The organism is Bacillus sp. FSL W8-0640 (assembly GCF_038007725.1).
Taxonomy (GTDB): Bacteria; Bacillota; Bacilli; order Bacillales; family Bacillaceae_G; genus Bacillus_A; species Bacillus_A cereus.
Window position 1 is genome coordinate 1475268 of record NZ_JBBOXT010000001.1, and the last position, 57671, is coordinate 1532938.

Sequence of the window (57671 nt, forward strand, 5' to 3'; positions counted from 1 at the left end):
TTGGAATGGTTGTACTCGGATACGATTCAACAGTACCTGTAACAGTAGAGGATATGATTCATCATACGAAAGCTGTACGCCGCGGAGCGAAAGAGACGTTTATTGTAACTGATATGCCATTTATGTCGTATCACGTATCATTACAAGAAACGATGGTGAATGCACGCCGCATCGTTCAAGAGAGCGGGGCACACGCACTGAAGGTAGAAGGTGCTGGAGAAGTTATATCGACGATTCAATATTTGACGAACGCAGGAATTCCTGTTGTAGCGCATTTAGGTTTAACCCCTCAATCTGTAGGAGTGTTGGGTGGATATAAAGTGCAAGGAAAAGATGCGGAGAGTGCAAAAAAATTAATAGAAGATGCAAAGAAATGTGAAGAAGCTGGTGCAATAGCGCTTGTGTTAGAATGTGTACCAATGCAGTTAGCAGAACTTATTTCAGAGCAACTAACAATACCGACAATTGGGATTGGCGCAGGACAAAAAGTAGATGGGCAAGTGCTTGTTTATCATGATCTTATCTCATACGGCGTAAATCGTGTTCCGAAATTTGTGAAGCAATATACGTCTGTTCAAGAGGAGATTGTGCGTGGGATTTCACAATATGTTACTGAAGTAAAGACAAGGCAATTTCCTGAAGAAAAACATTCGTTCACAATGAAAGAGGAAGAATGCTTAGCGTTATATGGAGGAAAACAATAATGAAAATCGTAACTACAGTGCAAGAGATGCAGCAAATTACGAGCGAACTTCGTGCAAGTGGAAAGAGTATTGGTTTTGTTCCAACAATGGGTTATTTACATGAAGGCCATGCTACTTTATTACGTAAGGCAAGAGAAGAAAATGAAACTGTAGTTTTAAGTGTATTTGTAAACCCACTACAATTTGGCCCAAATGAAGATTTAGATCGATATCCTCGTGATATTGATAGAGATGAAAATGTAGCAAAAGAAAACGGTGTAGATTATTTATTTTATCCGAGTGTAGAAGAAATGTATCCAGCAGAACAAACAACAACGGTAGAAGTTGTGAAGCGCACGGACGTATTATGCGGTCAACAAAGACCTGGTCATTTTGCTGGTGTTGCAACTGTACTAATGAAACTATTTAATATTACGCTGCCAAAGCGTGCTTATTTCGGTATGAAAGATGCTCAACAAGTTGCAGTAATTGAAGGGTTTGTAACTGATTTCAATATTCCAGTTACAATCGTACCAGTTGATATTGTAAGAGAAGAAGATGGTTTAGCGAAAAGTTCTCGTAACGTGTACCTATCACAAGATGAACGTGAAGAAGCTCTTCATTTATACCGCAGCCTATGTATAGCGAAAGAAAGAATTGAGGCAGGTGAACGTAATCCCGAAATCATTACAAATCTTGTGAAAGAGTATATTGAGACGCATACGAAAGGCACTGTAGATTATGCAGATTTATATGCATATCCGTCATTAACAATGGTAGAGAAAGTCAAAGGAAGAATCATTTTAGCTATTGCAGTTAAGTTTGAAAATGTAAGATTAATTGACAATATAACATTAACAGTTAAATAAGGGGGAGCATCTATGTTTCGCACAATGATGAGAGCAAAGTTACATCGTGCAACTGTAACGGAGGCAAATTTAAATTATGTAGGTAGTATTACAATTGATGAAGACTTAATGGATGCAGTAAATATTGTAGAAAACGAAAAAGTCCAAATTGTAAATAATAATAATGGTGCTCGCTTAGAGACATACGTTATTAAAGGGGAACGCGGTAGTGGTGTTGTTTGTTTAAACGGTGCTGCGGCAAGGCTTGTACAACCAGGGGACAAAGTAATTATTATTTGTTATGGGCTAGTTACGGAAGAAGAGATTCATAAACAAGAACCAAAAATTGCAGTATTAGACGATAATAATCAAATTATTGAAATGTTAGGTGCTGAAAAAGCGGGTACGATATTATAAGTAGAAAGGCTATCTCCATTGCGGAGATAGCTTTTTTGTGCATCTTTTCATTAAGATGAGATAAAACGTGGTATAGTAACATTATATAAATTATTGTTGTTTGAAAGGTAAGAAATTGAGGTGTTACATATATGAGTAAGCGTTATGTCGTTGTTGATTTAGAGACGACAGGGAACTCCTGGAAAGATGGGAAGGATAAAATTACCCAAATTGCAGCTGTTGTAGTAGAAGATGGAGAGATATTGGAGATTTTTTCGTCTTTTGTTAACCCAAAGAGAGAGATCCCACCATTTATTACAGAATTAACAGGGATTGATGAAAGTCTTGTAAAACAAGCCCCGTTATTTCAAGATGTAGCCCCGATGATTGTTGAGCTATTACAAGGTGCGGCTTTCGTTGCGCATAATGTTCACTTTGATTGGAATTTTTTAAATGAAGAATTAAGGCAAGCTGGATATACAGAAATACATTGTCCGAAAATCGACACGGTTGAATTGGCTCAAATTCTTTTGCCGACAGCCGATAGTTATAAATTACGTGATTTAGCTAAGAAGCATGAACTAGAGCACGATCAACCACATCGTGCGGATAGTGATGCTCTTGCAACAGCGGAATTATTTTTACAATTTTTAAATGAAATTGAAAAGTTACCACTTGTCACGTTGCAATCGCTTTATGAATTAAGTGATGTGTTCCAAAGCGATATAGCTGATGTGCTTTCTGAAAATATTTTAAAGAAAGTAATGCACGGTAAAGAAGATATAGCGGAGTATGAAATACATCGAAATATTGCGCTGAAAAAGCGGAACTATTCCTTAAACCTTGGAGAAACGTGTTCATCAAAGTTTGATGCTTTCTTGAATAAAACGATGGATAAATTGGAATCACATATGCCAAAGTTTGAAAGAAGAGAAAGTCAACAACTGATGATGAAAGAGATATATACGGCGTTAAGAGATTCTCGTTTTTCACTAATTGAAGCGGGTACAGGAACAGGAAAGACTCTTGCTTATTTGCTTCCTAGTCTTTATTTTGCAAAGAGAAAAGAAGAACCTGTCATTATAAGTACACAAACGGTACAACTCCAACAACAAATATTAGAAAAAGAAATTCCGTTATTACAAAAAATAATGCCATTTTCATTTGAGGCAGCTCTTCTAAAAGGAAGAAAGCATTATTTATGCTTACATAAATTTGAGTATGCTTTGCAAGAGGAAGAAAAAAATTATGATATGGCACTTACGAAGGCGAAGATTTTAGTTTGGCTATTGCAAACTGAAACAGGTGATCGAGACGAATTAAATATTCCTGAGGGCGGAAAGTTACTTTGGAATCGTATTTGTAGCGATGCGTATAGTCCAGGCGGTATGCAAAGTAATTGGTTTAGTCGTTGTTTTTATCAGCGAGCGAAGAATAAAGCTTTATTTGCAGATATCGTTATTACAAATCATGCGTTATTATTTCAAGATTTTTCAAGTGAAGAACCGTTGTTTGCTTCATGCGAACATATTATTTTTGATGAAGCTCACCATATTGAAGAAGCTGCGAGTAGAACATTGGGTGAACAGTTCTCTTGTATGTATTTTCAATTGGTTATATCTCGTCTTGGGACGCTAGAAACAGAAGATGTACTCTCCAAAGTATATAAAATGATGAAAAAATCAGAGCAAGCATCTCGTTCAACTTTCCGTATGATAAGTTATAGTTTGAAGGAACTTAAGTTTGATGCGGATGAACTCTTCCAAATGTTACGTACTTTTATATTTAAACAAACAAAGCAAGAGCAAGGAACGAATAATATGCCGCTCATCTATAGGTATAACGCAGAACTAGAAAAAGGTAAGTTGTGGGATAGTATCGTCGAATTAACAAATCGTTTTATATATGAATTAAGAAGGGTAGTAACTGCTCTTGAGAAGCAAGTGGATATATTGCAAAGTAAGTTAGAATGGGAGATGCATGTTGTAACAGGTGAATTTATGCATTTAATTGAGTTGCTGAGAAAGATGGCAGAATCATTACAGTTACTCGTATTAGAAAAGAATTCGTATGTAACTTGGATGGAGACTGAAACGAAAGGGACGATTCATTCAACAGTTCTATACGCACAGCCTGTCCATATTGGTGAAAGATTTGCTGATGAATTTTTAACAGAAAAAAAGAGTGTTATTTTTACATCCGCAACACTAACAGTTAACGATACGTTTGATTATATAAAAGAGGAACTTGGTTTACATGATTTCGCTCCAAATACTTTAAAGGTTCCGTCACCATTTCGTTATGATGAACAGATGAAATTAATGGTTTCAACGGATGTACCTTTTATTAAGCAAGTAAGTAATGAGCGATATATTGAATCTGTATCGGAACATATTGCAAAGATAGCAAAAGCCACAAAAGGCAGAATGCTCGTTTTATTCACTTCGTATGAAATGTTAAAAGAAGCGTATGCGAATTTAAAAAATAATGATGAATTAGAGGGTTATTTATTACTCACCCAAAGTGTGAATAATAGAAGTCGAAGCCGCTTAATTCGAAAGTTTCAAGAGTTCGACAAATCAATTTTATTAGGGACGAGCAGTTTCTGGGAAGGAATAGATATTCCTGGAGATGCCTTAAGTTGTCTTGTTATAGTCCGTCTACCATTTACACCTCCTCATCAGCCGATGATGGAAGCGAAAGGTGAGTGGCTAAAAAATCAAGGTGAAGATGTATTCGCTAAATTAGCGCTCCCACAAGCAATATTACGTTTCAAACAAGGATTCGGCCGCTTAATTCGAACGAATACAGATACAGGAACGGTAGTAGTGTTAGATCGTCGTTTGACGAGTTCTTCCTATGGAAAACGATTTCTACAATCGATTCCTAACGTACCTCTTTATGAAGGACCATTAGAAGAATTGTTAGTACAATTAGAAGAACCATCAAATGAATAAAAATGGAAGAAAAATACGCCTGAAGTACTTATAAACTTCAGGCGTAAAAAATGTGGGTAGGAGGAATTTTATTTTTCTTACTTCTTGTATACAAAATGTGTTGGTTTTCGACTTGAAACCTTTTTTTGCTGTACATGTCCTGCTATAATAGATGGGTGATGAAGCAGGGGTTGTAAAGAATGTACTCTTATTGTAACCGCATTGCGTTCTTCTATAATTAGAAATTTTTGTGTAACGGAGGAGTTTTTTCATGGATAAGAAAATCGAAGTACTATCAACGACGCGTATTAAATATTCGTCGGATTTGTATAAAATTGTTGATAGTTTAAATCGTACGTTAAAAGAGCAGGACCTCATGTTCGGACTAGCATTAGACGAAAAAGATAAAGAAACAGCTGTATTTACGATTTACAGAACGTAGTGATACAATGAAAAAGTGGATCTTTGCAATCATTATTGTTATCGTTGCTAGCGGAATATATGGGGCGTATGTTTATAATAAAGCGATGGGAAAGAAAATTCCAAAAGAGTCGAAATTTGTAGAAATTGCTAAAGAAAAAGCAAAGCTTACAAAGGTGAAATCTGTTGATTATTACAACGGAAAATCTGCATATATAGTCGTGCAAGGTACAGATGAAAAGGGAGAACAACTTATCGTTTGGGTGCCTGAGAAAAAAGGGGATACTGTAGTAAGGAAAAAGAGCGAAGGTATTTCTGAAAAAGAGGCTATACAAAGAACAATAGAGCAAGTCGGCAATGAAAGTAAGGAATCAAAAAGTAAGCCGAAAGAGATTATGAAAGTGAAATTAGGCTTTGAAAATGATGTACCACTATGGGAAGTTACATATATTGATGATGACAATCGTTATAGTTATTACTATCTTGAATTTAAAGATGGAAAATTTTTAAGACGATATAGCATTGAAAAATAGATGTAGGGGGAACTACAAATGAAATTAGCAAAGCGAGTAGCTGCTTTAACACCGTCTTCAACTTTAGAAATTACAGCAAAGGCACAAGCATTAAAAGCAGAGGGTCATGATGTAATTGGATTAGGGGCAGGGGAACCTGACTTTAATACACCAGAGCATATTATGGATGCTGCACATAAAGCGATGTTAGAAGGGCATACGAAGTATACACCAACAGGTGGATTACAATCGTTAAAACAAGAAATTGTGAAGAAATTTACTCGCGATCAAGGTATTGCGTATGATCCATCTGAAATTATTGTATGTAATGGTGCAAAGCATGCATTATATACATTATTCCAAGTATTACTTGATGAGGGAGATGAAGTTATCATCCCAACTCCTTACTGGGTAAGCTATCCAGAGCAAGTAAAGCTTGCTGGCGGTAAGCCGGTTTATGTAGAAGGTTTAGAAGACAATGAGTACAAAATTACAGCAAAGCAGCTGCGTGAGGCAATTACAGAGAAAACGAAAGCAGTTATTATTAATTCACCGAGCAATCCAACAGGAATGATTTATAGCAAAGAAGAATTACAACAGCTTGGAGAAGTATGTTTAGAACATGATATTTTAATCGTTTCTGATGAAATTTATGAAAAATTAATTTATGGTGGCGTAGAATATACTTCAATTGCCCAGCTTTCTAATGCATTAAAAGAACAAACACTTATTATTAATGGTGTATCTAAATCTCATTCTATGACAGGATGGCGTATTGGATATGCTGCAGGAAATAAGCAGCTTATTAAAGCAATGACGAATTTAGCGAGTCATAGTACGTCAAACCCTACTTCAATCGCTCAATACGGCGCAATTGCGGCATATGCAGGCTCACAAGAACCTGTGGAAACAATGCGTCAAGCCTTTGAAGAGAGATTAAACATCATTTATGATAAATTAATTCAAATCCCTGGCTTTACTTGTATTAAACCGCAAGGGGCATTTTACTTATTCCCTAACGTAAAAGAAGCTGTAGCTTTATCAGGATATGCAACAGTTGATGATTGGGCAAAAGCTCTATTAGAAGAGGAAAAAGTGGCTCTTGTACCAGGTACAGGATTTGGTGCTCCAAATAATGTTCGTTTATCATATGCGACATCTCTTGAACAAGTAGAGAAAGCATTAGAGCGCATCCATACATTTATGAAAAGTAAAGTGCAAGCTTAATTTTATATTTCATTCATGTAATATAAAAAACCTCCCTATTAATGGGGAGGTTTTTTTGACGGATTGTGGCAAAAAGAAATAGCTAAAGGTGTGTTATACTAGAGAGCGAGGTGTTTGGTGATGAAAAAGAAAATGATGTTACAGTGGTTTGAGCAGGGAAGCATTGCAATTCCAAAATTGCTTATGATGCATTATAAAAAATTAGGTTTAAATGAGACGGAATTTATGGTTGTACTTCATGTACACACATTTTTAGAATCAGGTAATTCGTTTCCGACTCCTTCAGAGATTTCTGAACGGATGACGATAACGGAAATGAAATGTATGGAAGTAATTCAGACGTTGATTCAAAAAGGTTTTTTATCACTAGAAGGTGGACAAAGATCAGAAGCGATGATGTGCGAAAGTTATTCTTTACAACCGTTATGGGAAAAAATATTACATTTCTTAATGGATGAATCAATAGAGGAAGAGCAAAAAGAAAAAAAACAGCTACAAGTAAATTTATATACAGTATTTGAAAAAGAATTTGGAAGACCACTTTCGCCGTTCGAATGTGAAACGTTAGGGATGTGGGAGGACCAAGATCAACATCATCCAAATTTAATTCAAGCGGCTCTTAGAGAAGCTGTAATGAGTGGAAAACTAAATTTCCGATATATTGATCGTATTTTATTTGAGTGGAAAAAGAATGGAATTAAAACGGTAGATCAGGCTCAAAATCAAGGTCAAAAATTTAGAGCGAATCAACAAAGGGCACAACAAATGACAAAACAAGAGACGAAATTTACTGGAAAAGTGCCTTTTTATAATTGGTTGGAGCAGTAATATAGGAGGAAAAATATGCTTAACAAAACGCAAATCCGTTATTGTTTAGACACAATGGCGGATATGTATCCAGAAGCACATTGTGAATTGGTTCATGATAATCCATTTGAACTTGTAATCGCGGTGGCGTTATCTGCACAATGTACGGATGTACTTGTAAATAAAGTGACAAGAAATTTATTTCAAAAATATAAAACACCAGAAGATTATTTAAGTGTTTCTCTAGAAGAATTACAACAAGATATACGCTCTATCGGATTGTATAGAAATAAAGCAAAAAACATTCAAAAATTATGCCGAATGTTATTAGATGACTATAATGGAGAAGTACCGAACGATCGAGATGAACTTACGAAATTACCAGGTGTAGGAAGGAAAACAGCGAATGTTGTAGTTTCCGTAGCGTTTGGAATTCCGGCAATTGCTGTTGATACACATGTGGAGCGAGTGAGTAAACGATTAGCTATGTGTAGATGGAAAGACTCTGTGTTAGAAGTAGAAAAAACATTAATGAAGAAAGTACCAATGGATGAGTGGGGAGTTACACATCATCGTATGATTTTCTTTGGACGTTATCATTGTAAAGCACAACGACCGCAATGTGAGGAATGCAGACTGTTAGAAGTATGTCGTGAAGGAAAGAAGCGAATGAAGGTGAAATAAAGGATGGAACGAGTTATAGAAATACCGAAAGAATTTCACTGTTTACCATTTTTTAAAGAAAGTGTAAATTTAATTAAGTATCATACAGACAATTCTTTTGAAGAGATAATACAAAATACTTACTTTATATTTGATATTGAAAGACAGTATGAGCCATGGAAGGAAATTGAAAACAGCATTCCAGTGATGTTGAATGTATGGAAAAATAAGCATGAAGACATTGCTATACTGTTTCGAAATAGAAATAAGCAAGAGGCTGAGGGACCAATGATTCTTTTTTCAGCTCACTTGTTATCGGTTGTCTATTGGCTAAATGAACAACCTGTTCATAGTTTGAATGAAATGCAAATAAATACGAATAAATTAAAAGTGCAACCTGTTAATTTTATGGAAAGATATTCATTCATTATAAAGAAACCGAGTAATTATCATTCTTATATTCAATTAGCGCAGTTGTATATCGAAATAGAAAAGCTGTATGTAAAGAAAATGATAACAAAAAAGAAGTCCGCTTCTCGTTAAGAGAAACGGACTTCTTTTTTTGTATATTAGGACTCTGTTGTAACAACAGCACCGTCTGCGTGAGGTGTATCTCCTCCGGGATTTTGGTGTTGCTGTTCTTGTTGTTTCTTAGCCTCTTCTTCAGCTTTTTTCTTGGCCTCTTCTTCAGCTTTCTTCTTAGCTTCTTCTTCAGCTTTTTTCTTAGCTTCTTCTTCAGCTTTCCTTCTAGCTTCCTCATCAGCTTTCTTTTGAGCTTCTTCTTGCTGTTTACGTTGTTGTTCTTGCTGTTGCTGTTCTTGTTGTTTCTTAGCCTCTTCTTCAGCCTTTTTCTTAGCTTCGTCTTGTTTTACTTTATCTTCATTAGCCTTTTTCTGGGCTTCCTCATCAGCTTTTTTCTTAGCTTCTTCATCGGCCTTTTTCTTAGCCTCTTCTTCAGCTTTTTTTGCATCTGGAGTTCCGCCAGGCGCAGTGAAGGATGCACCAACTGCTGGGCTTGTGCCAGTACCTTTTTTCGCTACTACAGAGAAGCTGTAAGTAACACCTGGTTTAATACCACCAAGAGTAGCTGTCGTACCACTTATTGATAGGCTACCACTTGAACCGTCAGTTGCTTTATAGCTGGCTGCATATGCATCAACTTCTGCTGGTCCAGACCAGTTTAGTGTAACTGTGCTAGCGCCATCAAAAGTGACATTCAGACCACTAGGGGCATCTACTTTAATTTGTTTAATTGCATCTTTTTTCGCACCTTTTACGTATAACTCTCCGTTTATTTCTTGTACAGAAGAAGGACGTTCAAAGCGTGATTTATCTGTAGCGAATTTGCTCATCATTACTTGGAACATTTGCTGTGCAATTCTAGTGGAGCGATCGCTAACATAATTTTTTGGACCATCTTTTTCGTAACCGGTCCAAACAGCCATTGTGTATTGTGGCGTATATCCAGCAAACCAGCTATCTCTGTTTGCATCAGCTGGGATGTCATATTTTTGAAGAACTGATTCATCAAAGTTTTGTGTTCCTGTTTTACCTGCTACGTCAACACCTGAAACGTATGCTGTTGGACCTGTACCACCAGAACCAGGTTTTACTACGTCACGAAGAACGTCAGTAACCATATAAGCTGTATAGTCTTGCATTGCGCGATGTTCTTTCGGTTTAAAGCTTTTCTTTTTCCCGTCCGGGAAGGTTACTTCTTTTACGAAGTGTGGTTTATTATAGTTACCACTATTACCAAAGGTTGCATATGCACCTGCTACTTCTAATGGAGAACTATCGTTACTACCGATTGCTGTTGATTCGTAGACTTTTCCTTCTTTAAAGGTCATGCCTAAACCTTCAGCAAATTCTTTTGACTTATTAAGACCAACTGTTTGTGCTGTCTTTAAAGCTGGAATGTTTAATGACTTTTTCAAAGCTTCACGTAGTGAAACGTCACCTTTGTAACTCTTTGTTGCATTTTGTATTTTCTTACCATTGGAATACGTATACTCTGAGTCGTTTAATTGATGGTATGTAGACCATTGTAAATTTTCAATTGCCGGACCGTAGTCGAAAATTGGTTTCATTGTTGAACCAACTTGGCGTTTTAAATCAGTTGCCATATTATGACCTTTGAAAGTAGACTTACTTTCTTTACGTCCAGCACCAATTGCTCGAACTTCTCCAGACTGTGTATCCATAAATACGAATGACCCTTGGAATTGATCGTCCGGATACTTAATAAGATTGCCATCCATAATTTTGTCGGCGTAATCTTGAGCATCTTGATCAAGTGTTGTATGAATCGTTAAACCATCTGAACCGATATTTACATCAGGATATTCTTTTTCAACTTCTTTTACAACCGCATCTAAAAATGCTTGATACTTCATCTCAGTTACTTCTGAAGACGGTTGAAGGCCCTCAGTTACTGGAATCTTAACGGCGTTATTCATTTCTTCTTTTGTTATATAACCATGTCGATTCATTAATGATAATACGACATTACGACGATTTGTTGCTCGTTCAACATTTTCCTTTTTTGTTGGATCATAAATGTTTGGACCTTGGGGTAAACCAGCGAGCATAGCAGCTTCATGTAATTGCAAGTCTTTTAAATCTTTACCATAATATTTTTGCGCTGCTGTCGCAATACCGTATGAACGGTTACCTAAATTAATCTTATTTAAGTACATTTCTAAAATCTCATGTTTAGAGTATTGTTGCTCTAATTTGTAAGATAAGTACCATTCTTGCACTTTTCTTTTAGCAGTTTTGTCCATCGTTAGAAAGTAGTTTTTAACGACTTGCTGTGTAATCGTACTACCACCTTGGGAACCGAAACCACCAGTGACATTTTCCATAACTGCTTTTGTAGTTCGTTTAAAATCAATTCCATTATGATCATAGAAACGCGAATCCTCAGTTGCAAGAAATGCATTTTCAACTACTTTTGGAATTTGATCATAAGTAACATGTGTTCGTTTTTCAGCACCGTATTCATAGAAGAAATTTCCGTTTTTATCGAGAAACTTTGTTGATAAAGGATTAACAAGTTTGGATTTGTCTAATTTTGGAGCGTCCTTTACCATAACAAAGAAAGCGGAAACGCCGGCTACAAGACCAACGATACCAAGAAGTAGACAACCTATAAGGAATTTCTTGAAAAAGGAGCCTTTTTTCTTTGGTTTTTCTTCTTTATGTGTTTTTTTCTCTTGATTTTTCACATGATTTCGTTCTGTACGAGAACGATAATTATCTGACATTATACTTTCTCCTACCTTTCATTCTCTCCCCCAAAAGTCGAAAAAAGAGCCTTAGTGATGACTCTATCACGAAAAATAAACCATGTCTAGTACACGGATATAGTCAATCCGAGGGTGATAACCGCATGATAATAAGGATCCATGCTCTTCTATTTCTTCTTTCGTAATCGACTTGCGTCCACCAGTATTTTGACGATTCCAAAATGCAATAATATGTTTTGCATCTAGTAAATAAAATTCATCAAAAAGTGTAAATTTAATAATAACAAATGCAATTCCATTATGAGCAACGACTTGCTTCATATGTTCAATTTGATGAAGGTGGAAGTTTTGAAGTGGGAAACTAGTTTTATTTTTGGTTTCCTTTGCTTCAAAATCGATGTATTTCCCTTTGTATACACCGTTGTAATCTGTTGTAGAAGGTTGTTTAAAATACGCTTCTTTTACCACTGCAGCACTTCGAGCGGGGTAATCTACTTTTACAATTTGAAGAGGTGTAGGCTTTTTATGTACACATGCAATATTATGGGTTAAGTAATATTGATTTGTTTCATTCAATTCCTCTTCAAGGGACATACCTCTATTACTATAAGTATGTGTTTTTATAGGTGTTTTTTGAGGTTGTGAAGCTTGATTATACCTTTTTCCATTTGGGTAACGAATGGTCATAGTGTGTCCACCCCCAACTTGCTAAGAATTACTTACAAAGGTGATTATATCAAAAAATGAAAAAAGATGTGACCTTTTTGATGAAAGGTATGATGACTTATTTATGTTTACATGGAATGATTATATGAAAATTAAACAAAATCGAGAAAAAAATTTTTGTACAGAGGAAGAAAAAGCAATCATTCACAATATTAAAAAGAAAACAGAAATAGCTAATGTGGACAATATTTCTCGGACACAATCTTATCAAGAATATTATTTGAGAAATAGTGAAATCAGGTGGGCCTTTTTAGCGAGTATGGTTTCGAGAAATGCGGGCTGGAATATGACTGATTTAGAAGGGAGATATTATGCTACTGTTTTACCTAGAACGGTAAAAAAACATTTATTTCTTCTGTACGAACAGGCTAATTGGATTATTTTTTTAGATGCATTTCCTCAGCTATTATTGTATGAGGAAAGTAAGAAGAGACATGCACCTCTCTTTCATTTGTTGCAATACTTCAACGTATCAATTTTTATGGAAAAAGAATGGTTACTTTTCTGGGAAAGAAGAGATATGAATAGACTTATGACAGCGCTTATTATAAATGAACAAAATAAAATTCAAAAACCAGTCATTGAGAACACATATTTTAAAAAACATGTATTCCATACTGCACTTTTTAAAGTACAAGAAAGACTTCATATTAGTGCAGTTATCTTCCCAACAATTGAAGGGAGAATGTATGGGTTTTCGGTTTATCAATTTGAAACGTTACAACAGCGTATAGAACTAGGAAAAAAATTAGCATGGTTATTGTTTCATCCAATTTATAATGGTTCGTTTTATAAGTTTGCACTGCAAACTACACATACTGGGTCTAGAGAAGATTATGAAGTTTACGCAAAGGAAACTCGAAAGTCTTATACGCCAACACTTAGAGATATTTATCCTGTTATTTTACATGAAGAAATAAAAATGAGAGATTGGTTTTGTGCAAATATGAAAATGAATGTGCTATTTGTACTTGAAGAACCTAAAGGGGAAGTTAATATAACAGAATGGTATAGAAGAAAGAGAGAACAAATCTATAGGCTATCTATCGTAAACCGTTTTGCTAAAAGGATCGATGAGTTCATGATATAATAAAAAAGAAGTCCCGTCTTCCATTTTGAAGACGGGACTTCTTAATTTGAAAAAATTCTGCTATGCGTGCTACAACTTTAATTTCAAAACGTAATGCTAGTAGGAGATTAAGGATGATTTGAAATTTAAATGTTCGTAATAAAGTCTCGCTTTATGTAGCAGGGAAGTTTGGACCATCTAGCTTTGGATTGCCAGTCTCGGGTTTATTTTGTTGTTTGTTTTGGTTTTTCTTTTTTTCATTTTTGTTCTTTGCCATTGTAATACACCTCCTTTTTGTATTGTTACCATTTCTATAAATGACATACGAAATGATTTCTTTGACGAATAACAACTAGTTTTGTCATGTGGGCAGGAGTGGTGAATCATCCGGCGAAATTACATGACAAAGGAAAAGCAAAGAAGGAGGCGTTTTGTATATGGCGATGGTTCAGAAGGAAGATGTAATGAAAAAAATGGATCAAATGTTAAGTTCTCTCGATTTGCTGGAAATGAATATAGGGATTAGAATGAATCATGCATTAAAGGATGCGAGTGAAAAAATATGTAATAAGATAGAAATAACAGAAATGCATATTGAACATATGGAAAATAAATTAGTGCATCACGAAGAAAAAGGGAATTGGGTGAAGACATTTCAAAACGTCGTAGTGAGTGCATAATAAGGTGGGAAAGAAATGAAGAATGAAGCATTAATACAGTCTTCAGAAAAACTCATGCAGTATAATAATGAAGCGAATGTAAAAAAAAGAGAACTAACTGAATACGACTTTTATAAGGATATGAAACCGTTTGTAGATATGGTAGATGAGGAATTAAAGAAGTGGAAAGAACTAGCTTATACGTGGATTAAAGAAGAAAAGCCAAAGTATATACATGTACAGCAAATTGATCAAGTATACGATAATTTACAAACGAATGTGTTGCAATGCTTTGTAAATAAAGGTAAAGGTAAACGATTCTTTGAAACACACCAAGCCATTTCGTATACTTTGCAAAATATAGTTGAGCAATGTAAATAACAAGAGGGAGAGCCCTCTTGTTATTTTTATGCTTCTGTCATTGTTGTAGGTTTTGTTGCGCCGTTTATTTCTAATTCTTTTATTAATGTTCGATAATCTGATATGCATATTTTTCCTTCGAGATACCAATGTCTCGCAAAGTCTAATAATTCATTTGCATTCTCTGTGCAATACCCCTTTTTTTGAGAAAACGCTTGTTTTAAATCCCCTAATACCATGTTGATTCCTCCCCCATGAGAATCTTCTTCTTAATTATCATAGCATGGAAGGGTTTTCTTTTTTAATTTTTTAAAAATTTAAACTTCCGACAAAAATAGACATATATTCCATCACACATATTATTTTATAGGTACATATTATATATGTAGAAACTTATGTGAAGGAGGAGAGAATGCATGTTTCAACAACCTAACGTATATCAGCAAACGAATCCATATGCACAGCAAAATATGTACCAATATAATACGGATACATATTTACGGTATAATATGTATCCTTTCGAGCCTTATTATGGAAATCAAAATTATTATCAACCGTTTGAAGTGTCCTTTATGAATCAAGCTCAACAACCACAACAGCAGCAACCTTATGTGAATCAAGCTCAACAATCACAAGCTCAGCAACCATACATGAATCAACCACAGCAGCAGCCTTATATGAATTCGCAATATTATATGCCACCACCATCGCCGTATGCTAATCAACAAGCGATGTTTTATCCACCAAAACAACCGTACCCGACGCAGGGTAAGCAAAAGCAACAACAGCCAAGCCAGTTTTCTAGTTTTGTTTCTCAATTTAAAACATCAGATGGTAACTATGATGTAAATAAAATGATGAATACAGCTGGACAAATGATGAATGCGATGAATCAAGTGACAGGTATTGTAAAGCAAGTTGGAGGCTTTTTTGGTAAGTGATGTTGAAGGATTGTCTATAAAAACAATGTAAATGAAATAAAGGACTAGACAAATTTCCTTGTAATAAATGGGTATATATAACAAACGGCTTTCTCTCTTTTCTCATACTGTAAAGTGTAATCAGATTTTTTTAACGAGAGAGGAGAGAAAAAACTATGCATCATTGTCATCCTTGCTTTGGAGGGCATAAGCCTACAGGACCTATTTGTACGACTGCTCCTGTCATTCATCCGACGAAACAATGCGTAACACACTCTTTTTCAACAACGGTGGTGCCACACATTTTTCCAACACATACAACACATGTACATCATCAACAAATTAAAAACCAAAACTTCTTCCCACAAACAAATTCAAATGTAAATGTTGTGGACCCAATCGACCCAGGATTCGGTGGCGGATGTGGACCGTGTGGTCATGGACATCATGGACATCATGGACATCACGTATCACCATTTGGTCCAGGACCAAATGTATCTCCGTTTGGACCAAACGTATCACCATTCGGACCGAATATTGGACCAAACGTATCACCATTCGGTCCAAATATCGGACCAAACGTTGGTGGAATGTTTAAAAAGTAAATGATATGTTAGAACTAGCGAAATGCTAGTTCTTTTTTTGTAATTGGAGTGTTGATATGAAAGTTATTGCAGTAACAGGATATAAGCCATTTGAACTTGGAATATTTAAAAATGATCATCCAGGGGTGGAGTGTATAAAGAAAGCGTTACACCGTAAATTAACCAATTTTGTAGAAGATGGTTTAGAGTGGGTTATAATAAGTGGCCAATTAGGTGTAGAATTATGGGCTGCTGAAGTTGTTTTTGAAATTCAAGTAGAATATCCAGATTTAAAATTAGCGGTATTCACTCCGTTTTTAGAACAAGAAGAAAATTGGAAAGAAGATAATCGTGAATATTACGAATTTATCCTTTCTCAAGCAGACCATGTTGATAGTATCACGAAACGGAAGTATGAAAGTCCAGAGCAATTTAAATTAAAAAATCAATTTTTTATTGAAAAAAGTGATGCGCTTTTAGCGGTATACGATGAAGAAAAACCAGGAAGTCCCAAATATATTGTAGAAGCAGCAAAGAAAAAAGGAGAAATAGAAAATTATCACAGTTATTTCATTCTTTTTTCTGATTTACAAGATATAATAGAAGAGGAACAGTGGAATAATGCAGAGTAAATATGTAATATAGTACTCGTATATATGATTGACAAAAAGCATTGTTTCTGAAAAAATTTAGTTAATGAAAGTTTTGGTAAAAATTTGAGGTGAAGAAAATGATTTCGGATAAAATTAAATTAACAGCGAAAGATATTTTAGAAAAAGAATTTAAAACAGGTATGAGAGGTTATCAGCAAGAAGAAGTAGACAAGTTTCTTGATATGATCATTAAAGACTATGAAGCTTTCCACAAAGAGTTTGAGCAATTAAAGCAACAAAATGCTCGTTTAAAGCGTGAATTAGAGGAACAAAAACTAGCAGTAACGCAAGTTCCACAACAACCTGTACAAACACCAGTTGCACAACCAGTTTATAACAACACGAATACGGATATTTTAAAACGCTTATCTAACTTAGAAAAAGCTGTATTTGGAAGTAAGTTATACGAATGATGTAAGGTGGGAAAAGGTTTAAGCATTTTACATAGAAAAAAACGTTGCAAAATCTTTTTGTTTCCACTATACTAATGGATGTCATAACGTTTGGGTAATCGCTGCAACGCCAACGTTGTAGAGGAAAGTCCATGCTCGCACGGCCTGAGATGGCTGTAGTGTTCGTGCCTAGCCAATTCATAAGCTAGGGTATTCTGGCTGTAAGGCTGGTTTAACGGCAGGGAAAAAACCTAAGTCCTTTCGGATATGGTTTGACTACCTTTAAAGTGCCACAGTGACGAAGTCCTTGAAGAAATGATAGGAGTGGAACGAGGTAAACCCCACGAGCGAGAAACCCAAATAATGGTAGGGGAATCTTTTCCAAGGAAATGAACGACGGGAAAGGACAGGTTTTATAACCTGTAGATAGATGATTGCCACCGGAGTACGAGGCGTGGGCCGTTTGTAGTACAAAGGAACAGAACATGGCTTACAGAACGTTATGAACCAACTATGAAATAACTCAGCTCTCCTTTGTTAGAGGAGGGCTTTTTATTTGTATGAAGTTATAAAGTATGAGTTAAAATGGTTAATGAGAAAATTTTTCGTAAAATGTAATGATTAATAGGACCAATTGCTATTAATTATTGTTTGAATATACATAAGAGGTGAATGCAAATGGGAAAAGTTACTTTAATTGCAACAGCGGCAATGGGTATTGAAGCGTTAGTTGCCCGAGAAGTTCGCGATCTTGGTTATGAATGTCAAGTAGAAAACAGCAAAGTAACATTTGAAGCAGATGAAAAGGCGATTTGTCGTACGAATTTATGGTTACGTACTGCGGACCGTGTAAAAATTAAAGTTGGCGAATTTAAAGCAACAACATTTGATGAGCTATTTGAAAAAACGAAAGCATTAAACTGGGGAGATTATATTCCAGAGAATGGTGAATTCCCTGTTATCGGAAAATCTTTAAAATCTGAATTATTCAGTGTTTCGGATTGCCAACGTATCGTTAAAAAAGCTGTCGTTGAAAAATTAAAAACAACATATAAACGGACAACTTGGTTTGAAGAAGATGGCCCGTTATTCCGTATCGAGATTGCAATGCTAAAGGATATTGCGACATTAACAATTGATGCGAGCGGTGTTGGACTTCATAAACGTGGATACCGTATGGATCAAGGGGAAGCTCCGTTAAAAGAAACATTAGCTGCGTCTTTAATTAAATTAACAAACTGGAAGCCGGATCGTCCATTTGTTGATCCATTCTGTGGATCAGGTACAATTCCGATTGAAGCAGCATTAATTGGACAAAACATTGCACCAGGATTTAACCGTGGTTTCGCATCTGACGAGTGGGGCTGGGTAGGTAAACAAAACTGGCGTGAAGCTCGTCAAGAAGCTGAAGATTTAGCGAACTATGATCAACAATTACAAATCATTGGATCCGATATTGATCATCGTATGATTCGAGTTGCTCAAGATAACGCAGAAGAAGTAGGCTTGGGCGATTTAATTACATTTAAACAAATGCAAGTAAAAGATTTCACAACAAAAGAGGATTATGGCTACGTTGTAACGAATCCTCCATACGGAGAACGTTTAAGTGAAAAAGCACTCGTTGAACAACTGTACAAAGAAATGGGACAAGTATTCCGCCCATTAGATACATGGTCAGCATATGTATTAACAAGCTATGAAGCATTTGAGAAGTGTTACGGAAAAGATGCGTCGAAGAAGCGTAAACTGTTTAACGGATTTATCCGTACAGATTACTACCAATACTTCGGAAAACGTCCACCGCGCAATTCATAGTATAAAACTCCTCCAGCGCGCATATACTGGCTATTATGTAATGCGTAAAGGAGGAAGTGATATGGATAATTTCCAATTATCAATGATTCAAAAAGCTATTCACCGTACGTATGATGAGCTCGGAAAAGAAGTGGATAGTCAAGATGCGATTGTAGATGAAATACAAAAAGCACAAGAAGAATATTTGTCAGCTCTTTCACATGAAACAGCGATTGATAAAAGGTATTTAAAGTCATTAATATAGAAGAAAATTTTCCTTTTTCGAAAGGGAAATTTTTTTTCGTGTATTTATATGTATGGCAACAGGGGAAAGTAGCTGCACACATATAAGTAGCGGTTACTATATCTTTTTATAGAAAAACTTTTTGGTTGGAGGCTAAGGATGTTTACTGAGAAGAGATTACCATTTGAAGTAGGAAAACAAGACAATTTTTATGATAAGTTGAATGAGTGGATTGGAGATGTGTTTTACGACATCCTTCCGGAAAAAGGTTTTGAAGAGCGTGATGAACAAATTTTTATGGCGTTTCAATTAGAGCGTGCTTTCCAAGAAAAGAAAGTTATGTTCGCAGAAGCGGGTGTAGGAACAGGGAAAACTATTGTATATCTTCTATATGCAATTTGCTATGCGCGTTATACTGGAAAACCAGCTATAATTGCTTGTGCAGATGAAACGTTAATTGAGCAGCTTGTGAAAGAAGAAGGAGACATTGCGAAATTATCTGAAGCGTTAGGCTTATCTGTAGATGTAAGACTTGCGAAATCAATGGATAATTATTTATGTTTACGTAAGCTTGAAGATGTTATGAGTGGACGAGCTCCAGAAGTAATTGAAGACGTATATTATGAATTACCACAATTCGTATTTGATCATGGTACGATGCAAAACTTTACTCACTATGGTGACCGAAAAGAATTTCCACTATTAAATGACGAAGAATGGTCAAAAGTAAATTGGGATTACTTCCAAGATTGCTTCACTTGTGATTCTCGTCATCGTTGCGGTCAAACTCTTTCACGTGAACATTATCGTAAAGCAGCAGATTTAATTATTTGTTCTCAAGATTTTTATATGGATCATATTTGGACGTACGATGCTCGAAAGCGTGAAGGACAAATTCCATTATTACCAGAAAGTAGTTGTGTTGTATTCGATGAAGGACATCTTGTAGAATATGCAGCTCAAAAAGCTTTAACATATCGTTTAAAGCAAACGATGATGGAGCAACTTTTAACGAGATTATTACAAAACGATATTCGTGAAGAGTTTGCACATTTAGTAGAAGAAACAATTTGGCAAACAGAGCGATTCTTTGATGTGTTACAAGAAAACAAAAAAGAAATTGCCGGTTCTGATCGTTTAGAAATTACTGTGACAGAAAAAGTAACAGCTGAAGCAAAACGACTTTATGCGAAAATTGGTGAAGTCGGTGATGCGTTAGTATTTGAAAGTGAAATGCATACAGTAAATACGTATGATTTAAATATCGTTGATGAACATTTAGATGTATTAGAACATTCACTTCGTCTATTCATGCATGAGAAAAATGTAATTACATGGGGTGAAGAAGGTGATGGAGCCTTCACGTTAGTAATTATGCCACGTGCAGTTGAAGAAGTATTACAAGAGAAAGTATTCTCGAAGAAAATCCCGTATATCTTCTCATCTGCTACATTATCTAATAACGATTCATTCGCATTTACAGCAAATAGCCTAGGGGTAAAAGATTACTTATCATTCTCAGTTGCCTCACCATTTGATTATGAAGAGCAAATGGCAGTAAACTTACTATCACATACGAAAGAAAATGAGTGGGAAAGAAAGTGTCAATATACACTTGAAAATATACAGAAAACAAACGGACGTACACTTGTATTATTCCGTACAACGCAAGAACTTGCAGCGTTTAAAGAATATGTAAGTAAAGAACAAATGTCAGTTCCGTTCTTATATGAAGGGGATCAAGAAATTAGTCAGCTCGTTTCTCGTTTCCAAAATGAAGAAGAGACTGTACTTTGTGCCGTTCATTTATGGGAAGGTTTAGATATTCCTGGTTCATCATTATCACATGTTATCATTTGGTCATTACCATTCCCTCCAAACGATCCTGTGTTTGAGGCGAAGCGTAAACATGTAAATGATCCATTCTGGGATGTAGATGTACCGTATATGATTTTACGTCTTCGTCAAGGGATTGGCCGTTTAATTCGTACGAGCGACGATAAAGGTGCTATATCAATCTTCTTATCTGATACAGAAGATGAGAAAGTGATAGAAGCGGTGAAAAACGTACTACCAGTAGAAGGTAAAGAATTATAAGGAGAAAGCTTGGCGCTTGCCAAGCTTTTTTTCTATTATAAAAGGAAATTAGATTTTCATGTCGAATTAAGTTTGAGGTAGAAAAAGGAGGTTTTTATACAATGACAGTAGCTACATATGAAGTAGAAAAACAATTTTTAACATACGTGAAGAAGATACAAAATTACGGAGAAGCATTAAGCTTAATGTTTTGGGACTTGAGAACAGGGGCGCCTAAAAAAGGTGTAGACCAGCGTTCAGAAGTAATTGGCATGCTTTCATCAGAAGTATTTGCCATGTCGACTTCAGATGAGATGGGGAACTATTTAACAGAGCTTGAAGCTTTAATACGTGAAGATAAACTTTCTGAAACGTCGAAGAAAATGGTTGAAGAGTGTCGGAAAGAATATGATAGAAATAAGAAAATTCCACAAGCGGAATACGAAGCGTATGTGAAATTAGAAGCGAAAGCAGAGAGTGTGTGGGAAGAAGCTCGTGAAAAATCTGATTTCGAAATGTTCCGCCCGTACTTAGAAAAAATTGTTGAATTTAAAAAGAAATTTATTACATATTGGGGTTACGAAACATATAAATACAATACATTATTAGACATGTATGAGCCAGGTATTACAGTAGAAGTTTTAGATCACGTATTTGGTCAACTTCGTGAGCGCATCGTGCCGCTTGTAAAAGAAATCTCTGAGTCTAAAAAAGGATTAAAAACAAGTGCTTTATCGGAAAAATTTTCAAAAGAAAAACAAAAGAACTTTACATTAGAACTATTAAAGCAATTGAATTATGACTTTGAAGCAGGCCGTCTTGATGAAACAGTACATCCATTCGAGATTACATTAAATAGAGGGGATGTTCGTATTACGACACGCTATGACGAAAAGGATTTCCGCATGGCTGTGTTTGGAACAATTCATGAATGTGGTCATGCTGTATATGAACAAAATATTGCAGAGAAATTTGAAGGTACACCGTTATGTAGTGGAACATCTATGGGTATTCATGAGTCACAATCGTTATTCTTTGAGAACTTTATCGGCCGTAATAAATCATTCTGGAAGAAAAATTATGATTTATTAAAAGAGTATAGCAATGGTCAATTTGATGATATGTCAGTCGATGAATTTTATGATGCAATTAACGAATCGAAGCCGTCATTCATTCGTATAGAAGCAGATGAGCTTACATACCCGCTTCATGTTATGGTGCGTTATGAATTAGAGAAAGAATTATTTGATGGTACATTACAAGTGAAGGACTTACCAGCAGCTTGGAATGATAAGATGGAAGCATATTTAGGAATTCGTCCGGAAAATGATGCGCAAGGTGTATTGCAAGATGTTCACTGGGCTGGTGGCTCATTTGGATACTTCCCATCTTATGCGCTTGGTTACATGTATGCAGCGCAATTTAAGCAAAGAATGTTAAAAGACATTCCGAACTTTGATGCATTATTAGAAGAAGGAAACGTAACACCAATTCGTGAATGGTTAACAGAACATATTCACCAATATGGTAAAACGAAAAAGCCACTTGAAATTTTAGAAGATGTAACAGGCGAAGGCTTAAATGCAAACTACTTAGCCGATTATTTAGAAACGAAATATAAAGAGATTTATGAGTTGTAAAAAAAGAGCTGCTTAATTGCAGCTCTTTTTATTAAAGGGGATGAGAGAATGGGGTATACATATACAGTAATGAAGCAAGAAGAAGCGGAGGAAATCGCGTATAACTGGCATTATGAAGGGGAATATTCTTTTTACGATATAGAGGCAGATGAAGAAGATTTAGATGAGTTTTTACATGATGAGAGTAGAGGGAATCATACATTTTCTGTGAAGGAAAATGGCATTCTCATTGGTTTTTTTACTGTTTGTAAAATGAATGATAGAACGGTTGAGATAGGACTTGGAATGAGGCCTGATATAACTGGAAATGGATTTGGTTTACAGTTCGTGAATGCTGGACTAGCTTTTAGTGAAGAAAAATACGGGTGCAATTATATAACACTATCAGTAGCGACATTTAATGAGAGAGCGATAAAAGTGTATAAAAGGGTGGGGTTTGAAGCGATTGGAACGTTTATACAGAAAACAAATGGTAGTTATTTTGAGTTTTTGAAAATGAACTATATATGTAAACGTGATTAAGAAACAGAGGATCTTCTGTTTTTTTATTTTGATTTAGAAATATATGATACATATTTTTTTACTTGTTGTAATTGAGGGTTTTGAAATTTTGGTAGAGGGTGTGTATGATAGAAGTTTAGTAGCAAATAGTAGGTTTAGCAAGGAAAGGTAGAGGTAGTATGATTACAATTAAAACGAAAAATGAAATAGATTTGATGCATGAATCTGGAAAATTACTTGCTTCATGTCATAAAGAAATTGCGAAAATGATAAAGCCAGGTATAACGACACAAGAGATTGATACGTTTGTTGAAATGTATTTAAAAAAGCATGGTGCCACATCTGAACAGAAAGGTTACAACGGGTATCCATATGCGATATGTGCATCTGTAAACGATGAAATGTGTCATGCGTTTCCGGCCGATGTTCCTTTAACTGAGGGTAATATTGTAACAATTGACACGGTAGTAAACTTAAATGGGGGGCTTTCAGATTCTGCTTGGACGTATAGAGTTGGAAAAGTTTCTGATGAAGCAGAAAAGTTGTTGTTAGTAGCTGAGAATGCTTTGTATAAAGGGATTGATCAGGCGGTAATTGGTAATCATGTAGGAGACATTGGCTATGCAATTGAAAGTTATGTAACAAATGAAGGTTTTTCTGTCGCAAGAGACTTTACGGGACATGGGATTGGTAAAGAGATTCATGAAGAACCAGCAATTTTTCATTTTGGGAAACAAGGACAAGGACCTCAGTTACAAGAAGGAATGGTAATTACAATTGAACCGATTGTAAATATAGGTATGCGATATTCTAAAGTAGATTTAAATGGGTGGACTGCACGAACGATGGACGGGAAATTATCAGCTCAATATGAGCATACAATTGCGATTACAAAAGATGGGCCAATCATTTTAACGAAGGTGTAATTGGGAATGAAAGAGTTTGCAAAACTCGAACAAAGATAGTGGTTTTTAAAAATTTGTACGTGTTTTTTTGATAAATGCTTTTCAAAGCATAAAAAGTACGTTATAATCCTTCTATAAAATAAATAGTTAGCTACACTCATATAATCGCGGGGATATGGCCTGCAAGTTTCTACCGAAGTACCGTAAATACTTTGACTATGAGTGAGGACGAATATAATTGCTTGTTTAGCATTCTTTTTTTGCGAAACTCCAAAAGCGCGTCTCTCACTTGTAACGAGTGGTGGCGGCTTTTGGAGTTTTTTTATTGCATAAGAGGGGGAACAAACATGAAAGTATTACAAGAAAAGATTTTGAACGAAGGAAAGGTTTTATCTGGTGACGTATTAAAGGTAGATGCTTTTTTAAATCATCAAATTGATCCAGTACTTATGCAAGAAATCGGAAAAGAATTTGCTAAACGTTTTAAAGAAGAGAACATTACAAAAATCGTGACGATTGAATCTTCAGGCATTGCACCAGCAGTTATGGCTGCATTAGAGCTTGGTGTAAAAGTAATTTTTGCACGAAAACGTAAATCGTTAACGTTACAAGATAATATGTACGTTGCAAACGTATATTCATTTACAAAACAAGAAACAAATGAAATTTCATTATCTCGAAATCATATCGATGAAAATGATCGTGTATTAATCATCGATGACTTTTTAGCAAATGGTCAGGCTGCTTTAGGTTTAATGAGTTTAGTAGAGCAAGCCGGAGCGAGTATTGCAGGAATTGGAATTGTTATTGAAAAAGCATTTCAAGATGGAGGAAAGAAGCTTCGTGAACAAGGCGTTCGTGTTGAATCACTAGCAGAAATTGCATCACTTGATAACGGCACAGTTACATTTGTACAGCAAGAAACTGCGGAGGTGAAATAAACGATGAAGCAGCATCCATTTAAAATTGCATCGCTTGGTATGCAGCATATGCTTGCAATGTATGCTGGAGCAATTATCGTTCCGCTTATTGTGGGCGGTGGACTTGGTTTAAATCAAAAAGAGTTAACATATTTAGTCTCAATTGATTTATTAATGTGCGGCGTTGCGACAATTTTACAAGCATTATCAAATCGCTTTTTCGGTATAGGACTTCCCGTTGTACTTGGTTGTACATTTACAGCCGTTGGACCGATGATTGCGATTGGAAAACAATACGGTGTGTCTTCAATTTATGGAGCAATTATTGCAGCTGGGTTATTCGTTGTTATTTTTGCGAAATTATTTGGAAAACTTGTAAAACTATTTCCACCTGTTGTAACAGGATCTGTCGTTACAGTAATTGGAGTTACACTTGTTCCAGCTGCTATTAATGATATGGCTGGCGGAGTAGGAAGCAAAGATTTCGGAAGTCTTGAAAACTTAGCGTTAGCATTTGGAGTGTTATTATTTATCATCATTATGTATCGTTTCTTTGATGGATTTATCCGTTCCATTTCTATTCTATTAGGTTTGTTGTTCGGTACTATCGTTGCAGCGTTTATGGGGAAAGTAAGCTTGCAAGCAGTTGGAGAAGCAGATTGGTTCCATGGTATTCAGCCATTTTACTTCGGTACACCAACATTTGAATTGACGCCAATTATTACGATGATTTTAGTTGCTTGCGTAGGGATTGTAGAAGCAACGGGTGTATACTTTGCATTATCTGATATTTGCAATAAAAAAATCGGTGAAAAAGAATTAACAAAAGGCTATCGCGCAGAAGGATTAGCGATGGTGTTAGGTGGCATTTTCAACGCGTTCCCATATACAACATACTCTCAAAACGTAGGACTTGTTCAATTAACTGGAGTAAGAAATCGCGTTATTATTTATACTTGCGGTGGTATGTTAATCGTTCTTGGATTTATTCCAAAAATTGCAGCTATTACAACAATCATTCCGAAATCAGTACTGGGCGGTGCGATGTTAGCAATGTTCGGTATGGTAATGGCATATGGTATTAAAATGTTAAGTAGCGTTGATTTTGGTAAACAAGAAAACTTATTAATCGTTGCATGTTCTGTCGGAATTGGGCTTGGCGTAACAGTCGTTCCTACATTATTTTCACAACTTCCAGAAAGCATTCGTATTTTAACAGATAACGGAATTGTACTTGGAAGTGCGTCAGCAGTACTTTTAAATATCGTATTTAATATGGTGCCACAGCGCAAAGTGAAAGTAGAAGAAGAGCCAGTATCTATGCAAAGTGCAGTAAGAGAAGCGTGAAAAAGCAAGGTCTCGTTATGAGACCTTGCTTTTCTTTTTAAGTGGCATTATTTTCCCGTACGTACCAAGACGCCAAATGTACTCAAGTGGCCCGTATTGGTAATGTGAAAGCCACCAGCGGCTAATAAAGATTTGTAACGTGTAGAAACTAATGCAGAATATTGGTCCAACCCATAATGGAGCAGGATAATAATTTTTAAGGAATAGACCAAATACAAGTAATGTAACAATTGTATGCGAGATGTAATTTGTTAATGCCATTCGTCCAACGTATTGGAATGGACGTAATAACGTTTGCCATTTTTCTTTTTGTAATAAACGCATTAGCGTGAAAATGTAGAATATGAATAACGTTTTTCCGCTAAACATTGTAAAGACCTGCATATAAATTGGTTCATAAAATGGTTTTGATAAGAAGTAACGGACCATGAAGAACCACATTGGTAATGTTAAAAGGAACATAATAATTTGCCATTTTTTAAGTTTTAGATCTAACTCTTTCGTGCGGCGGAAAATATCCTTTTTGCCGGCGTATAAACCAAGCAAAAATAGCCCAACTGTTTCTGGAAGCATAAGTAAATTTAATCCAATTCCATCAGCGTAAAATGCATGGAAACGATTTTGTATTTGTGACAGCCAATCTTCTAATGGCATGATAGGTAAGGAAAAACCTAGCTCTTCCTTTGGTACCAATGCAACTGTAATACCAGCCATTAGCATAATGAATTGAAAAATACTCAATAAAACGATAGCCCATATTAAAATAGTCCGAGGTTCTCTCTTATAAAATAAAAATAAGAAAAATCCAGCAATCGCATAAGTATGTAAAATGTCTCCGTCCCATAAAAGAACGTAATGTAAGAAACCGAATAATAATAAAATAAGTAAGCGGCGAACAAATAAAATTTTCGGATGATCTGTTTTCGCTTCAGCACGACTCATAAAAATATAAAAACCTAATCCGAATAAAAACGAAAAAATTGTATAAAATTTCGTTTGAATAAACATATCGTAAAATAGGCGAATGTAGCTGTCTATCCCTTCATAAATTCCTGAAACATCACGTGAGTCAACTCCGGCGATAACAGGCCAATTCACAAGAAAAATACCTAGTACAGCTATTCCTCTAATAATGTCAATGGAGTGTATCCTCTCGCCTTGTGTGAGATTTTGTGTCATTTTTTTCCTCCTTGTTAAGTAATTCCCTTTTATTATACAAAATGTAAGATGGAGGGGATAGGGGATATTTCCATTTTTTTAAACTGTTAAGTTATGTAGGATGAGATATAATAAGAGTGCACAACAAGTTTTAACCTTTTTCAAAACAGGCAGTAAAGCTCCTTCTTATAAGGGGCTTTCTTTATGAAAAGTGTTGATAATGATTCTCTTTAATGATAAAATGTATTTAAAAGTGATAATCATTATCAAAAAAAGGTTGGTGCATCAGTATGGTATATGCATTAGTAGCAGGTACAGTCGCTGTATATGCAGTTATTGCGAAGTATGTTTTAAATGGAGTAGGAACAGCAAAATGAGTGATATGACATAAAATCCCTTTCATTTGTAAAAAGAATGAAAGGGATTTTTTATTTTTAATGAGAATATGCTGAAAATTTAGTATGATAGTAAAGTGAAACTGTAATCAATGGGTAGGTGTAACTCTCACTGGTTATGAGCTCGCAATTAGCGGGAAAAAGTATATACATCTTGGATAAAGGGGAACAAGGGGATGACAAACATAGTACAGACAAACGGTATGAAAAAACTTGTTTGTTTTTATGAAGAGTGGCAAAAACACGGCGATGCAGAGAATAGTTTAAAGTTGTTTGAGGTGATTCAAAAATATAAACAAGAACAGCTTATGATAGCGTTCTGTGGTCACTTCTCTGCAGGGAAATCAACGATGATGAATCATCTATATAAAGCGCAGCTGTTACCAACAAGTCCAATTCCGACAAGCGCTAACGTTGTCAAAATTGAAAAAGGAATGGATCGTGTTGTTGTAACGGTTAAATCTGGAGAACAGTACGAGTATGACGGTGCATATTCAGCTGAAGAATTAAAACAAATTTGTAAAGATGGTGATGAGGTAATTGGTGTTCACATTTATCGGAATGATGCGCCAATTCCTGAAGGTGTTATGTTAGTAGATACACCAGGGATTGACTCAACAGATGATGCCCATCAATTAGCGACAGAATCAACGCTACATCTAGCAGACGTAATTTTTTATATGATGGATTATAATCACGTCCAATCGGAAGTGAATTTGCAATTTGTTAAAGAATTGAAACAACGTAATAAAACGGTTTATCTCGTTGTCAATCAAATAGATAAACATAAAGAAAATGAATTGTCGTTTGAGAATTATAAAGATAGTGTAAAGCAATCGTTCTCTAACTGGGATATTGAAGTAGATGGAGTATATTATACGTCATTACGAATGATGAACCATCCACATAATGAAATTGGAAGCTTAGAAACGTTAATTACATCTATCATGAAAGAAAAAGAGCGGTATGTAAGAGAGGGAATGGAGAGAGAAACAGAATATTTAATGGGGGAACATTTCTCGTTTATTCTTTCTGAAAATGAAAAAGCTCTTTTGAAATATGAGAAAGAGTTAGCATCACCGCTTTCTATTTCAGAGATAGTTGAAAAGAAAGCGGAGCTAATGGAAACGAAACGTCGCGAGGCTAGTAAAGAGTCTCATGTGAGAAATGAATTTATAAAAGGCCTACAAGCTATATTAGATAACGCGTATTTAATGCCATTTGAAATGAGAGAATTGGCAAATGCGTACTTAGAAACGAAATTAACAAAGTTTAAAGTCGGTTTGCTATTTGCGAAAGGAAAGACGGAGCAAGAAAAACAAAGGCGTGTAGAGGCGTTTTATTCTGCCCTTCAAAAGACTGTTGAAACGCAGCTTGATTTTCATGTGAAGGAATTTATTGTAGCCTTCTTAAAAGAAGAAGGATTGTTCACGGAGGAAATTGGGAAAGACATATATGGGTTAGAAATTGCTTTCGGACCAGAAATGTTGGCTGAGGTAATTAAACAAGGCGCAGGTTTCACAGGTGATTACTTACTTCTTTATACAGCGGATGTAGCGAATGAACTAAAGAAGCGTTATTTTATAAAAGCACAGCAAATTTTTGATAAAAGTGCGGTCGTTTTAAAGCAAAAGGTGAGGGAAGCAGTTGCTCGTATTGAAGAAGAGATTGAAACATATACGATGTTGCAAACGGCGAAAGAAACACAATTACAATACAATAACAATTTGGCGGCATATGAAGACTATTTACGAAATGTTTGGCACGATCATGTTGCTACGCCTGAAGGTTTGCAAATAGATGAGATATTGCAAAGGGAAAAGCAAATTGTTAGTGAGAAATTTACACTACAAGAGCAGGAAATCGTAAACGATAACGTAGCGATTCATGAAGAAGAGCTGAAAGGAACGGCGGCTTTAAATATTCAGCGGATATTAGAGAAAGTGAAAAAAGCTGAAACGATATTAGAGCCATTGCCAGCGCTGAAACATGTACAGCAAGAGGTAATAGAGAAAAGAAGACGTGTAGAAACAAAACAATTTACAGTAGCGTTATTCGGGGCATTTAGTGCTGGAAAATCATCATTTGCCAATGCCTTACTCGGTGAGAAAGTACTTCCTGTATCACCAAACCCGACGACGGCAACGATTAATCAAATTTTGCCGGTTACAGAGGAAAAACCACATGGAACAGTAATTGTTCAGTTTAAATCAAAGCAAGCGTTATTAGAAGATATGAAAGCTGTTTATAAGCTGTTTCATTATGAGATTGCTACGTTAGATGAAGCGTTAGCACAAATTGATAAAGTTATGAAATATCCTTCACCAACTGGGAAGCAAAAAACAACATTTAGCTTTTTACGAGCGGTACAAAAAGGGTATGATGCAGTTTCTACTTATTTAGGAGAACAAGTACAAGTTACATTAGAAGAGTTCTCTGATTATGTAGCGAATGAAGAGAAATCATGCTTCGTTGAGTATATGGAACTTTATTATGATTGTGCTTTAACAAGGCAGGGAGTAGCGCTTGTAGACACACCTGGAGCGGATTCTATCAATGCTCGCCATACGGATGTTGCATTTCAGTATATTAAAAACGCAGATGCTATTTTATTTGTAACATATTATAACCATGTATTCTCTCGTGCTGACCGTGAATTTTTAATTCAGCTTGGTCGTGTAAAGGATACTTTTGCCCTTGATAAAATGTTCTTCTTAATTAATGCTGCGGATTTAGCAGAGTCTGAAGAAGAACTTGAAATGGTAAAAGGTTATATCGCAGATCAGCTACTGCAATACGGTATTAGAAATCCGCGTTTATTTGCAATTTCAAGTTTATGTGCGCTTGAAGAGAAACAAGGAAAGAATGTTGAAAAAGAGAAGTATGGTATTTTACAAAACTCTGGGATTACTAAGTTTGAGGAATCATTTACGTCCTTTATGATGAGAGATTTAATGCTTGTTTCTGTGCATGCTCTATATGGTGCGTTGCAAGGGGCAGATCAGCTTTTAGTAAACATGATAAAGGGTGCAAAGCAGGGGAATGAAGAGAAAGAGAAGCAAACGAAAAAATATGAAGCAGAGCGTGATCAACTACTTCATATCATTTCTTCATATAGTGTACTTGCTGAAGAACAGGCGATGCAAAATGAAGTGAAAGAGTTGCTTTATTACGTGCAACAGCGTCTATTCCTCCGCTATAATGATGTGTTTACTGAATTTATTAATCCGGCATCACTTCGAACGGATGGAAATGTGAAAACACAATTGCAACAGTGTGTTATGGAATTAGTAGCATTTATTCAGCATGATTTATTACAAGAAATGCGTGCGACATCATTACGCCTTGAAAAATGGATAGACGAAGCGATGAAGCGTGCAAAGGATGAAATTGTAGTGAACTGTAAAGTAGAAAATGAATCAATTTCTATGAATGGAACAGTGGAGTATGAATACAAAGATATTACACATAAAGAACCGTTCCCTTCAGTTGAAATAAAAGATTTCAAAAAAGCACTGGCACATTTTAAAAATGAGAAAAGCTTTTTTGAAAAGAATGACAAAGCTTTTATGCAAGAAGACGCTAAATCTGTATTAGAACCGCTCGTATCAAACTATGTAGCTGATGAAAAACATTTATTTGTTCATCATTATAAGCAAGAGTGGGATATGAAGTGGAATTTATTCCAAAAAGTGATGCAGCAAGATGTGATGAACTATTATGAAAGTATATTGTTTGCATTGGCTGAAACGATCGATGTATCTCTATATGAACAAAGTAAAGAACAATTGCAAAAGCAGTTAGTAGAGATTGAAAAAGAAATTTATGTTATATAGTCGTTATGAGAAAAAGATTCGTTCAATTTTCTTTTGAAGTACAGTATCTAAAGATTTTACAAATCCAGCAAATTCATCGGTAGAAATCATATGAGTAAGAACGAGTCGTCTGCCATCTGGTGTTTCACCGCATAAGACGAATGAAGAAAATTCATATGTTTTGTTTTCAACTACTAATTTTGGATAGGAATACGTGTCGCTTTTCTTCTTCTTTCCATCAATAGAGATGACGTTGCATTTTTTCTCATTGTTGTCCATGGTGAATCCCTCCTTTCTATTATTTATGGTAGACAAGGAGGGTTTAGAACAATAGAGAAGGGGGAATTTTTTATGTCTGTTGTAATAGAACGTATTCCAAAAGAGGCTATACCGAAGGCTTTATTGTTACTTGCGGATCCAAGTGAACGGCAAATAGCTACGTATGTACAAAGAGGATTAACATACGTAGCTAAGCAGGGGGGAGCGTTATCGGTGTATATGTTCTTTTGGAAACAAGGCCAAAGACGATGGAAATCATGAATATTGCGGTTGCAGAGCATTTGCAAGGAAAAGGGATTGGGAAGAAGCTATTAAGGCATGCTGTAGAAACTGCTAAAGGATATGGTATGTCAAAACTTGAAGTTGGTACAGGCAATTCTAGTGTTTCACAACTTGCTTTATATCAAAAATGTGGATTTCGTATTTTTTCTATTGATTTTGATTACTTTTCGAAGCATTATGAAGAAGAGATTATTGAAAATGGGATTGTATGTCGTGATATGATCCGGCTTGCAATGGAATTGAATAAAAACGTATAACTATTTAGGGGGAAGAGAAGATGGAAGTACATAAAGCAATTACAGCACATTCTCGTAAACAAAATGAAAGTGTAAAAGCATGTTTACAATTAGATGCACAGCGTGAAGCAGCTATTGAAGCTGCCGTATCTCTTGCGTCAAATGGGAAAGAATTTTCGGTTGATGTCATTAATGTTGTAACGAAGCAGATTAATGATCTTGCAAAAAATGGTGTTACCTTGCAGCGTAAATATGTTACAGAAGAAATGGTTATGGAGTATGTAAGTCGTTTGAAAGAGAAAGAAGGTCGTTAAAGATGATAGTTACAGTCGAATGGTTACGTGAGCATATAGAAGATGAGAATGTCCGTATAATCGATTGTCGTTTTGATTTAGCGAATCCTAATTGGGGTAGAGAAAAGTATGAAGAAGGACATATTCCTCATGCGTTATATTTTGATTTGAATTTAGATTTATCAAGTCCTATAGCAGAACATGGTGGCCGCCATCCTTTACCAAATATTGAGGAGTTTGCAGACAAGCTTTCGAAGGCTGGTATTGATGAACATACGACAGTAATTGCGTATGACAGTCAAGCCTGTGCAAATGCTGCTCGTTTATGGTGGTTATGTAACTATGTAGGACATGAGAAAGTATATATATTAGATGGTGGTTTCCAGGCTTGGAAAGAGAATGGACTACCGACAACAGCGGAAATTCCTATTGCTATACGAAAAACATTCAAAGCTAATATACAAGATCATATGCTTGTAACGATGGAAACGGTCAGAGAGAATATCCGTGCAGGTGCGGATGTTACATTAATTGATTCAAGAGAGCCCAAACGTTATGCTGGTGTAGAGGAACTTGTCGATCATAAAGCAGGACATATTCCAACAGCGGTAAACCATTTTTGGAAGGATGGAATGTTGCAATCAGGACAATTTAAGAATAAAGCTGGGCAACAAGAACGATTCCAAAATCTGTCGAAAGATAAGGAAACCATTGTATATTGTGGTTCTGGTGTTACGGCATGTCCAAATATCGTCGCATTAAAATTGGCTGGATTCCAAAATGTTAAATTGTATGCAGGTAGCTGGAGTGATTGGATCTCTTATCCAGAAAATCAAATTGCAAAAGAAGAAGATTAATCACTTGCATGCAAAAATAATTTGTATTAAAATAAGGTCACAAGCAAGAGATTGCTCGAAAAACTTTGTATTTTACACATTGGAAACAATGTGATAATATAACGACAAGTAAATAATACATCCTGCGGTGTGCGTAACTTATTTATGTCTAAAACCGATGTTAGTTATACGGAAGCTCAATATTTAGCGACCATCATCAAGCCTTCCTTGTGGAGGAAGATGTACGGTAACTGTGAGGGCATCCACCTGCGAGTAGCGGGTTTTTGGACATTTACGAGGAGCGGCACGTGCGGGGGTCTTATTTCAACTAACCTTATATAAAATTCCTACGGTGTACGTAGCTTATGCATGTCTTAAACCAATAAGTTTAATATGGAAGTTCAATATTTAAATGTAGCTAACATGCCATCTTTTTAAGAAGGAAGTTACAAACATTTGTGAGGGCATCCACCTGTGAGAGCAGGTTTATGGACATCTAGAGAGAACGGCATATGTGGGGCTATATAAAAACCTTACGTTTTATACGTAAGGTTTTTTTGTTGCATAGATATATTAATATTATCTTGATTCACCTGTGAAGTTTCCGTAATAAATGTAGCACTTTCTGTCTTCATCAATCTCTCTTGAATCCAAGGAGAATTCCATAGAAATGCCGTCTCGCTGAATATATATAATATCTGAATGAAGAGATGGTAAAATTTCTTCGTAGTTCCATACATCTTGACTATCTACTAAGCTTGAACTTGTTTCACTTAGTTCTCTAATTTCAAAACCGATGTGGGAGTATGTAGGGTCTGAAGGGTCATTGGCGAAAACTTCTTTTTGAATATAAATAACTGCTGTTCCGTCTGGGTCAACCGAAGTTGCAGTAACAACATAAGTATTTTTCTCTTTAATAAAATATTCACAAGTCATGCGTGCGATAATTTCAGAATTAGAAATATTGGCGTAGTTCCATAAAGCAGGATACCCTTTCGTTTCATCATTAAGTCGATATTCTAAGCGCATTTTATACCTCTTCTTCCTTTTTCTTCTACTTTATCATGCCATCCTATATAATAGGAATAGAATTTAAAAAGGGGAGTGCGAAGGTGACAAAAACGAAATGGCTAGTAGGTGGTGTCGTAACGTCTTTAATGACTGGCACTTTATTTGGTTGCGCACAAGATCTTCCCCCAAAACCGAATGATAATAGTTGTTCTGATTGGGATTGGGATGATGAACTTGGGGTATGGCAGTGTGATGATAGTAGTTCAGGTTATCGTGGGCATTATTTCTATGGTGGGCGATACTATCAAAATAAATCCACTTTTAAAAATTCATCGGCGTTTAAATCGTATCAATCGTCTACTGAATTTAAAGGTGGAATTGGAAGCGGTTCAAAGGGAGGATTTGGGGGCTAAAATATGTCGCAATACATAACGGATCGAAAAGAATTTTATTTAAAATATCCGAATTTTTGGTCGGATTTATATGAATGTGAGTATAGTTTGTTTCATGTTTTTTCTATAACAAATCAGACTTTGGACCAATTACACTTAGCGACTGAACGAATGGGCAAAATATTTTTTAAGACTGCTAGACTGCTACGTAATCTAAGTGACGAACAGCTTCTAGATCTTGGCTTTCCATCCCCGAGTTTATCATTCATTAGAATGAAAGGGCTTTATCCTGAATCTGTAATTTCGCGATTTGATTTTGCTGTAACAGAGGATAACAAAATCAAAATGCTTGAGTTTAATAGTGATACACCAACTTTTATTGTGGAATGTTTTCAAATGAATGGGAAAGTATGTGAAAATCTAGGCTATGATGATCCAAACTCGGATCAAGAACGATTGCTATCTTCTGGTGTAACGAAAGCAGTAATGGAAGCGACAAAGGGATTAGATAATCCAAATGTTGTTTTTACAGCACATCATGAACATATCGAGGATTGGAATACCACTATGTATTTAAGTCAGCTATGCCATGTTGAAAATAAAGTAGTGCCAATGTCAGAACTTAGAATTACAAAAGATGCTCTAGTTGATAAAGATGGGGCGAAGATTGATGTTTTATATCGCCAAACATATCCGATAGAAGATTTAATTGAGGATCAAGATCCTGAAACAGGAGATTTGGTAGGTGTGGAACTGCTGCAACTTGTAAAAGCCGGAAAGCTTTTTATAATAAATCCTTTTTCAGCATTTTTACTTCAGCCAAAATCAATTCAGTGTCTTATTTGGGGGTTAGCAGAAGAAGAGGTCTTTTATACAAACGAGGAACAACAGTGGATTAAAGAATATATGTTACCTACATATTTAGAACCAGATTTATTTTTAGGAAAAGGTTCTTTCGTTCAAAAACCTTCATTTGGTAGAGAAGGAGATACAATTACGATTCGCGATAAGGATGAAAATATTATGCTTCAAAATGCACATCAAACGTATAAAACTGCACTGCCGATATTTCAAAAGTATACAGAACTGCCAGTCGTATCCTTGGAAACAGAAAAAGGGATGGAGAAACTGTCCTATGTGTTTGGTTCTTTTTTAATTGCTGGAAAAGCGAGTAGTATCGGTATTCGCGCGGGAGAAAAGATTACAGGAAATGAATCGTACTATTTACCGCTAGGTATAAAAAGGAGGGGGAAAAATGATTAATTTTTTATTATATTTAGCAGTAACACTTGGACTTTTATGTATTGGTCTGTTCTTGATGGAAGTGACAACGAAAGTTAAGGAATTTAAGTTAATGGCTCAAGGTAATAAGGCGGTAAGCTATGTGCTTGGAGGGCGATTACTTGGGTTAGCTATCGTTTTATATTCGACAGCAGCTAATTCAATTTCACTTCTTGATATGATTTCGTGGGGAGCAGTTGGGATTTTGGCTCAAATTATCGTCTTTTATTTAGCTGAGTGGCTTACACCACGCTTTAATATAAACAAAAGTCTCGAAGAAGATAATCAAGCAGTCGGTCTTTTTCTTATGTTTTTATCGCTTTCAATTGGGATTGTAATCGCTGGTTGTATAACTTATTAAAAACTTTACGTTTAAACGTAAAGTTTTTTATTTTATCCCGCTATTTGCCGGGCAGCCCGATTGGTGAGGGCTAATAATCAGTGGCGGATGAACAAAACCCCCACTGATTAAAGTTTCACTTTATATACGTTAGTTTGCCATACCATTTGAAAAAATTGTAGGCTACGGTTGACATCTATTTTAAATAAGAGTAACATTTTCAATGTAATGAAAATAAGTCTCTGTTAGGTGAGGCTCCTGTATAGAGAAATGCTACTGCCCAAAAATGTCGAGAGACGCCAATGGGTCAACAGGAATGATCGAATTAAGGTTTTTCTTAACGTAGCTGGTAATGTACCTATGCTATACAGTGCTAAAACTCGGTGAGGGAGAGGTCCGTAGATTTCTAATTATATTAGAAATCGTTTATTTGTGTATGTAATGGCCGCTACTCTCTTAAGGGTAGGGGTCTTTTTTGTTACCAAGCTATGAGTAATTTCATATTATAAACTATAAAATTAAACGAGGAGGTGAGGAGCATGTCAAATTCTGACTCGGTTCCGTTACCCATATACTTCAAATCAAAAATATATGATGTAGGCAGGAAACGATTTGTTCCTCCCTCTATATTTATCACAATATAGCGTTTATAAAGCGCGAGACACTTTCACAGTAAAGTGGATAAATTGAGAAACAAAGCGTTTCTTCCTATGTTGTAAAGGAGGAGACGATAATATGTTATATGCAAACAAAACTGTGGGTAACACGTCATATAAACTAAGTAAAAAATCAATAAAAGAACAAACAATGCTCCAAAAAAATAAAGATTTATTAATTGAAATTGCAACAAGAGATGTAAAATCTGTATTTGCATATTTTAAAACAACAAGAGACGGACTATCAATGAAAGAGGCACAAAAACGTATTCAAGTATATGGCCGAAATGAACTAACTTCAAAAAGAGCACTTCTTGCAGAAGTAATGATGAAGCTAGGTGGCATGATTCCAGGTTTTTCAAAACAACGTGTGTGTGATGAATTACAACGTGAAACGATTACTGTATCTAGAGTAGAATGTTCTAGTAGTACAGGGCTAAATAGTGAACTGAAAATGATGGAGATACCTGTGCAAGAACTTGTACCTGGAGATATGATTTTTCTTTCGGCTGGAGATGCTGTGCCAGCTGATGTACGTATTATTTATGCAGATGATTTATTAGTGAATGAGTCTGTATTAACGGGAAACGAAGCGAATATAGAGAAGTTTGAGAGCTGCTATCACCTTGAACGTAAACGGTTTATTCCATTAAAACGGATGAAAGATTATAATCCACTTGAGCTTGAAAATGTATGTTTTAAAGGTTCGCATATCGTTAGTGGAAATGCAAAAGCTATCGTTGTTTCTACTGGAAAAAATACGTATTCAGGCATCTTGCATACTTGTTGTAGTAGAACGTCTTAATGTGTTAATGATGCTAAATATACAAAAACAATGTATAATAGACAAAGTTGAGCAAAAACGTAGAATGGTAATCTATTTATATAACCTTACGTGATAACGTAAGGTTATTATTTTTTTAATAGGAGAGGAATTATGAAAAAAGTATTATTAGTTGATGGTATGGCACTATTATTTCGTGCTTTTTACGCAACAAGTGTCTACGGACAATTTATGAAAAGACAAGATGGAACCCCTACGAACGGGATTCATGGTTATATGAAACACTTATTAACAGCTACGCAAGCGATCGAACCAACACATATCGTTACATGCTGGGATATGGGAAGTACGACATTTAGAACAGAATCGTTCTCGAATTATAAAGCAAATCGTGCAGCGCCACCAGAAGAATTAATTCCTCAATTTGATTTAGTGCAAGAAATGACTGCAAAATTATCCATTCCAGTTATCGGTATGAAAGGCTACGAAGCCGATGATTGTATCGGTACGCTTGCAAAACAATATTGCAATGAAGCTGAAGTTTATATTTTAACAGGTGATACGGATTTACTTCAACTTGTTGATAAGAGCGTTACAGTCATGCTTCTGCGTAAAGGAATTGGAAATTACGAATATTACACACCGGAGAAAATCATGGAAGAAAAAGGTGTAGAGCCGTGGCAAATCGTCCATGCAAAAGCTTTCATGGGAGATACAAGTGATAATTATCCAGGGGTAAAAGGTATCGGTGAAAAAACAGCGTATAAGCTTATTCAAGAGCACGGAACAGTATCCGCTGTACTAGAAAATGTAGAATCATTAACAAAAGCGCAGCGTACGAAGATTGAAAGTGATTTAGAGAACTTAAATATTTCGTTACAATTAGCCCAAATTCACTGTGAAGTTCCAATTTCATGTTCACTAGAAGAAGGATTACACACAATGGATGAAGAAAAACTTAGATTTGTTTGTGAAGAAATGAATTGGGGAAGACCTGAAATATTAATAAATATGCTATAAATAGTTTGGGAAGAGGGATGTTGCATAAGTCGAACTTTGACTTGGTGACACCTTCTTTTTGTTTTTGTAAACAGTATTATAATAAATAAAATTATGTCGAACTCAATTTTAAATATATAAATATTTCGACAAGATATAATGATAAAAGTTGATGAAAATAATAACTTTTATCATGAAGTGAATTAATTTCAACATAGTTTTAGATAATCATTTTTTCGTGTTCACAAAGTTGTCAGAAAATAAACGAGATTTTCATATGAAGTTCAAATAGAATTCACAACAATCAATTATTATAAGAACACACAGATAATTCTTTATCTTTTATATAAACCATCCCCCAAGGAGGACAATGAAAATGAGAAAAAAGTGAGAAAATCTTTTAAACAATTATTAATTGAAAATAAACAATCACTATTAAATAATAAAGAAAATATGAAAGAAATTGAAGAGAGAATTGAGAAACGACATGTAGCATATAGTGGTGCCAGTAATTAAATAAAATAAAAAAGATAGCCTATGTAGGCTATCTTTTTTATTTTATATTGAAAAAACGCTATTCAGCTCTTTAATTTTGTAAATATGCAAGATATTTTTATAGCGTTTTTCTATCAATATTACTCATTTTTCGAGGTTGAAATTGGTATATACCAATTTTTGAGATTTTCTATTCAAAATATTACAAAAAATGTTACAATACACTCAAATTTATACTATAAAATCATTTTAATATGAAAAATTGGAATGAAAAGAAAGGAGAGGAATATGAATAAAGATGTCGCTTTGAAATGATTATTATCATTTCATTAGGAGTTGATGTAAAAAGATGAAAAGATACGAAGAATTGGACTCTATAAGAGGGATTTCTTCATTAGTAGTAATGATTGGTCATCATTTAATGATTTTTTCAGCATTTCAAAATTACAGTTATGAAGATAATAAACCATTTGTTGTGTATCTATTAAAAGAAACGCCTGCTCGTCTAATTTTTAGTAGTGGTAACGAATCAGTTATTATCTTTTTTGTTTTGAGCGGATTTGTTTTGTATGAATCTATTCAAAAAAACTATAGTAGCTATGGGTCATACCTTTTAAAACGTATATGCAGAATATATATTCCTTATATTGTGGCAATAATTATAGCTATTGTATGCCAGATTACAATTAGTGAATATGGTATTTCTTATTTAAGTGAATGGTTTAATCGCTCATGGACGATTGAAAGTTCTTCAAGCTTAATCGCACAACATATTTTATTGGTTGGGAAATATAATACAGATGCATATAACGGTGTGATTTGGTCACTTGTCCATGAAATGCGAATATCAATAATTTTCCCGTTAATTTTGATGATTTGCTTACGAAAAACGTTAAGGTGTTCATTACTATTATTGTTTAGTTTTAGTATATGTTCTGTCGTAATATTATTTTTGTTTCGCTCGGGCTTAACATTAACAAGCTATGCATTAACATTGCATTACACAGTACTGTTTTTACTAGGAGCACTAGTTGCGAAGTATAAAAATAATTTAATAGTTTTTTATAGTAATTGTACTAAAAACACGAAAATTGCATGGTTTTTATTTGCGATTTTACTTTTTATGTATGAAGGGCTTATAGGAGAAATTAAAGTGCTCAATAATTTTATATTTCGAGACTACGTAGTGGCGATAAGTGCATGTTTATTTGTCATATTAAGTTTGTCAATATCAACTTTGTCGTCCTTGCTACATAATAAATATTTGTTATATTTGGGGAAGATTTCTTACAGTCTTTATTTATACCATATTATATCGTTGTTTTCCCTTATATACATGCTCCATGAAATATTCCCGTTGCCTATTATTTTAATTTTTTCACTTGTTTTTTCGTTTATACTTGCAATGCTTTCGTATGTATATGTAGAAAAATTTGCATTCGGAGTCGGAAAGTATGTAACAAAACAAGTGGATAGAAGAGAGAAAGGGTTATCTGTAAAGAGTGAATTGCAGGATGTTATTCAGAAAAGGGCGGTGAAATAATTGAAGCAAGAAATGAGTATAAAAGATTTTCGACAATTACTGAAAAGAAGATTCGTAACGATTATTTTAACGATGTGTTGTTTAACCGCTTCTTTAGTTCTTATCTCTATGTATGTTTTAAAGCCGTCATATCAATATTCAACGCAAATTCTTGTTGGGAATTTAGATGAGTTTAATAAGGAAAATTCAACAAATAAAACACAAGAAAATAAGCAACTAGTAACATCGTATGTTGATATTTTAAAAAGCCCATTAATTATTTCAACAGTCAAAAAAACTTTGAAATTAGAGCAATCAAGTTATGAATTAGCACAAAAAATCTCGGTTGTGAATACGGACAACTCACAAATTGTAACTGTTACAGTAAAAGATTCCAATCCGAAAATCGTGAAAGACATTGTAAAGACATTGGCAGAGCAATCACAAAAAAGCTTTCAACAGTACACAAATGTACAAGGGGTGAAAGTATTAACTGATCCTGAGTTACAGGAACAGGCTGAAAAATTGTTTCCGAAATTTCAACTGATCATTCCTATTTCTTTAATTGTTAGTTTTTTTGTTGGGATAGGTTTAGCTGTATTTCGAGATTATTTTGATGAACGTATATACACGGAACAGGATTTAGAGAAAATAACAACAGTCTCTGTTATTGGTCACATAAATATGGAACCAAATAGAAAAAAGAAACCTACAGAGGTTGATAAAAAATCATCTATATATCGAGGTGAACATGTCGATGTTTAGGACAAATAAGCAGCTGCCATTCAATTTGCATGATGATCTGATGAAAGAGCAGTTTTATACGGTGTATCACGAGCTGAAAAAATCCGGAAAACAACTGTTCACAGTTAGTTCAACGAAGGACAGAGGTGTTGTTGCCTCGCTTATAGTAAATATGGGTCTAGTGTTTGCGGAAATGAAAAAAAGGTGTTACTTATTGATGTGAATTTTTCTGACCCTAAACTACATGTATTATTACAAAGTGATCACATGATAACAGTAAACGATATAATAAGCTCTTCCTCCTGCAATTATGAATCTTTTTCTAGTAATTTGTCTAATTACTTATATTGTATTCCTGCAAAAAAAACAGTACATACAGGGACGCCTTTAGTTGCTATGGATGAATTTGATAATGCGATTGCTAAGTGGAAAGAAGATTTTGATTACATTTTCGTTTATTCTTCTGAAGTATTTGAACTTCCTGCTACGCACATTATTGCAGGGAAATGCGATGGAGTGGTTTTAGCAGTTAAAAAGCAAAAAGATTCATTACGTACAGTGCAAAAAGTAATAGCGGATATAAATAGGAAAGAATGTGAATTAATAGGTATAATTTTATATTCTTGAATGTGGGGGTAACGATCCATGATTCGTGAAACAAATCAAGCCAAGTTGTATACGATTCCGGCTCAAGAAAAGCCTAGCATATTGAATCGAAGTGTAAAACGCTTGTTTGATATTATATTTTCAATCATATTGTTACTATTAACAATACCAATTATGTTGTTCTTTTGTATTATGATTACCTTAGAAACATCAGGGGCTCCAATATACTTTCAAGAACGTTTAGGTATAAACGGGAAGAAGTTTAATGTATTTAAATTAAGGTCGATGGTAAAGGATGCTGAAATGAACGGACCACAATGGGCAAAAGAAAATGATCAAAGAATTACAAAAGTTGGATTGTTTATAAGAAAAACGAGAATTGATGAATTACCGCAACTTTTAAACATTTTAAGAGGAGATATGTCTTTTGTAGGCCCTAGACCAGAGAGAGAGTTTTTTTATAATGAGTTTGATGCGTATATTCCAGAATTTAAGGAACGTTTAATAGTAAAACCAGGCTTAACAGGATGGGCACAAATAAATGGAGGGTATAATCTTGATCCAAAGGAAAAGTTGAGGCTGGACATGGAGTATATTGAAATGAAAACATTTCGGATGGACATCCGTATTTTATGTAAAACCGTTTTAATTGTATTGAACGGTAATGGTGCAAGATAAATATATATGTAAACAAACAACATATGTAAGTAGGTTACTTGCAAAGGAGAACTTGTATGGGTAGATCTATTCTAAGCAATATTATCCATCTATTTTATAGTACGATTTTAGCTAACCTTCTTCAGGCCGTCAGTTTAATTGTTTTAGCAAACTTTTTTAACGCACAACATTATGGGATGTTTAGTGTTGCCATAGCAGTGACGTTTGTTATGTTATTTTTTACAGACTTAGGACTTAGTAATACGTTTCTTCGAGAAGGGGCAAAGGATGGAGCAGATTTAGAGCAGATTTTATCATCGTATATAAAAATAAGGATGATTCTACTTATTTTTATTTCTATCATCGGTTATATTGCTATTCATTATATGTATGCGGATAAAAATTTAATTTATATGATGATAAACGTAATGTTTTTCATGTTAATAGGATTAACTTGGCAAAACATAGGGATTGCCTATTTTCAACTGACGGAACGTATGAAGTATATAGCGCTCATAAAAGTTGTATCAGCATCAGTTGTCATTATAATTACATGTTTTTGTATTTTCGGAGAGTTACCGGTGTATGTAACAGCTCGCTTATATGCTTTTGGGTATATGATTGGTGGTTTATTCAGTATATATATCATGAGAAGAAAGACGAAAATGAATATGAAAGTCGTAATTCATAAAGCGTTATTTTGGCAATTAACTCCCTTTATTATTAGCGGTTTTTTAATAATGAGTACGCCACAATTAGCGCCTATCTTGCTTAACTATACATTGCCATTAAGTATGGTAGGTGTTTTTGCAGTGGCGTACCGGATGCCGGCAGCTTTATATCAAGTACCAGGGGTAATTGCAGGTGCATTTTTTCCGGTGCTCTTTAAGCATTATAACCAGAATAATATAGAAGAGCATACGAAATTAAATTTACTTCAAATTAAATCAATGGCGATTGTAGGAATATGTATGACGATCGGTTTATATCATTTAGCACCATACTTTATTTCTATATTTTTTCATGAAGAATGGAGGAATGCAGTAGAACCACTCCAAATATTATCATTTCTTATTGTGCTACAAAGTTTAAATATTGCCATTGCTGACGGTTTAACGACGAGTGGTTGTCAAAATAAGAGGACTGTTGTGCAGTGTGTAGCATTGGTGATAGGTGGGGTTATGCTTTATAGCTTTAGTAGTCTTGGTGGAGTGATAGGAGCGGCATACGCTATGGTTTTATTTGAAATAGTCGCTTTAGTGGGATATATAGCGGTAAGTGTAGTGAAGAAAAAATTGTATTCCAAATTGTAATACCGTATACAATTTATTTTGGTGTAACCTTTATTGGAGTGCAATATATATTGCATACATATCATTTAATTGCGCTTGTTCTTAATATACTAATTGTAGTAGCTGCCATATTCCTATATGATTATGAGCTAAAAAAACTTCTTCTTTCTTTTATAAGAAAAATACGCAAAAAGGATTATATTACGAAACAGGGGATATAGCCTATGGAAAATAATATGAAAGTATCAATGGGATGGATTATTCTTCTAATATTATTTGTCATGTTAAGTAAATACAATTTATATATTGGATTTTCATTGAAGATATATATGATTTTTTTAGTCATATATTTTTGTTTAACAATTAAAGGCTTTCATATTCAAAAGTTATATTTTCATGAAGTTATATTTTTACTGTTTTATTTCATTTATTGTTTAAGCGGAATTCTTTCTATGTATTTAAATGCTAGTATTCGTATGATTTTTGGCGTGCTACTCGTTTTAGGATGCTATTTTATAATGAGAAATTTATTGGGGAATACTGAAATAGTGGTACTTGAATCATCTATTGCTTATGTAGGAATAGTATTTAATGTTGTAAGTCTACTACTCTATATAATCGGTTTACAATACTTTAGTTTATACGGTGGAGAAGAGAGAGAAATTTTTGCTGGATTATTAGTTGATAGAGGATATCCACGGTTAATTGGATTGCTAGATGATCCTAACATTTTTATTTTCTATAATACAATATTTTTTATGTACTATATGACGAATTTGCAAAATATCACTAACATCTTAGGGTTAATTTTATGTGTTACGACGAGTCTATTAACCTTTTCAAGAGGGGGAATATTAGCGCTTGTGCTTGTCATTTTTGTATATATATGTATGTCTAGTTTCGCTAAAAAAATAAAAATAATTATGAGTTTAGTATTGTTTAGTGTAGTTATTTTTAGTTTATCGAATAGTGTAATGGGGGGCCAATTAGATGACATATTAAATAAACGAATTTCTGATTTTTCCCATGATAATGGAAGTGGTAGATTTACATTATGGGAAGCTGCTTTTAAATATTATTTATCCAATCCATATATCGGAATTGGTGCGTTTAACTTCTCGAATTATTATGAGTATCAATTTAATGAAAAATTATATGTACACAATACATTTTTAGAAATTTTGTCTGAGTCGGGTACAATTGGTTTTCTTCTATATAGTGCGTTTTTATTCATATTAATGTTTAAGTTAGCGCAGCATACTTTGTTTCGTGAAAAACCATACCTTCTATTGACTATGATTGCATTTTTATTTCAGATGATGTCATTGTCACTCATTATTAACGAAGCGTTCTTTTTATTTTTAGCAGTTGTTGTGAAGTATATTTCAATATATGAAGGAAGGGGAAAGATAGATGGTAAAATGTCTATCAGCACATAATAAGGCGCCTCATGTTTCTGTAATAACACCTTCTTATAATAGTAGACGATTTATAGGTGAGACAATTTTATCTGTACAGAATCAATCGTATGAAAACTGGGAAATGATTATCGTTGATGACTGTTCAACCGACCAATCTGCCGCAAAAATTAAAGAGATAATAGAAGGAGACTCACGTATTAGGTTATTATCATTAAAAGAAAATGTTGGTGCTGCTAAAGCTCGGAATTTAGCGATTCGAGAGGCGAGAGGAAGGTACATTGCCTTTTTAGATAGTGATGATATATGGTTGCCGCATAAATTGAAGACACAATTGTTATTTATGGAAGAAATGAATATTGCTTTTTCATATGCGTCGTATAGTTTAATTGATGAAAATGGTAATGAATTAAATCGCGAAGTGAGTGTACCAAAATCTGTTGACTATCATTATTTAGTAGGAAATACAATTATCGGGTGTTTAACGGTGATGATTGATCGTGAAAAAATTCCGTATGTCGAAATGCCTAGTGTACAGCCGGAAGATACAGCGTTATGGCTGAACTTATTACATGAAGGGCATGAAGCAAAAGGGATACAGCAAGTATTAGCGAAGTATCGAATTGTAGCAAATTCTGTTTCGAGAAATAAAGTTAGAGCAGCTTTTCGGTATTGGAAATTATTAAGGGACCAAAAAAGTCTTAATGCAGTGCAAAGCTTTTACTATTTTAGTAAGTATGCTTATCATGCTTATAAAAAAAATAAAATCAATGTAGTTGGGAAGACGCAATTATGAATATACTGTTGATGACTGATAAATTGATAACTGGCGGAGCCGAAAATTATTTCTGTAAATTAGAAAATAATTTGCATTATGAGGATTTTAAGATTTATACAGCTGCAGGTGATGGAGAACTATATGAATCCCTTACTAGAAAAGAAAATTTTATCTTACTTAGTCGATGGAATCATTTGAGAAATATTTATTATTTACGAAACGAAATTTGTAAACGAAAGATAGAACTTATTCATGCAAATAGTTTGCGAATGGTATTATATGCTTTTCTACTTCAAAAGTTTATTAAAAAAAGATGAAAATTGTTTATACGAAACACAATGTAACGATATTAGAAAAGAAAATGCCAACGCTTTTTCGGTATTTCATGAATAAATATGTGAACAATATTATTACAGTAAGTGAGTTTGAAAAAAACAATTTAATTTCAATTCATGTAGCAGAAGAAAAAATAAATACAATTTATAACGGTGTTGATATTGAAAAGTTTTTATTCCAGCAGAAAAAGAAAGAATCTACATATAAAATAGGGATATTAGCTAGATTATCCAAAGAGAAAAACCATCAACTATTTGTCAAAATTGCAAATGTGTTGAAAAAGAGAAATGATTTTATGTTTTATATTGCTGGTGATGGACCAGAGAAAGAATCGATTATGAAAGAAATAGAAAAATATGGATTGCAGCAAAGGGTGAAGATGCTAGGGAATATTTCAGAGCCGCATGAGTTTATAGGGAATATGGATGCCTTACTTTTATTATCTTTTCGTGAAGTGTTTCCAATGGTAGTAATTGAAGCGATGGCTACAGGGACACCAATTGTTTCAATAGATGTTGGTGGAATACATGAAGCGGTAATAGATGGAGAGTCAGGTGTTTTGATATCTGAATATTGCGAATCCAAATTCGCAAGTGCGCTTGAGGAACTACAAGGGAATGAAGAAAAGGTAACTGCTATTAGATTGAAAGCACGAGAGAAAGCAATGAGATATTTCTCGTTAACTAAAATGATAGAGGAAACGAAAAATATATATGAATTAAACAAATGACCGAGTAGGTCGTTTGTTTTTTTTATTATAGAAACTTTTAAGAGACAACTCACATATTATATGAAAAAGGTAATATGAGGAGTGAATTTATTTTGTCAGAATATATTTCATCCCAAGAAGATTGTGCGCCAGAAAGTAGCGTTCATATTGATTGTTTTGGCGCAGTTCCAAACTCGGGAAATGATAGCTCATTAGCAATTCAGCAAGCTATTGATTATTGTGTAGCGAATCGAATTTCGACGGTTAGAATTACAGGGGTAAATACGTACAAAATTGTAAAGCCAATTGTTATTAAATCAAACGTAAGATTAGAGTTGGATCCTACCGTAACACTGCAAATTGATGGGGATTTTAATGCATTTGAGCTACAAAGTAACGCTTCGATAGTTGGTGGTACTCTTCAAGTTATAAATCCATTGTTTCAATCTGCTGTTATTTATGTTTCTGGTTCACAACAAATCGAAGTACCTAATCAATCTGTTATATCAAATATAAATATAATAAATACAACTCCATCGTATAAAGGAAAAGCTATACATTTTTATTGTCAAAAGGCATGGGATTTTATTAGTTTCTTTCAAGTTAAATTTATTCAAATTAAAAACTTTCAAACTGCAATACATTTGAAGACAGAATATATAAATGATATCAATACACCTTGCTGGATTAACGCCAATGTATTTCAATCTATATTTATTGATGGATGTGTGTATGGGATTGAAGTAGATGGAAATAGTGATTTGCCAAATGAAAGTTCAGGAAATACGTTTCATGATATTCAAGTGCAATGTAGACAACAAACGGAAAAAGTAATTCGTTGTTCAGGTGCGTATAATACATTTGATTGTATGATTTGGGATACGTACCGGATGAGTAGTGAACAAATTGTTATTGAATTTTCTTCCAATTCTCATCGTAACTACCTTTTTTCAAATCTGCTTTCGACAACTATTGTAGATAAAGGACAATACAATGTTTGTAAGTCTACTTATGAAGAATCCCTACGAATTCAGTTACCTTTGACGTTAAATAGACCTCATTTAATAGGAAATCAAGATGATATTTTAGTAAATGCTCAGCAGAAATATAACGTTAAGCAAGTAAGTGGAAAAGTGCCGTACGGGGGAAATCTCACAAATTGCTTTAATTTAATAGATGAACAAAGTGTAAACTATATTGACGTTCCAGATAGTAATCCAGTTGTAATTGAAATGGATTTTACGAAAAAACCAATACAAATGTTAAATTGTTTTGGAATGTATTTTGGATGGGGAGAGAGCCCAAAGAAAATTAAAATTGAATATGCATTAAGTGCAACTGGAAGTTGGGTTATCGCGTTGGATGTTCCATTAAATGTTGGCGATACAATTATATCGAATATGAAGGCCAGTCAGTTATATAAAGTTAGAATTACATTAAGTGGTTATTCTCAAGATCATAAACGTTTTCGAATTAATCGTATCTTTGCAAGATCTTCTATGGAAAATGGGAGTGCTTGGTTAGCGACGACTGGCGGAAGAATGTTTGGAGATATTGAAATAGAGGCAAGTAAAGGTATAATCATGAAGACTGCTAGTGGAGTGAAATGGAAAGTTACTATTAATGAAGCTGGCCAACTTATTACGACTAAAATAACTTGAGATGGTGTTTAATCGTATATCCTTGGACGAGTTACAACGTAGTGGGATATAGGTAATGAAAAAGAGATTGTAATTTGGTTTCAACCAAACTACAATCTCTTTTTTGTTTCAATTACTTCCACCAAATCCAAGTCCAAAGGTAATTTCGTACATTTCGAGGAGTAATGCGAATGAAGCGTTCACCGTCAAAGAAGCAATTTAAATTTGGAAGTGCTTCATCTGGATTTTCTGGAACAAAGGTGACGATGTTTTCGTTACTTGTAACGGTTACTGTAATTGGTGGATCGGTAGGCGAGACTTGAAGTTGTAACGAAATATTGGCCGTATTTTTAAAGGGATTATTAACAGGGGGCTTATCACTTGTACTGTGAATAACACGATAATTGTTTCGTTTGGTTCCAAATTAGTAGCGACTAGGAAACCGATATTCGGATTCGCTAGTGGAGAGCGTTCACCGTTAATAAAGACAGTGCCATTTATAAATTGTAAACCTGCTGGAATAGTATCTTGTAACGAAATATTTGAGAGTGAAATTTCAGAAGTATTTGTAATGCGTACCGTGTAATCAAAATATTGATTTAAATAAGCTGAGCTGACGGAAGCATTTTTCGTGACTGTTGCAGTTATAACTTGAACTGGTATACGAACGATATTTGAATTAACAATGAAAGTAATAATTGGATCCTGTGGTGTCAACTGAAAAGCAGCGGTAACTGTTGCAGAATTTATAATTGTACTGTTTGAAGGAATAGAAGTTGCGAGAACTTGAAATGTTATAGTTGCTACTGTACCTGCAGATAAAGAACCAATATTAATACCAGTGTCTGGACGAACATTTGGAACGGGAGTGCCGTTAATGGTTACGCTGTTTTCTATAAATGTTGTACCAGCTGGAATTGTGTCTATAACAGAAGTACTGATTGTAGGAATTGGGGAATGATTGAATACCGCTAATGTGAATGTAATGATATCTCCTATAACGACAATAGATTTGTCAGCTGTTTTTTCAATGCGAACCATCGGATCAATAACTGTCGTTGTAACGGTATTTGTTTGTTTTGTAATTGTAATAGGTGGTTTTGTTGGATCAATGATAACGGTATAGGAAACAGAAGCATCATTATTAATTGTAGATTGAAGAGTAGAAGAAGATATTGTCACTTGGAACGTAATAATAACAAATTCATTAGGAGCAAGATTTCCTAACGTAATACCATTTTCAGGATTCTCATTAGGCTGATTGATTCCGTTAATCGTAACACTACCAGCAACAAAAGTCGTATCTATTGGTACGGCGTCTATGGCAAGAAGGTCTTCAATCGTTACATTACCGCTATTCGTAATCGTAATTGTATACGTTAAAGTTTGACCAGGTAAGGCGTTTGTTACATCAGCAGACTTAAAAGCAATGACATTATCATTTTGGACAGTAGTTTTGACAGTATTTGTTGTAGTCGTATTTGTAACAGGTACGTTATTTGGGTTGACTATATAGTTAAAAGTAGTAATTGCGTTGTTGTTTAGTTCATTTGGTGTTGGAATAGAAGTCACAGTTACTTGGAATGAAACGATAGCATCTCCACCAATAGTTATAGTACCAATTGGTATGCCGCTTACTGGATTCACTCCTGGAAGAGTTTCTCCGTTTACAATGACGCTATTTTCTATAAACGTAGTACCTTGAGGAATAATATCTTGAATGATTACATCATTTACTGCAACATTACCGGTTTGATTTAGTGTAATCGTATACGTTAACGTATCACCAACCGTTGCAAATGCAAGGTCAACAGCTTTATTACTATTCAAATTCGCATGATTAATTTCTGTTAAAGCAGCTGATGAAATAATAGTTTCGGTAATAGGTGGTCGATTTGGTACCGTGTATTCATATTCAATTGTACTCGTGTTAGAGATTGGATTTGTTTGTGGAATCGAAGTAACCCGTACTTGGAATAGAATGGTTGCTGTCGTATTAGGCGGAATGTTATCAATTTGTATACCGTTAAGTGGATTGTCATTTGGCCGAGCGTTGCCATTCACGATAACACTATTCTCTATAAAGCTCGTATTTGCTGGGATGATATCTGTAACAATAATGTTTTCTACTTGTATATTCCCATTGTTTGTAATGGAAATAGTGTAAGGGATAATAGTTTGTAGGTCAGCATATTGGATAGGTGTTGTTTTTGTCGCAATTACATTAGCAGAAATAACTTCAGTGAAGGTAATATTGCTAGTGGATATTTGTTCTTCCACGTTTATTGTATACCGAGAAGTTGATTGATTTTGAACATGGCCGCTAGCAGGAAGAGCTACGACGGTAACAGAAAATGTGACTGGGATAGAAATATTAGGAGCAATCGTTCCTACAAGTATACCTGCACTTGGGTTGGCATTAAGCTGAGGAATGTTATTTACTAAAACGCTACCGTCAATAAAGGTTGTTCCATTAGGAATATTGTCTGTAAATACAACAGCAGTGGCATCCGTATTCCCTGTATTCGTTAAAGTTGTTGTATAAGTTAAAATGTCACCAATCGTTACAGAGGTTAAATCAACAGTTTTAAGTGAAACGATGTCAGCATCATTAATTTGAACAAAAGTAGTATTGGAAGTAGTAGATTTTTGAATTGGTGCAAAGTCAGGATTGAAAATAAAGTCGTAGACGACGTTTGCAGTATTAGGTGTTGGATTTACAGCAGGTAAATTCGTAACGGAAACTTGGAATGTTATTGTAGCCATTTGACCTGCTGCGACATTAGGAATGGAAAAGCCGATATTCGGATCTGCTGCAGGAAGTACAGTATTATTAACTACTACACTTCCTGGAATAAATACTGTTCCATCCGCTATAGTATCTGTAAAAAAGATGGAGTTAGTTGTAGCCGATCCATTATTTTGAATGAATACTGTATATTCAATGGTTTCATCAATGTTAGCTAATACAGTATTAGTGGACTTTGTAGTAATAAGAATAGCATCAATAAATTGTATGTTTGTAGCATTGGAAGAGGTCGTTTCTGAAATTGGTGGTGTGCTTGGGTCTGGTCGATACTCATAGTGAATGACGGCGATATTATTAATGTTATTTTGTGGCGGTATAGAGACTACGCTTACTTGGAACGTAACAATAATCGTATTATTTGGAAGAATTATATCAAGATTGATACCTGTAATTGAATTTTCGTTAAGTCTTGGTACGCCATCTACAAGAATGCTATTTGGAACGAATGTGGTGCCAGAAGCAATTGCGTCAAGTAGGAGAGTATTTGTAATAGGTATTGTACCAGCGTTTGTAACTGCGACTGTATATGTGATGATTTGACCGATACGTGTAATGGATCTGTTAGCGGATTTAATTGCACTAACATTTGCCGTCCGCACTTCAGTATTTACTGCATTTGATAACGATCTACGCTGAATAATTTGAGAACTAGGGTCAATTTGGTATTTGTACGAGGTGTCTGAAATATTAATGACTACATTGCCAACTAGTATATTTGTAAGTTGTACTTGGAATGAAATAGTGACTGTTTCATTTGGTTGTATCGTGCCGAGAGTTACTCCGTTTTCAGGATTAGCGCCAGGCTGAATTACATTATTTATTGCTAAGCTATCTTCAATAAATATAGTACCTTCTGGAATGTTATCAATGAACACGGTATTGTTAGCTGGAACGGTTCCTATATTTTGTAGTGTATTTGTGTAGGTAATAATTTGCCCGATTGATGCGAAAGTTATATCCGCGCTTTTAACAGAAATAATATTTGCGTTTTGAAGTGATGTTGTAACAATGTTAGAATTTGCAGAGCGATTCACTGGTGGGGCTGTAGGGATACTTACATATTGGTAAGTTGCTGAAGATTGATTTACAATTTCGGTTTCAGTAGGTGGATTATTTGTTTGCACTTGAAATAGTATCGTTTTGGAACTGTTAGCTGGAATTGTTCCAATCGGTATTCCGTTTTCAGGATTTACACCTGGCTGAAGGACACCGTTAATTGTGACACTATCGGGAACGAATGTAGTCCCAGCTGGGATAGAATCTGTGAAAACAATATTTATTGCGTCAACATTACCGATATTTTTCACTTCAGAAATATAAAGTATAGTTCCGCCAATATCTACAGTTGTTGGATTGGATGTTTTTGTAATTGTCAATTGTGCTTGCACGAAATTTGTAATGACGATATTACTAGTAGATGTTTCAGTAATAGGCGATTGCCCTGGGTCTGGTTGGATTGTATATGTTGTATTGGATTGATTTGTAATCGATTCTCGCGAGAATGAATCTTTAATAAGAATTTGGAACGAAATAAGGTGAGTAGCGTTTGCTGCTAAGGTAGGTAAAGTAACACCTACATTTGGATTGGCACCAAGTATAGTTGTTCCATTAAGTGTAAAACTATTTTCTACGAATGTAGTATCTTGGGGAATCGTATCTGAAAATATGAGATTCGTAGCTGGAATATTTCCGGTATTTTCTAGTGTTATTGTGTAAGTCAAAATATCACCTGTTGTTGTTTGAGGTGCATTGACTGCTTTTAAAGAAAGGATAGTTGCATCCGAAATTTGTGTGAAAGCAGGATTAGACGTAATTGTTCGAGAGATGATAGGAGCAGTTGGATCGGCGATAAAAGTATAGTCAATACGGGCTGTATTAGAAATTGGGTTCACGCTTGGTATAGATTGAACGATAACCTGGAATGTTACAGTGACGATTTCTGACGGTGTGATGGAGTTTAATGGTATTCCTACGTTAGGATCGGCACCTGGAACAGAAACACCACTAATGGTAACGCTATTCGGAATAAATGCAGTTCCTTCTGGGACCAAATCTGTTAAAGTAACTGTATTTGCAGTAGTATTTCCGTTATTTTGAACGACTACTGTGTAAGTGATTGTACCGTCAGTAGATTGTACGAGAGAATCTGTACTTTTAATTACGGATAACGATGCATCAACAACAGCTGTATTAACCGTATTAGACGAGGATGTTGCTGTAACAGGAGGTTGACTTGGATCGACAATATACGTGTAACTTGTAAGTGCTTGATTTATAATCGCTCCTTGCGGTGGAATAGAACTTGCAAGAAATTGGAACGTAATAGTAGCGGAATCACCTGGTGCGATAATACCAACTGGAATACCGAGAGTTGGACTTGCATCTGGAAGTGAAATCCCGTTGAGCGTAACACTATTTGGAACAAATAATGCTCCTTCAGGAACTCCGTTAATGAGTAATACAGAGTTTGCAGGGAAGTTTCCAGTATTCGTTAATGTTGCTGTATACGTAATTACATCCCCGATAGATACAATTGAACGATTTGCTTGTAAAACAGTTGTAACAGTCGCATTATTAATTTGTGTTGAAGCGCTATTAGAATTTATCGTGCCTGTAACAGGAGGAGAGGCCGGATCAACGATGAATGCGTATTGAATAGATGCTACGTTTGTAATCGGATTTGAAGGTGGAGTAGATGTAACTATGACTTGGAAAGTAACGGTTAAGGAACTACCTGCGCTAACTGTTCCGATATTCACTCCGTTATTTGGATTTGCGCCTGGAATGGTACTTCCATTTACAGCAAAACTATTTTCAACAAAGGTCGTTCCAGTTGGAACTGGGTCTGAGAAATTTACATTCGTAGCGTTTGTATTGCCGTTATTTTGAATCGAAACTGTATAAGTGATCGTATCTCCAATATTTGCAAAGGCTGTATTAGCAGTTTTTACAGCTGAAAGTATGGCTGTATTAATAGAAGTAACGAAGACATTCGTTTCCACATTGCCAGGCTGAGCCAGTAATGCATTGCCTACGTTATATTGGAAGTTAACAAATCCTAAGTTTTGGAGTTCAGGTGTGAACGTTGTTGGATTACTTACGATTTGTACTTGGAATATGATTGTAACAGTTTGATTTGGACTGATTGTATTTATGCCAACACCGTTAATAATCGAAGCGGATGGTAATGGAGTGCCATCAACAATAACTGATCCTGCAACAAATTGTGTCCACGATGGTAAAGGGTCTGAGAATATAGCGTTGTTAGCAGGAATATTGCCTGTGTTCGTAATAGTCGTTGTATACGTAATCGTATCACCAATCGTTGCAAAAGTTTTATCTCCTATTTTAATAGTATTTAAAATAGCACTTTCAATTTTTGTTGTAACGTTGTTAGAAATAATATTTTTTGAAACTGGAGGATTAGCTGGATTAACGATATGTTGAAAGCTAACGCTAGCTTGATTAGTAATTGGATTTATAGGCGGAATTTCATTGGCGATAATGTGAAATGCTACGATGACAGATTCGTTTGGCGCGATATCACCGATTGGAACGCCTGTAATGATATCTGCATTTGGGATGCTAGTTCCGTTCAGTGTAAAGCTATTCGGTTCAAAGGAAGTTCTGTCTGGAATAAGGTCGGTAAAAATAACATTCGTTGCACTCACATTTCCGCTATTTGTAATTGTAACGGTGTAGGTAATATCCTGCCCGATATCTACCGTAGATACATTTGAATTTTTTTGTGCAGTAAGGATAGCGCTATTAATTTGTGTTGTCGTTGTATTAGATTGATTGGAAGTTGTAATAGGTGGCTGGCTAGGATCAACGACATAATGATATGTGGTAGAAGCAGAGTTAGAAATGGGATTAAGTGTTGGAAGTGTAATAACAGTTGCTTGGAATGTAACGATTGCCGTATTACCACCATTAATGGAACCAATATTTACACCAGTTGATAAATCGGCGTTTGGAATGGTTTGCCCATTAGCTGTGAAACTATTTGGAACGAAACTTAAATTGCTATCAAGAATATCGATAATAGTTACATCAGTTGCGGTCACATTCCCGGTATTAGGAAGGTTAAGTGTAAATGTTATTGTATTACCAACATCCGCAAAAGTAAGATTTGCTGTTTTGGTGCTAATAATAGTTGCGTTGTTTATTTGAAGGAGTGTAGTGTTGGAAGTAGCTGCACTTGAAACGGGAGGATTAACAGGATCAACAGTAAATTCATACGTCGTTGATGCTTTATTTGGTGCTGGGTTACTAGGGGGAATATTGTTTACTGTAACTTGAAAGACGATGCTATATATTTCATTTGGTGGAAGTGTTGCAAGTAATACACCTGTATTTGGATCCGCGTTAGGTTGTAAAACGCCATCGACAGTTAATGTGTTAGGAACAAATGTGAGTCCACTTGGTAATGCATCTGTGAATACAATATTAGTTGCATCGGTATTGCCTACATTGGTAATAGAAGTAGTATAAAAAGCAGTTTGCCCGATATCTGCAAAGGATACACTTTCATTTTTGGTCATAGATAATATGGCTTCTTTAATTTGGGTTGAAACAGGATTGCTAATTGAAGTTTCTGCTTCAGGTGGTGAGACTAATTGATACGATGTTGATGAGAAATTTACAATTGGGTTTGCGGTTGGTAATGATGTTACAGTAACTTGGAACGAAACTGTTACTGTAGTCCCGGCTGTTATTGTCCCAATATTCACACCGTTCGATGGATCCGCCCCGCTTTGAGGAACTCCATTAATAGAAAATGTGTTTGCAATAAATGTAGTGACGCTTGGTACGGTATCTGTAAATATAACATTTTGTGCGGATGAGTTTCCATTGTTTGTTAAAACGACAGTATAAGTGAGTGTGTCTCCAATACGACTAAAGGATTTATCGACTTGTTTTAATGAAAGAATGTTAGCTGTATTAATCGTAGTAAACACTGTGTTTGAAGTAACGTTTCTTGAAACAATAGGTGCATTGGGATCAGCGATAAATGTGTAAGAAGCAGTAGCGGAATTGGCAATAGGATTTTGAACAGGGGTAGAAGTAGCGGTCACTTGAAATGCTATAGATATTGAGCTGTTAGGGGCAATTGATCCAATCGTTATGCCTGTATTAGGATTCAATCCAATTTGTGTGAGTCCATTTATTGTAACGCTATCAGTAATAAATGTTGTACCATTTGGTATAAGATCCGTGAAAGTAATATTAGTTGCATTTGTATTACCGTTATTCGTTAAAATTGTCGTATAGGTTATGGTATCGCCTAGTGTTACAAGGGTTTGATCGACCGATTTTACCATCGTTATCATAGCATCTAATACAGGATTTGTAGCAATATTCGTTGAAGT

47 protein-coding genes, 3 other RNA genes, 5 pseudogenes and 2 riboswitches (2 of these 57 cut by a window edge) are annotated in these 57671 nt (G+C 35.0%); of the genes and pseudogenes, 47 read left to right on the forward strand and 8 right to left on the reverse strand.

The genetic code is table 11. The annotated features are described in order from the left end of the window. From panB to N2V80_RS07800, 10 genes are all read left to right on the forward strand, one after another. Positions 1-704 carry the 3' portion of a 3-methyl-2-oxobutanoate hydroxymethyltransferase gene (gene panB / locus N2V80_RS07755; protein WP_000851108.1) on the forward strand. It extends 133 nt beyond the left edge of the window, so only the last 704 of its 837 coding nucleotides appear in the window; its start codon lies off the left edge, out of view; the stop codon is at positions 702-704. Continuing rightward, positions 704-1552 carry a pantoate--beta-alanine ligase gene (panC, locus tag N2V80_RS07760; RefSeq protein WP_000707027.1) on the forward strand — a complete coding sequence of 283 codons (849 nt, stop codon included), beginning with the start codon at positions 704-706 and terminating at the stop codon, positions 1550-1552. The genes panB and panC overlap by 1 nt, the downstream gene beginning before the upstream one ends. A gap of 12 nt (positions 1553-1564) precedes the next feature. Then, a complete protein-coding gene (gene panD / locus N2V80_RS07765) occupies positions 1565-1948 on the forward strand; it encodes an aspartate 1-decarboxylase (protein WP_000490182.1) in 384 nt (127 codons plus the stop codon). 131 nt (positions 1949-2079) lie between these two features. Next, entirely contained in the window at positions 2080-4884 is a 2805-nt protein-coding gene (dinG, locus tag N2V80_RS07770) for an ATP-dependent DNA helicase DinG (protein WP_000044957.1), read from the forward strand. A gap of 250 nt (positions 4885-5134) precedes the next feature. Beyond that, positions 5135-5305, forward strand: a complete 171-nt coding sequence (locus N2V80_RS07775) for a YpmA family protein (protein WP_000358352.1) — start codon at positions 5135-5137, stop codon at positions 5303-5305. Positions 5306-5312: 7 nt separating this feature from the next. After that, the gene (locus N2V80_RS07780; RefSeq protein WP_000758739.1) at positions 5313-5816 is read left to right on the forward strand and encodes a cell wall elongation regulator TseB-like domain-containing protein; all 504 of its coding nucleotides are present in this window, start codon (positions 5313-5315) and stop codon (positions 5814-5816) included. Positions 5817-5834: 18 nt separating this feature from the next. Then, on the forward strand, positions 5835-7022 hold the full coding sequence (gene aspB / locus N2V80_RS07785) for an aspartate transaminase AspB (RefSeq protein WP_000761571.1): 1188 nt from the start codon (positions 5835-5837) through the stop codon (positions 7020-7022). Between the two features lie 120 nt (positions 7023-7142). After that, positions 7143-7850, forward strand: a complete 708-nt coding sequence (dnaD, locus tag N2V80_RS07790; protein ID WP_000728552.1) for a DNA replication protein DnaD — start codon at positions 7143-7145, stop codon at positions 7848-7850. Between the two features lie 15 nt (positions 7851-7865). After that, the gene (gene nth, locus N2V80_RS07795) at positions 7866-8513 is read left to right on the forward strand and encodes an endonuclease III (protein ID WP_000933034.1); all 648 of its coding nucleotides are present in this window, start codon (positions 7866-7868) and stop codon (positions 8511-8513) included. A gap of 3 nt (positions 8514-8516) precedes the next feature. Then, on the forward strand, positions 8517-9035 hold the full coding sequence (locus N2V80_RS07800) for a YpoC family protein (protein WP_000442653.1): 519 nt from the start codon (positions 8517-8519) through the stop codon (positions 9033-9035). Between the two features lie 26 nt (positions 9036-9061). Here N2V80_RS07800 and N2V80_RS07805 read toward each other — a convergent pair whose 3' ends face one another. Together N2V80_RS07805 and recU are read right to left on the reverse strand one after the other, a co-directional pair. Beyond that, positions 9062-11761, reverse strand: a complete 2700-nt coding sequence (locus N2V80_RS07805) for a PBP1A family penicillin-binding protein (protein WP_001283099.1) — start codon at positions 11759-11761, stop codon at positions 9062-9064. Between the two features lie 66 nt (positions 11762-11827). After that, positions 11828-12430: a Holliday junction resolvase RecU gene (gene recU, locus N2V80_RS07810; protein WP_000155598.1), complete on the reverse strand. Its 603-nt coding sequence runs from the start codon at positions 12428-12430 to the stop codon at positions 11828-11830. Between the two features lie 103 nt (positions 12431-12533). Here recU and N2V80_RS07815 point away from each other — a divergent pair, with 103 nt between their 5' ends. After that, positions 12534-13559 carry a DUF2515 domain-containing protein gene (locus N2V80_RS07815; protein ID WP_000495654.1) on the forward strand — a complete coding sequence of 342 codons (1026 nt, stop codon included), beginning with the start codon at positions 12534-12536 and terminating at the stop codon, positions 13557-13559. Positions 13560-13710: 151 nt separating this feature from the next. Here N2V80_RS07815 and N2V80_RS07820 read toward each other — a convergent pair whose 3' ends face one another. Beyond that, positions 13711-13890 carry a hypothetical protein gene (locus N2V80_RS07820; RefSeq protein ID WP_001987054.1) on the reverse strand — a complete coding sequence of 60 codons (180 nt, stop codon included), beginning with the start codon at positions 13888-13890 and terminating at the stop codon, positions 13711-13713. Positions 13891-13975: 85 nt separating this feature from the next. On the opposite strand from N2V80_RS07820, the gene N2V80_RS07825 reads away from it, so the two are divergent. Further along, a complete protein-coding gene (locus tag N2V80_RS07825; RefSeq protein WP_001252036.1) occupies positions 13976-14218 on the forward strand; it encodes a hypothetical protein in 243 nt (80 codons plus the stop codon). Positions 14219-14233: 15 nt separating this feature from the next. Further along, positions 14234-14578 carry a YppE family protein gene (locus N2V80_RS07830; protein ID WP_000786940.1) on the forward strand — a complete coding sequence of 115 codons (345 nt, stop codon included), beginning with the start codon at positions 14234-14236 and terminating at the stop codon, positions 14576-14578. A 26-nt stretch (positions 14579-14604) separates the two neighbouring features. Here the strand turns inward: N2V80_RS07830 and N2V80_RS07835 are convergent, their stop codons facing one another. Next, positions 14605-14796, reverse strand: coding sequence for a YppF family protein (locus tag N2V80_RS07835; protein WP_000242652.1), 192 nt, complete (start codon positions 14794-14796; stop codon positions 14605-14607). Between the two features lie 177 nt (positions 14797-14973). On the opposite strand from N2V80_RS07835, the gene N2V80_RS07840 reads away from it, so the two are divergent. The 13 genes from N2V80_RS07840 (at position 14974) to pbuX (ending at position 26536) form a co-directional block, all read left to right on the forward strand. Continuing rightward, positions 14974-15498 carry a YppG family protein gene (locus tag N2V80_RS07840; protein ID WP_000487626.1) on the forward strand — a complete coding sequence of 175 codons (525 nt, stop codon included), beginning with the start codon at positions 14974-14976 and terminating at the stop codon, positions 15496-15498. Positions 15499-15653: 155 nt separating this feature from the next. Further along, a complete protein-coding gene (locus N2V80_RS07845) occupies positions 15654-16082 on the forward strand; it encodes a CotD family spore coat protein (protein WP_000546268.1) in 429 nt (142 codons plus the stop codon). A 56-nt stretch (positions 16083-16138) separates the two neighbouring features. Continuing rightward, on the forward strand, positions 16139-16693 hold the full coding sequence (locus tag N2V80_RS07850; protein ID WP_000862912.1) for a DUF1273 domain-containing protein: 555 nt from the start codon (positions 16139-16141) through the stop codon (positions 16691-16693). Positions 16694-16791: 98 nt separating this feature from the next. Next, on the forward strand, positions 16792-17127 hold the full coding sequence (gene gpsB / locus N2V80_RS07855; RefSeq protein WP_000622431.1) for a cell division regulator GpsB: 336 nt from the start codon (positions 16792-16794) through the stop codon (positions 17125-17127). 86 nt (positions 17128-17213) lie between these two features. Next, positions 17214-17604, forward strand: an RNA gene (rnpB, locus tag N2V80_RS07860) — RNase P RNA component class B. Positions 17605-17784: 180 nt separating this feature from the next. After that, entirely contained in the window at positions 17785-18924 is a 1140-nt protein-coding gene (locus N2V80_RS07865; RefSeq protein WP_000521223.1) for a THUMP domain-containing class I SAM-dependent RNA methyltransferase, read from the forward strand. Between the two features lie 61 nt (positions 18925-18985). Further along, positions 18986-19168 carry a DUF3921 family protein gene (locus tag N2V80_RS07870; RefSeq protein WP_000368569.1) on the forward strand — a complete coding sequence of 61 codons (183 nt, stop codon included), beginning with the start codon at positions 18986-18988 and terminating at the stop codon, positions 19166-19168. Between the two features lie 138 nt (positions 19169-19306). After that, the gene (locus N2V80_RS07875) at positions 19307-21244 is read left to right on the forward strand and encodes an ATP-dependent DNA helicase (protein WP_000493698.1); all 1938 of its coding nucleotides are present in this window, start codon (positions 19307-19309) and stop codon (positions 21242-21244) included. A gap of 101 nt (positions 21245-21345) precedes the next feature. Further along, positions 21346-22863 carry a carboxypeptidase gene (gene ypwA, locus N2V80_RS07880; RefSeq protein WP_061654661.1) on the forward strand — a complete coding sequence of 506 codons (1518 nt, stop codon included), beginning with the start codon at positions 21346-21348 and terminating at the stop codon, positions 22861-22863. 48 nt (positions 22864-22911) lie between these two features. Next, a complete protein-coding gene (locus N2V80_RS07885; RefSeq protein WP_061654662.1) occupies positions 22912-23385 on the forward strand; it encodes a GNAT family N-acetyltransferase in 474 nt (157 codons plus the stop codon). A 158-nt stretch (positions 23386-23543) separates the two neighbouring features. Then, on the forward strand, positions 23544-24290 hold the full coding sequence (locus N2V80_RS07890) for a type I methionyl aminopeptidase (protein WP_061654663.1): 747 nt from the start codon (positions 23544-23546) through the stop codon (positions 24288-24290). Positions 24291-24406: 116 nt separating this feature from the next. Next, positions 24407-24508, forward strand: a riboswitch (purine riboswitch). A gap of 108 nt (positions 24509-24616) precedes the next feature. Continuing rightward, on the forward strand, positions 24617-25210 hold the full coding sequence (locus N2V80_RS07895; RefSeq protein ID WP_000866483.1) for a xanthine phosphoribosyltransferase: 594 nt from the start codon (positions 24617-24619) through the stop codon (positions 25208-25210). A gap of 3 nt (positions 25211-25213) precedes the next feature. Then, a complete protein-coding gene (gene pbuX, locus N2V80_RS07900) occupies positions 25214-26536 on the forward strand; it encodes a xanthine permease PbuX (protein ID WP_000809223.1) in 1323 nt (440 codons plus the stop codon). A 15-nt stretch (positions 26537-26551) separates the two neighbouring features. Here pbuX and N2V80_RS07905 read toward each other — a convergent pair whose 3' ends face one another. Beyond that, positions 26552-27715, reverse strand: a complete 1164-nt coding sequence (locus N2V80_RS07905) for a DUF418 domain-containing protein (RefSeq protein ID WP_061654664.1) — start codon at positions 27713-27715, stop codon at positions 26552-26554. 550 nt (positions 27716-28265) lie between these two features. Between N2V80_RS07905 and N2V80_RS07910 the strand changes: the two genes are divergently transcribed. After that, the gene (locus N2V80_RS07910; RefSeq protein ID WP_061654665.1) at positions 28266-31925 is read left to right on the forward strand and encodes a dynamin family protein; all 3660 of its coding nucleotides are present in this window, start codon (positions 28266-28268) and stop codon (positions 31923-31925) included. Between the two features lie 3 nt (positions 31926-31928). Here N2V80_RS07910 and N2V80_RS07915 read toward each other — a convergent pair whose 3' ends face one another. Further along, entirely contained in the window at positions 31929-32183 is a 255-nt protein-coding gene (locus N2V80_RS07915; protein WP_000369740.1) for a DUF3931 domain-containing protein, read from the reverse strand. Between the two features lie 72 nt (positions 32184-32255). Between N2V80_RS07915 and N2V80_RS07920 the strand changes: the two are divergent. The 5 genes and pseudogenes from N2V80_RS07920 (at position 32256) to ssrS (N2V80_RS07940) (ending at position 34355) form a co-directional block, all read left to right on the forward strand. Continuing rightward, a pseudogene (locus tag N2V80_RS07920) lies at positions 32256-32722 on the forward strand (GNAT family N-acetyltransferase). 20 nt (positions 32723-32742) lie between these two features. Further along, positions 32743-33015: a YpbS family protein gene (locus N2V80_RS07925; protein ID WP_000451818.1), complete on the forward strand. Its 273-nt coding sequence runs from the start codon at positions 32743-32745 to the stop codon at positions 33013-33015. 2 nt (positions 33016-33017) lie between these two features. Continuing rightward, positions 33018-33851 carry a sulfurtransferase gene (locus N2V80_RS07930; protein WP_061654666.1) on the forward strand — a complete coding sequence of 278 codons (834 nt, stop codon included), beginning with the start codon at positions 33018-33020 and terminating at the stop codon, positions 33849-33851. A 116-nt stretch (positions 33852-33967) separates the two neighbouring features. Next, a non-coding RNA gene (gene ssrS / locus N2V80_RS07935) (6S RNA) lies at positions 33968-34150 on the forward strand. Between the two features lie 21 nt (positions 34151-34171). Then, positions 34172-34355, forward strand: a non-coding RNA gene (gene ssrS, locus N2V80_RS07940) — 6S RNA. Positions 34356-34409: 54 nt separating this feature from the next. On the opposite strand, the gene N2V80_RS07945 is transcribed toward ssrS (N2V80_RS07940), so the two are convergent. Beyond that, positions 34410-34859: a hypothetical protein gene (locus N2V80_RS07945; RefSeq protein WP_001235520.1), complete on the reverse strand. Its 450-nt coding sequence runs from the start codon at positions 34857-34859 to the stop codon at positions 34410-34412. A gap of 83 nt (positions 34860-34942) precedes the next feature. Here N2V80_RS07945 and N2V80_RS07950 point away from each other — a divergent pair, with 83 nt between their 5' ends. The 15 genes and pseudogenes from N2V80_RS07950 to N2V80_RS08020 all read left to right on the forward strand — a co-directional run bounded on the left by N2V80_RS07950 (position 34943) and on the right by N2V80_RS08020 (position 49511). After that, positions 34943-35254: a hypothetical protein gene (locus N2V80_RS07950; protein ID WP_000169031.1), complete on the forward strand. Its 312-nt coding sequence runs from the start codon at positions 34943-34945 to the stop codon at positions 35252-35254. Positions 35255-35257: 3 nt separating this feature from the next. Beyond that, a complete protein-coding gene (locus N2V80_RS07955) occupies positions 35258-36496 on the forward strand; it encodes a glutathionylspermidine synthase family protein (RefSeq protein ID WP_061654667.1) in 1239 nt (412 codons plus the stop codon). Then, complete coding sequence (locus tag N2V80_RS07960) at positions 36489-36875, forward strand: DUF350 domain-containing protein (RefSeq protein WP_000606857.1); 387 nt, start codon at positions 36489-36491, stop codon at positions 36873-36875. Before N2V80_RS07955 ends, N2V80_RS07960 begins: the two co-directional genes overlap by 8 nt. 213 nt (positions 36876-37088) lie before the next feature. Further along, positions 37089-37254: riboswitch (M-box (ykoK) riboswitch) on the forward strand. A 335-nt stretch (positions 37255-37589) separates the two neighbouring features. After that, positions 37590-38315: a P-type ATPase gene (locus tag N2V80_RS07965; protein ID WP_000964949.1), complete on the forward strand. Its 726-nt coding sequence runs from the start codon at positions 37590-37592 to the stop codon at positions 38313-38315. Positions 38316-38447: 132 nt separating this feature from the next. After that, positions 38448-39314: a 5'-3' exonuclease gene (locus tag N2V80_RS07970; protein WP_000757075.1), complete on the forward strand. Its 867-nt coding sequence runs from the start codon at positions 38448-38450 to the stop codon at positions 39312-39314. A gap of 366 nt (positions 39315-39680) precedes the next feature. Then, complete coding sequence (locus tag N2V80_RS07975) at positions 39681-39809, forward strand: FbpB family small basic protein (protein ID WP_017657088.1); 129 nt, start codon at positions 39681-39683, stop codon at positions 39807-39809. 328 nt (positions 39810-40137) lie between these two features. Then, positions 40138-41331: an acyltransferase family protein gene (locus N2V80_RS07980; protein ID WP_061655918.1), complete on the forward strand. Its 1194-nt coding sequence runs from the start codon at positions 40138-40140 to the stop codon at positions 41329-41331. Further along, a complete protein-coding gene (locus N2V80_RS07985) occupies positions 41332-42075 on the forward strand; it encodes a YveK family protein (protein ID WP_061655917.1) in 744 nt (247 codons plus the stop codon). It begins immediately after the preceding gene. Further along, positions 42062-42681 (forward strand): annotated as a pseudogene (locus tag N2V80_RS07990) (CpsD/CapB family tyrosine-protein kinase). Before N2V80_RS07985 ends, N2V80_RS07990 begins: the two are co-directional and overlap by 14 nt. Before the next feature lie 18 nt (positions 42682-42699). Continuing rightward, on the forward strand, positions 42700-43338 hold the full coding sequence (locus tag N2V80_RS07995) for a sugar transferase (RefSeq protein ID WP_000617650.1): 639 nt from the start codon (positions 42700-42702) through the stop codon (positions 43336-43338). A gap of 56 nt (positions 43339-43394) precedes the next feature. Beyond that, positions 43395-44830 (forward strand): annotated as a pseudogene (locus tag N2V80_RS08000) (oligosaccharide flippase family protein). 3 nt (positions 44831-44833) lie between these two features. After that, a complete protein-coding gene (locus N2V80_RS08005; protein WP_061655915.1) occupies positions 44834-46048 on the forward strand; it encodes an O-antigen ligase family protein in 1215 nt (404 codons plus the stop codon). Further along, a complete protein-coding gene (locus N2V80_RS08010; RefSeq protein ID WP_000237694.1) occupies positions 46023-46823 on the forward strand; it encodes a glycosyltransferase family 2 protein in 801 nt (266 codons plus the stop codon). The genes N2V80_RS08005 and N2V80_RS08010 overlap by 26 nt, the downstream gene beginning before the upstream one ends. Then, positions 46820-47871 (forward strand): annotated as a pseudogene (locus tag N2V80_RS08015) (glycosyltransferase family 4 protein). The gene N2V80_RS08010 and the pseudogene N2V80_RS08015 overlap by 4 nt, the downstream one beginning before the upstream one ends. A 92-nt stretch (positions 47872-47963) precedes the next feature. Beyond that, positions 47964-49511, forward strand: coding sequence for a hypothetical protein (locus tag N2V80_RS08020; protein ID WP_006928703.1), 1548 nt, complete (start codon positions 47964-47966; stop codon positions 49509-49511). Positions 49512-49623: 112 nt separating this feature from the next. Here N2V80_RS08020 and N2V80_RS08025 read toward each other — a convergent pair. Then, positions 49624-57671: pseudogene (locus N2V80_RS08025) on the reverse strand (cell surface protein) (it continues 6984 nt past the right edge of the window).

Coding starts and splice junctions, on each gene's coding strand:
- N2V80_RS07805 (WP_001283099.1), bottom strand. CDS start 11,761: ATGTCAGATAATTATCGTTCTCGTACAGAACGAAATCATGTGAAAAAT.
- N2V80_RS07840 (WP_000487626.1), top strand. CDS start 14,974: ATGTTTCAACAACCTAACGTATATCAGCAAACGAATCCATATGCACAG.
- N2V80_RS07830 (WP_000786940.1), top strand. CDS start 14,234: ATGAAGAATGAAGCATTAATACAGTCTTCAGAAAAACTCATGCAGTAT.
- recU (WP_000155598.1), bottom strand. CDS start 12,430: ATGACCATTCGTTACCCAAATGGAAAAAGGTATAATCAAGCTTCACAA.
- N2V80_RS07890 (WP_061654663.1), top strand. CDS start 23,544: ATGATTACAATTAAAACGAAAAATGAAATAGATTTGATGCATGAATCT.
- N2V80_RS07815 (WP_000495654.1), top strand. CDS start 12,534: ATGTTTACATGGAATGATTATATGAAAATTAAACAAAATCGAGAAAAA.
- N2V80_RS07980 (WP_061655918.1), top strand. CDS start 40,138: ATGAAAAGATACGAAGAATTGGACTCTATAAGAGGGATTTCTTCATTA.
- N2V80_RS07960 (WP_000606857.1), top strand. CDS start 36,489: ATGATTAATTTTTTATTATATTTAGCAGTAACACTTGGACTTTTATGT.
- dnaD (WP_000728552.1), top strand. CDS start 7,143: ATGAAAAAGAAAATGATGTTACAGTGGTTTGAGCAGGGAAGCATTGCA.
- N2V80_RS07885 (WP_061654662.1), top strand. CDS start 22,912: ATGGGGTATACATATACAGTAATGAAGCAAGAAGAAGCGGAGGAAATC.
- N2V80_RS07945 (WP_001235520.1), bottom strand. CDS start 34,859: ATGCGCTTAGAATATCGACTTAATGATGAAACGAAAGGGTATCCTGCT.
- N2V80_RS08005 (WP_061655915.1), top strand. CDS start 44,834: ATGGAAAATAATATGAAAGTATCAATGGGATGGATTATTCTTCTAATA.
- nth (WP_000933034.1), top strand. CDS start 7,866: ATGCTTAACAAAACGCAAATCCGTTATTGTTTAGACACAATGGCGGAT.
- dinG (WP_000044957.1), top strand. CDS start 2,080: ATGAGTAAGCGTTATGTCGTTGTTGATTTAGAGACGACAGGGAACTCC.
- N2V80_RS07965 (WP_000964949.1), top strand. CDS start 37,590: ATGTTATATGCAAACAAAACTGTGGGTAACACGTCATATAAACTAAGT.
- N2V80_RS07955 (WP_061654667.1), top strand. CDS start 35,258: ATGTCGCAATACATAACGGATCGAAAAGAATTTTATTTAAAATATCCG.
- N2V80_RS07835 (WP_000242652.1), bottom strand. CDS start 14,796: ATGGTATTAGGGGATTTAAAACAAGCGTTTTCTCAAAAAAAGGGGTAT.
- N2V80_RS07970 (WP_000757075.1), top strand. CDS start 38,448: ATGAAAAAAGTATTATTAGTTGATGGTATGGCACTATTATTTCGTGCT.
- N2V80_RS07870 (WP_000368569.1), top strand. CDS start 18,986: ATGGATAATTTCCAATTATCAATGATTCAAAAAGCTATTCACCGTACG.
- ypwA (WP_061654661.1), top strand. CDS start 21,346: ATGACAGTAGCTACATATGAAGTAGAAAAACAATTTTTAACATACGTG.
- N2V80_RS08010 (WP_000237694.1), top strand. CDS start 46,023: ATGGTAAAATGTCTATCAGCACATAATAAGGCGCCTCATGTTTCTGTA.
- aspB (WP_000761571.1), top strand. CDS start 5,835: ATGAAATTAGCAAAGCGAGTAGCTGCTTTAACACCGTCTTCAACTTTA.
- N2V80_RS07875 (WP_000493698.1), top strand. CDS start 19,307: ATGTTTACTGAGAAGAGATTACCATTTGAAGTAGGAAAACAAGACAAT.
- N2V80_RS07895 (WP_000866483.1), top strand. CDS start 24,617: ATGAAAGTATTACAAGAAAAGATTTTGAACGAAGGAAAGGTTTTATCT.
- N2V80_RS07825 (WP_001252036.1), top strand. CDS start 13,976: ATGGCGATGGTTCAGAAGGAAGATGTAATGAAAAAAATGGATCAAATG.
- panC (WP_000707027.1), top strand. CDS start 704: ATGAAAATCGTAACTACAGTGCAAGAGATGCAGCAAATTACGAGCGAA.
- panD (WP_000490182.1), top strand. CDS start 1,565: ATGTTTCGCACAATGATGAGAGCAAAGTTACATCGTGCAACTGTAACG.
- N2V80_RS07800 (WP_000442653.1), top strand. CDS start 8,517: ATGGAACGAGTTATAGAAATACCGAAAGAATTTCACTGTTTACCATTT.
- N2V80_RS07775 (WP_000358352.1), top strand. CDS start 5,135: ATGGATAAGAAAATCGAAGTACTATCAACGACGCGTATTAAATATTCG.
- N2V80_RS07845 (WP_000546268.1), top strand. CDS start 15,654: ATGCATCATTGTCATCCTTGCTTTGGAGGGCATAAGCCTACAGGACCT.
- N2V80_RS07995 (WP_000617650.1), top strand. CDS start 42,700: ATGATTCGTGAAACAAATCAAGCCAAGTTGTATACGATTCCGGCTCAA.
- N2V80_RS07925 (WP_000451818.1), top strand. CDS start 32,743: ATGGAAGTACATAAAGCAATTACAGCACATTCTCGTAAACAAAATGAA.
- N2V80_RS07780 (WP_000758739.1), top strand. CDS start 5,313: ATGAAAAAGTGGATCTTTGCAATCATTATTGTTATCGTTGCTAGCGGA.
- N2V80_RS07850 (WP_000862912.1), top strand. CDS start 16,139: ATGAAAGTTATTGCAGTAACAGGATATAAGCCATTTGAACTTGGAATA.
- N2V80_RS07910 (WP_061654665.1), top strand. CDS start 28,266: ATGACAAACATAGTACAGACAAACGGTATGAAAAAACTTGTTTGTTTT.
- N2V80_RS07905 (WP_061654664.1), bottom strand. CDS start 27,715: ATGACACAAAATCTCACACAAGGCGAGAGGATACACTCCATTGACATT.
- pbuX (WP_000809223.1), top strand. CDS start 25,214: ATGAAGCAGCATCCATTTAAAATTGCATCGCTTGGTATGCAGCATATG.
- N2V80_RS07930 (WP_061654666.1), top strand. CDS start 33,018: ATGATAGTTACAGTCGAATGGTTACGTGAGCATATAGAAGATGAGAAT.
- gpsB (WP_000622431.1), top strand. CDS start 16,792: ATGATTTCGGATAAAATTAAATTAACAGCGAAAGATATTTTAGAAAAA.
- N2V80_RS07865 (WP_000521223.1), top strand. CDS start 17,785: ATGGGAAAAGTTACTTTAATTGCAACAGCGGCAATGGGTATTGAAGCG.
- N2V80_RS07915 (WP_000369740.1), bottom strand. CDS start 32,183: ATGGACAACAATGAGAAAAAATGCAACGTCATCTCTATTGATGGAAAG.